The organism is Variovorax sp. 54, from assembly GCF_002754375.1.
In the GTDB taxonomy this organism is placed as follows: Bacteria; Pseudomonadota; Gammaproteobacteria; order Burkholderiales; family Burkholderiaceae_C; genus Variovorax.
Genome location: NZ_PEFF01000001.1, coordinates 6,539,356 through 6,594,983 on the forward strand (window position 1 = coordinate 6,539,356; position 55,628 = coordinate 6,594,983).

The 55,628-nt window shown below is 66.2% G+C and carries 54 protein-coding genes (1 of these 54 running past the window's edge); 24 read left to right on the forward strand and 30 right to left on the reverse strand.

Going from position 1 to position 55,628, the window contains the following annotated elements:
* The first annotated feature begins 205 nt into the window (after positions 1 to 205).
* From CLU95_RS29995 to CLU95_RS30035, 10 genes are all read left to right on the forward strand, one after another.
* Entirely contained in the window at positions 206 to 1,579 is a 1,374-nt protein-coding gene (locus CLU95_RS29995) for an AAA family ATPase (protein ID WP_099796957.1), read from the forward strand.
* Between the two features lie 369 nt (positions 1,580 to 1,948).
* The gene (locus CLU95_RS30000; protein WP_099796958.1) at positions 1,949 to 2,182 is read left to right on the forward strand and encodes a DUF2158 domain-containing protein; all 234 of its coding nucleotides are present in this window, start codon (positions 1,949 to 1,951) and stop codon (positions 2,180 to 2,182) included.
* Entirely contained in the window at positions 2,182 to 2,445 is a 264-nt protein-coding gene (locus CLU95_RS30005) for a DUF6953 family protein (RefSeq protein ID WP_099796959.1), read from the forward strand. Before CLU95_RS30000 ends, CLU95_RS30005 begins: the two co-directional genes overlap by 1 nt.
* Before the next feature lie 176 nt (positions 2,446 to 2,621).
* Entirely contained in the window at positions 2,622 to 3,866 is a 1,245-nt protein-coding gene (locus tag CLU95_RS30010; RefSeq protein WP_099796960.1) for an STAS-like domain-containing protein, read from the forward strand.
* 413 nt (positions 3,867 to 4,279) lie between these two features.
* Positions 4,280 to 4,534 carry a hypothetical protein gene (locus CLU95_RS30015; RefSeq protein WP_099796961.1) on the forward strand — a complete coding sequence of 85 codons (255 nt, stop codon included), beginning with the start codon at positions 4,280 to 4,282 and terminating at the stop codon, positions 4,532 to 4,534.
* A gap of 607 nt (positions 4,535 to 5,141) precedes the next feature.
* Positions 5,142 to 5,309, forward strand: a complete 168-nt coding sequence (locus tag CLU95_RS31385) for a hypothetical protein (protein WP_143606072.1) — start codon at positions 5,142 to 5,144, stop codon at positions 5,307 to 5,309.
* A 161-nt stretch (positions 5,310 to 5,470) separates the two neighbouring features.
* Positions 5,471 to 6,178 (forward strand): AbiU2 domain-containing protein, encoded by a 708-nt coding sequence (locus CLU95_RS30020; protein WP_099796962.1) that lies wholly within the window; start codon positions 5,471 to 5,473, stop codon positions 6,176 to 6,178.
* Between the two features lie 165 nt (positions 6,179 to 6,343).
* On the forward strand, positions 6,344 to 7,912 hold the full coding sequence (locus tag CLU95_RS30025; RefSeq protein ID WP_257214772.1) for a recombinase family protein: 1,569 nt from the start codon (positions 6,344 to 6,346) through the stop codon (positions 7,910 to 7,912).
* Between the two features lie 23 nt (positions 7,913 to 7,935).
* Entirely contained in the window at positions 7,936 to 8,805 is an 870-nt protein-coding gene (locus CLU95_RS30030) for a plasmid partitioning protein RepB C-terminal domain-containing protein (RefSeq protein ID WP_257214773.1), read from the forward strand.
* Positions 8,806 to 8,852: 47 nt separating this feature from the next.
* Positions 8,853 to 9,704 carry a plasmid partitioning protein RepB C-terminal domain-containing protein gene (locus tag CLU95_RS30035; RefSeq protein ID WP_257214774.1) on the forward strand — a complete coding sequence of 284 codons (852 nt, stop codon included), beginning with the start codon at positions 8,853 to 8,855 and terminating at the stop codon, positions 9,702 to 9,704.
* Between the two features lie 468 nt (positions 9,705 to 10,172).
* On the opposite strand, the gene CLU95_RS30040 is transcribed toward CLU95_RS30035, so the two are convergent.
* From CLU95_RS30040 to mltG, 7 genes are all read right to left on the reverse strand, one after another.
* Positions 10,173 to 10,487, reverse strand: a complete 315-nt coding sequence (locus CLU95_RS30040) for a hypothetical protein (protein ID WP_143606073.1) — start codon at positions 10,485 to 10,487, stop codon at positions 10,173 to 10,175.
* A 299-nt stretch (positions 10,488 to 10,786) separates the two neighbouring features.
* The gene (locus CLU95_RS30045; protein WP_099796966.1) at positions 10,787 to 11,467 is read right to left on the reverse strand and encodes an ankyrin repeat domain-containing protein; all 681 of its coding nucleotides are present in this window, start codon (positions 11,465 to 11,467) and stop codon (positions 10,787 to 10,789) included.
* The gene (locus CLU95_RS30050; RefSeq protein ID WP_099796967.1) at positions 11,464 to 12,270 is read right to left on the reverse strand and encodes a TatD family hydrolase; all 807 of its coding nucleotides are present in this window, start codon (positions 12,268 to 12,270) and stop codon (positions 11,464 to 11,466) included. Before CLU95_RS30050 ends, CLU95_RS30045 begins: the two co-directional genes overlap by 4 nt.
* A gap of 85 nt (positions 12,271 to 12,355) precedes the next feature.
* Positions 12,356 to 12,736, reverse strand: coding sequence for a PilZ domain-containing protein (locus CLU95_RS30055; protein WP_099796968.1), 381 nt, complete (start codon positions 12,734 to 12,736; stop codon positions 12,356 to 12,358).
* Positions 12,733 to 13,755: a DNA polymerase III subunit delta' gene (locus CLU95_RS30060; RefSeq protein WP_099796969.1), complete on the reverse strand. Its 1,023-nt coding sequence runs from the start codon at positions 13,753 to 13,755 to the stop codon at positions 12,733 to 12,735. The genes CLU95_RS30055 and CLU95_RS30060 overlap by 4 nt, the downstream gene beginning before the upstream one ends.
* A complete protein-coding gene (gene tmk / locus CLU95_RS30065; protein WP_099797535.1) occupies positions 13,752 to 14,423 on the reverse strand; it encodes a dTMP kinase in 672 nt (223 codons plus the stop codon). The genes CLU95_RS30060 and tmk overlap by 4 nt, the downstream gene beginning before the upstream one ends.
* Before the next feature lie 5 nt (positions 14,424 to 14,428).
* Positions 14,429 to 15,457 (reverse strand): endolytic transglycosylase MltG, encoded by a 1,029-nt coding sequence (mltG, locus tag CLU95_RS30070; protein WP_099796970.1) that lies wholly within the window; start codon positions 15,455 to 15,457, stop codon positions 14,429 to 14,431.
* Between the two features lie 138 nt (positions 15,458 to 15,595).
* On the opposite strand from mltG, the gene ygfZ reads away from it, so the two are divergent.
* A complete protein-coding gene (ygfZ, locus tag CLU95_RS30075; RefSeq protein WP_099796971.1) occupies positions 15,596 to 16,522 on the forward strand; it encodes a CAF17-like 4Fe-4S cluster assembly/insertion protein YgfZ in 927 nt (308 codons plus the stop codon).
* 146 nt (positions 16,523 to 16,668) lie between these two features.
* Positions 16,669 to 17,568 carry a hypothetical protein gene (locus tag CLU95_RS30080; protein WP_099797536.1) on the forward strand — a complete coding sequence of 300 codons (900 nt, stop codon included), beginning with the start codon at positions 16,669 to 16,671 and terminating at the stop codon, positions 17,566 to 17,568.
* Between the two features lie 9 nt (positions 17,569 to 17,577).
* Here the strand turns inward: CLU95_RS30080 and CLU95_RS30085 are convergent, their stop codons facing one another.
* The 3 genes from CLU95_RS30085 to CLU95_RS30095 are packed head-to-tail and all read right to left on the reverse strand — an operon-like array spanning position 17,578 to position 20,305.
* A complete protein-coding gene (locus CLU95_RS30085; RefSeq protein WP_099796972.1) occupies positions 17,578 to 18,462 on the reverse strand; it encodes a YbgC/FadM family acyl-CoA thioesterase in 885 nt (294 codons plus the stop codon).
* Positions 18,459 to 19,373 carry an alpha/beta hydrolase gene (locus CLU95_RS30090; RefSeq protein WP_099797537.1) on the reverse strand — a complete coding sequence of 305 codons (915 nt, stop codon included), beginning with the start codon at positions 19,371 to 19,373 and terminating at the stop codon, positions 18,459 to 18,461. Before CLU95_RS30090 ends, CLU95_RS30085 begins: the two co-directional genes overlap by 4 nt.
* A gap of 53 nt (positions 19,374 to 19,426) precedes the next feature.
* Positions 19,427 to 20,305, reverse strand: coding sequence for a 2-keto-4-pentenoate hydratase (locus tag CLU95_RS30095; RefSeq protein WP_099796973.1), 879 nt, complete (start codon positions 20,303 to 20,305; stop codon positions 19,427 to 19,429).
* A 63-nt stretch (positions 20,306 to 20,368) separates the two neighbouring features.
* Between CLU95_RS30095 and CLU95_RS30100 the strand changes: the two genes are divergently transcribed.
* The gene (locus CLU95_RS30100; protein WP_099796974.1) at positions 20,369 to 21,505 is read left to right on the forward strand and encodes an iron-containing alcohol dehydrogenase; all 1,137 of its coding nucleotides are present in this window, start codon (positions 20,369 to 20,371) and stop codon (positions 21,503 to 21,505) included.
* A 28-nt stretch (positions 21,506 to 21,533) separates the two neighbouring features.
* Here the strand turns inward: CLU95_RS30100 and CLU95_RS30105 are convergent, their stop codons facing one another.
* From CLU95_RS30105 to CLU95_RS30125, 5 genes are all read right to left on the reverse strand, one after another.
* Positions 21,534 to 22,520, reverse strand: coding sequence for a tripartite tricarboxylate transporter substrate binding protein (locus tag CLU95_RS30105; RefSeq protein WP_099796975.1), 987 nt, complete (start codon positions 22,518 to 22,520; stop codon positions 21,534 to 21,536).
* Between the two features lie 104 nt (positions 22,521 to 22,624).
* Positions 22,625 to 23,701: a phospholipase gene (locus CLU95_RS30110; protein ID WP_099796976.1), complete on the reverse strand. Its 1,077-nt coding sequence runs from the start codon at positions 23,699 to 23,701 to the stop codon at positions 22,625 to 22,627.
* 40 nt (positions 23,702 to 23,741) lie between these two features.
* On the reverse strand, positions 23,742 to 26,120 hold the full coding sequence (locus CLU95_RS30115; RefSeq protein WP_099796977.1) for a Tex family protein: 2,379 nt from the start codon (positions 26,118 to 26,120) through the stop codon (positions 23,742 to 23,744).
* Between the two features lie 79 nt (positions 26,121 to 26,199).
* Complete coding sequence (locus tag CLU95_RS30120; RefSeq protein WP_257214775.1) at positions 26,200 to 27,114, reverse strand: sensor histidine kinase; 915 nt, start codon at positions 27,112 to 27,114, stop codon at positions 26,200 to 26,202.
* A 91-nt stretch (positions 27,115 to 27,205) separates the two neighbouring features.
* Complete coding sequence (locus CLU95_RS30125) at positions 27,206 to 28,000, reverse strand: LuxR C-terminal-related transcriptional regulator (protein ID WP_099796979.1); 795 nt, start codon at positions 27,998 to 28,000, stop codon at positions 27,206 to 27,208.
* A 380-nt stretch (positions 28,001 to 28,380) separates the two neighbouring features.
* Between CLU95_RS30125 and CLU95_RS30130 the strand changes: the two genes are divergently transcribed.
* From CLU95_RS30130 to CLU95_RS30165, 8 genes are all read left to right on the forward strand, one after another.
* The gene (locus tag CLU95_RS30130) at positions 28,381 to 29,076 is read left to right on the forward strand and encodes a hypothetical protein (protein ID WP_099796980.1); all 696 of its coding nucleotides are present in this window, start codon (positions 28,381 to 28,383) and stop codon (positions 29,074 to 29,076) included.
* A gap of 78 nt (positions 29,077 to 29,154) precedes the next feature.
* Positions 29,155 to 30,210 carry a hypothetical protein gene (locus CLU95_RS31245; protein ID WP_257214776.1) on the forward strand — a complete coding sequence of 352 codons (1,056 nt, stop codon included), beginning with the start codon at positions 29,155 to 29,157 and terminating at the stop codon, positions 30,208 to 30,210.
* Positions 30,211 to 30,233: 23 nt separating this feature from the next.
* On the forward strand, positions 30,234 to 30,572 hold the full coding sequence (locus tag CLU95_RS30140) for a hypothetical protein (protein ID WP_099796981.1): 339 nt from the start codon (positions 30,234 to 30,236) through the stop codon (positions 30,570 to 30,572).
* Between the two features lie 91 nt (positions 30,573 to 30,663).
* Positions 30,664 to 31,173 carry a hypothetical protein gene (locus CLU95_RS30145; RefSeq protein WP_099796982.1) on the forward strand — a complete coding sequence of 170 codons (510 nt, stop codon included), beginning with the start codon at positions 30,664 to 30,666 and terminating at the stop codon, positions 31,171 to 31,173.
* 56 nt (positions 31,174 to 31,229) lie between these two features.
* Entirely contained in the window at positions 31,230 to 31,592 is a 363-nt protein-coding gene (locus CLU95_RS30150) for a GIY-YIG nuclease family protein (protein WP_099796983.1), read from the forward strand.
* Positions 31,589 to 32,029, forward strand: coding sequence for a MarR family transcriptional regulator (locus tag CLU95_RS30155; RefSeq protein ID WP_099796984.1), 441 nt, complete (start codon positions 31,589 to 31,591; stop codon positions 32,027 to 32,029). Before CLU95_RS30150 ends, CLU95_RS30155 begins: the two co-directional genes overlap by 4 nt.
* Before the next feature lie 69 nt (positions 32,030 to 32,098).
* Positions 32,099 to 32,671: a DUF2239 family protein gene (locus CLU95_RS30160; protein ID WP_099796985.1), complete on the forward strand. Its 573-nt coding sequence runs from the start codon at positions 32,099 to 32,101 to the stop codon at positions 32,669 to 32,671.
* Positions 32,668 to 34,107 (forward strand): MATE family efflux transporter, encoded by a 1,440-nt coding sequence (locus CLU95_RS30165; RefSeq protein WP_099796986.1) that lies wholly within the window; start codon positions 32,668 to 32,670, stop codon positions 34,105 to 34,107. The genes CLU95_RS30160 and CLU95_RS30165 overlap by 4 nt, the downstream gene beginning before the upstream one ends.
* 18 nt (positions 34,108 to 34,125) lie before the next feature.
* Here CLU95_RS30165 and CLU95_RS30170 read toward each other — a convergent pair whose 3' ends face one another.
* On the reverse strand, positions 34,126 to 34,602 hold the full coding sequence (locus CLU95_RS30170) for a VOC family protein (RefSeq protein WP_099796987.1): 477 nt from the start codon (positions 34,600 to 34,602) through the stop codon (positions 34,126 to 34,128).
* A 147-nt stretch (positions 34,603 to 34,749) separates the two neighbouring features.
* On the opposite strand from CLU95_RS30170, the gene CLU95_RS30175 reads away from it, so the two are divergent.
* Positions 34,750 to 36,084, forward strand: a complete 1,335-nt coding sequence (locus CLU95_RS30175) for a serine hydrolase domain-containing protein (protein WP_099796988.1) — start codon at positions 34,750 to 34,752, stop codon at positions 36,082 to 36,084.
* Between the two features lies 1 nt (position 36,085).
* Here the strand turns inward: CLU95_RS30175 and CLU95_RS30180 are convergent, their stop codons facing one another.
* The 14 genes from CLU95_RS30180 to CLU95_RS30245 form a co-directional block, all read right to left on the reverse strand.
* Positions 36,086 to 38,500, reverse strand: a complete 2,415-nt coding sequence (locus tag CLU95_RS30180; protein ID WP_099796989.1) for a TonB-dependent siderophore receptor — start codon at positions 38,498 to 38,500, stop codon at positions 36,086 to 36,088.
* A 104-nt stretch (positions 38,501 to 38,604) separates the two neighbouring features.
* Positions 38,605 to 39,621, reverse strand: a complete 1,017-nt coding sequence (locus CLU95_RS30185; protein ID WP_099796990.1) for a FecR family protein — start codon at positions 39,619 to 39,621, stop codon at positions 38,605 to 38,607.
* 81 nt (positions 39,622 to 39,702) lie between these two features.
* Positions 39,703 to 40,212, reverse strand: coding sequence for an RNA polymerase sigma factor (locus CLU95_RS30190; RefSeq protein ID WP_099796991.1), 510 nt, complete (start codon positions 40,210 to 40,212; stop codon positions 39,703 to 39,705).
* Between the two features lie 211 nt (positions 40,213 to 40,423).
* The gene (locus CLU95_RS30195; protein WP_099796992.1) at positions 40,424 to 41,860 is read right to left on the reverse strand and encodes a PAN domain-containing protein; all 1,437 of its coding nucleotides are present in this window, start codon (positions 41,858 to 41,860) and stop codon (positions 40,424 to 40,426) included.
* 175 nt (positions 41,861 to 42,035) lie between these two features.
* Positions 42,036 to 43,520 (reverse strand): flavin-containing monooxygenase, encoded by a 1,485-nt coding sequence (locus tag CLU95_RS30200; RefSeq protein WP_099796993.1) that lies wholly within the window; start codon positions 43,518 to 43,520, stop codon positions 42,036 to 42,038.
* A 19-nt stretch (positions 43,521 to 43,539) separates the two neighbouring features.
* Positions 43,540 to 45,150, reverse strand: coding sequence for an MFS transporter (locus CLU95_RS30205; protein ID WP_099796994.1), 1,611 nt, complete (start codon positions 45,148 to 45,150; stop codon positions 43,540 to 43,542).
* Positions 45,151 to 45,311: 161 nt separating this feature from the next.
* On the reverse strand, positions 45,312 to 45,938 hold the full coding sequence (locus tag CLU95_RS30210; protein ID WP_099796995.1) for a PqiC family protein: 627 nt from the start codon (positions 45,936 to 45,938) through the stop codon (positions 45,312 to 45,314).
* On the reverse strand, positions 45,935 to 47,596 hold the full coding sequence (locus CLU95_RS30215; RefSeq protein ID WP_099796996.1) for a PqiB family protein: 1,662 nt from the start codon (positions 47,594 to 47,596) through the stop codon (positions 45,935 to 45,937). The genes CLU95_RS30210 and CLU95_RS30215 overlap by 4 nt, the downstream gene beginning before the upstream one ends.
* A complete protein-coding gene (locus CLU95_RS30220; protein WP_099796997.1) occupies positions 47,593 to 48,336 on the reverse strand; it encodes a paraquat-inducible protein A in 744 nt (247 codons plus the stop codon). Before CLU95_RS30220 ends, CLU95_RS30215 begins: the two co-directional genes overlap by 4 nt.
* Positions 48,333 to 48,989, reverse strand: a complete 657-nt coding sequence (locus CLU95_RS30225; protein WP_099796998.1) for a paraquat-inducible protein A — start codon at positions 48,987 to 48,989, stop codon at positions 48,333 to 48,335. The genes CLU95_RS30220 and CLU95_RS30225 overlap by 4 nt, the downstream gene beginning before the upstream one ends.
* A gap of 20 nt (positions 48,990 to 49,009) precedes the next feature.
* Entirely contained in the window at positions 49,010 to 50,440 is a 1,431-nt protein-coding gene (locus tag CLU95_RS30230; RefSeq protein ID WP_099796999.1) for an MFS transporter, read from the reverse strand.
* Position 50,441: 1 nt separating this feature from the next.
* Positions 50,442 to 51,659: a multidrug effflux MFS transporter gene (locus CLU95_RS30235; RefSeq protein WP_180288706.1), complete on the reverse strand. Its 1,218-nt coding sequence runs from the start codon at positions 51,657 to 51,659 to the stop codon at positions 50,442 to 50,444.
* Positions 51,660 to 51,757: 98 nt separating this feature from the next.
* A complete protein-coding gene (locus CLU95_RS30240; protein WP_099797001.1) occupies positions 51,758 to 52,369 on the reverse strand; it encodes a pyridoxamine 5'-phosphate oxidase family protein in 612 nt (203 codons plus the stop codon).
* Positions 52,366 to 53,553: an MFS transporter gene (locus tag CLU95_RS30245; protein ID WP_257214777.1), complete on the reverse strand. Its 1,188-nt coding sequence runs from the start codon at positions 53,551 to 53,553 to the stop codon at positions 52,366 to 52,368. Before CLU95_RS30245 ends, CLU95_RS30240 begins: the two co-directional genes overlap by 4 nt.
* Positions 53,554 to 53,631: 78 nt before the next feature.
* Here CLU95_RS30245 and CLU95_RS30250 point away from each other — a divergent pair, with 78 nt between their 5' ends.
* Positions 53,632 to 54,513: a LysR substrate-binding domain-containing protein gene (locus CLU95_RS30250; protein WP_099797003.1), complete on the forward strand. Its 882-nt coding sequence runs from the start codon at positions 53,632 to 53,634 to the stop codon at positions 54,511 to 54,513.
* Positions 54,514 to 54,591: 78 nt separating this feature from the next.
* Positions 54,592 to 55,628: the 5' portion of an MFS transporter gene (locus CLU95_RS30255; RefSeq protein WP_099797004.1), read on the forward strand. It continues 184 nt past the right edge of the window; the window shows 1,037 of its 1,221 coding nt (coding positions 1-1,037); its start codon is at positions 54,592 to 54,594; its stop codon lies beyond the right edge, outside the window.

Consider the following 55,628-nt stretch of genomic DNA (forward strand, 5'->3'; position numbering starts at 1 on the left):
GCCCCTCTCTCTCCGAGACCCTCACAGCCGCGCCCAACTTGTTGTCGAGGAAATGTGGAGGCACGAGACACTGGTTCTTGCGATTCGTCTTTCGGTTCAGCAACGCAAGAATTGCCATCCTTCGTTGCCAGCTTGCTCCGGTTCATTCGAAAGGACCTTAACATTCATTCTGCTCTAGTTGCTCAAGGCCTCACACAGGATATCTATGCTCAAGTCTGCGTTGGACGATCATGCTTTCGGAAGCGAAATGGCAAGCCTTATCTCCCCCGCACGACCAATCCAAAGCATCGAGTATTTGCATGGACGCGCTAAAGAACTTGAGCGAATTACCCGGGCACTTTTCGCTCCCGGTCGGCATATTTTTATTTACGGCGATCGTGGAATCGGCAAGTCGTCCTTGGCTGCGTCGGCTGCGGCGCAGGCTCAGTCGTCCGACTCGCCATATATTGATGTCTCATGCTCGACGGACTCTACGTTCCGCAGTGTGATTGCGAACATCGGCTCTCAAGCAGTGCGGCTTAGCCGGATTCACAAGACGAAAAGAACGCTGTCGGCGGGGATCGAACTGCGATTTCTTAAGCTCAGCGTAAGCGAAGAGGTCACAGACAACGACCTTTTTGAGGTAATCCGGACGGTCGGGGATGCCGTCGAAGTCTTGCGAGAGGTTGCAGCCGTTCACTCAATACGACCAGTGGTAGTTCTCGACGAGTTTGATCGCATGGCTAGCGAGCACGAGCGGGGCTTGTTCTCAGACTTAATCAAGCAACTTGGCGATAAGAAGATAAATGTCACTTTCTTTTTCACCGGAGTGGGTCATACACTCGACCAGCTACTAGGGGCTCACCCGTCTGCCATTCGACAGTTTGAGACCATTGAACTTGAGAAATTGAATTGGACCGCCCGATGGAATATTGCAGTTAATGCTCTTGTTAAATTTGGCGTTGAAATAGAAGACAACATTCGAGTAAGAATTGCCGCTGTCAGTGACGGCTATCCAGCATACGTGCATTTGATCACCGAAAAGCTACTTTGGCGGCTGTGGGACGATCCATCGGAAGTTTCCAATGTCGACTGGAATCACTACAACGGAGCGATTCAAGATGCCATTGTGAGCGTCAACGCGGAGCTAAAGCGGCCATATGAGCAGGCTGTGAATCAGCGAACGGAGGATTTCGAAGAGGTGCTATGGGCGGCTGCAGATTCAGAATACCTTGATCGCGACCTTCGGCAGATATTTAGCTCATACTGCTATGTGATGAGGCAGCGCCCCGGCCGTATCGCAATGGAATACAAGCAATTTTCGGCTATCTTGAACAAGCTGAAAAGTAAATCTTGTGGCGAGATCGTTGTGGCATCGCGATTTGATCGTCGAGGCTGGGTGGCCTATCGCGAAAGCATGCTGCGCGGCTACGCTCGCATGCGGGCTGAAGCACGCAACATTAAGCTTGTAGGGGAGCAGGAAACTCCACGGCAGGTAATGCACGCACCAGGCGGTGGTGGCCGCACGTTTGGTTCGGCGGTTCCCAAGGGTGTCCACATGGGACGCATTCGAGCAACCGAAGACGACGAGAGCGAATGAATCGCTAGATTTGGAGTTCAAGGGGTCGTGCGGCAATGTGAGGGTGCCGCTCATCTATGCCTGTGTCGAAATTCACGGGGCGTGGAACTCTCATCCCTTTGGAGTCAATCACTTACGCGCTGATTGATCATTGGGGATGGAACCGCTGTTTCACTAAAGATGGAGTTCTTCGGGTTTTGTCTCACTAACTTTGGAAGTTAGTGGCTAAATTTCGGCGTCGGCTGGCGTCGTTGCTGCGCGACGCCGAAAGACCGCCATCGGCCAGAAGCCGTCCTTGGCGATGTTCGCCTAAAGTTGACAAGCGGCTGCCTGATCTGCTGGCCTGAACGGTTATGCTTACTTTTCCTCACAAATAACGGAGAGACACGAATGGCTATCGCTAAGGCTTGGGCACCGAAGTTCCCTGTTGGCTCAACTGTGACGCTGAATACCGGAGGGGGCCCGGTCATGTCGGTGAAGCATGAGCCGGGCAAAGAAGGGGCGAGCTACTACTGTCAATGGTTCGCTGGCAAGAAGCTTGACCAAGGCGAGTTCAAGGAAGAACAGCTCATCGCCGCCGAGCCTAAGGCTCCGTTGCCCGCGCCTGAAACCGAGAAAAAGTGATGCTGGCGTCCGAGGCTGCACAGTGGATGCTCGCCATGCTGCATCGCGACGGCTGCATCTATCAGGATGACACGGTCGACATGCTCACAAAGGCAAATGCGGAGGATCTGCTTCGCGAGAACCCAGACGGAAACATTGTTCTCGGGAGTGGATTGCTCAACGCCTTCAAAAAAATCTCGGCTAGCGCGGTGTGGATCAAGCCCGACCGCTACTGGCGCTGGCGTGTCGATGAGGATGAGCCTGGTCGCGATCAGCGCGGATAGCTTTGCGCACTAGGAGATTTCACACCGACGTGCTTGCTCAGTCTGAATTCCCGCTCTCACGTTTTACTTAACGTAGCGCGTGTAGTGATCCGTGCCCGATGTTAGAGAGACAGACGGCGGTGTAACACAGCACGCCTGCGTCCCTCTAATCACGCTAGGTTGCAGAAAGCCCCTTCATGACTACCGTCGTTGCATCGAGCAATTTCCGCGTCCAGCAGGCCATTCAATTCACGCAGCGGATGGATAGAGCGGCGTCGAGCCTTGGCAGGGAGCCTTTCACACTCGATTTCTCACGTATAACTGGAGCGTTCGCTTCGGCGATGTTGCCCGTTTGTGTTAAAGCCATGGCGTTGCGAGAGCAAGGCCTCCAAGTCCGCTTAATTGAACCGAATGACCAAAGCATGCGTCGGTTGTTCAGCAATACAGGCTGGAGCAATTTGATTGAACCAGAGCGGTTCGAAAGAGTTCGTCTCGGGCGAAACCTCCGTCAGTTCCCGGCAACTAACTACAGAACGCATGAGGAACAGAATCAAGTTCTTAATAGAATTCTAGAGTTGATTCTATCGGTCACCCCAAACCTTGATCGGCGCGCGTTCGCAGCTGTCGAGTGGGCGCTGAATGAAATTACCGACAATGTACTGAATCACAGCGAATCCAGCGTGGGCGGGTTGCTTCAACTCTCAGTTTTTAATGCCACCACTCACAAAGTCGAGTTTTCAGTTGCGGACGCTGGACAGAGTATTCCAGTATCTCTTGGCCCAACTCTCACGGACAGGGGGAGCGACAGAGATGTACTGCTTGCCTCCGTCAAAGAAGGAGTTACCCGAAGCGCCGTGAGCTTCCAAGGAAACGGCTTGTTCGGAGCTCTTCAAATATGCCGCGCGAGCAGGGGTATTTTTGCAATTAATTCTGGCGGAGCCTATTTGACATCAGTTCGCGGGGGAGAGCCGTTTGCCAAAAACACGGGACTGAGATCCGGTATAACTTCAATAGATGCCACCATTGACTTCAGCGACGTAAACTTACTTGAGCAGGCATTGGTCTTTGGCGGGAAGAAACATACGCCAGTGGACTACCTGGAGCTCACTTATGAGTCTTACGATTCTGATGATTTGATAGTGCCTATTCAGGAGTCCGGTGTATCAATAAGATCTCGTCAAGCAGGCTTTTTATTTCGAGTGAAGTTGGAAAATCTTTTAAGACATTATCCGGACCGAGCCGCCATCCTGGAATTTGGCGATACTCCCGTAATTTCGAGCAGCTTTGCCGACGAAGTTCTTGGGAAGTTGTTTCAAGCAATGGGGCCCATGTCTTTTTCGAGGCGAATCATTATTCGCGGCGCAAATGAGACCGTTCAAGCAATCATCGATAGGTCAATCCTTCAGCGAATGCAATCTGCTAATGGAAAAACTCCGACCTAAACCGATGGATCAGACGGTCAAGCGTTGGCCGGCTGTGCCACAGCGTGTCATTGTTGCCTTCTCGGGGCGAGCTCTTGCCTGCCAATCATCACGAACGTTAGATGACGACTCTTTGGCGGTGATGCGATCGGCTGCTTATGGCCGACTGTAGCCGGTCGCGCTGCTGTCGCGAAGGGCCCGAAGCAGCCGGCCGCTAAATCCGAAAGAGGACATTCGAGTAAAGTCGTTTTTCCCGCCAGCATCAGCGAACCCATGCCTAAGACATTGCCCCGAACCATCTGCCTCGTGACCTGGTGCACGCGTGAGGTGACAGTGCGGCTTTCATTTGGGAATCGCTTGACCTTTGCCAACGCAGTGAGCACGTGACGGGCGGTCCGGATGCCCCGAGCCGCCGACGGCCGTGGCTACAGTCGATGCAGGCCCTCGCCGTCGCGGCCTTGATCGGCTGGGGTTGCCTTGTGGGAGCGACCGAAGTGGCGGAAAGCCTGCGCACCGGGGTGCTCAACAACCGCAAAGGACCTGACATCCTTGCAGCCGAGCAGCCCGTCTTTTACTGGGCCCTGATCGGCTTCTACACGGCGGCAACCCTGACCGCCGCCGGCTTGGCGCTTTTGGTGCTGGCCATTGCCGTGCGCGATCTGATTGGTGCGAGAGGCCCTGATCGATGAACACGTCGTCTACGCGCCTGGCGACCTGCGTGCCGGTGGTGACGAGCCCGTTGTCGGTTGTCCGTGCGGCGCAGTTCTCCTGGCCCACTCACAAACGCCTGCGTGGCGACGCCGAAGGACCGCTGTTGGCCGAGTGCGGCCCTCGGAGAGCATTCTGCCGCGCCCCCACCCGCGCCCGGCCTGGCCTGGCCAGGCCAGGTCTGGCAAAGACTTGAGCATTGCGACTGGTAGGCGCATCTTCTGCAGGGCTCGAAGCGACGGCCTGCAATCCGCCAGAGGAGAGGAGTGCGTTGCGCACATCGACGGCCCGCGTGAGAGGAGCGTTCGTACTCTTCGTCGGTCAGCGGTCGGGGTGGGATCGCTTGGGCACCTACGACTTGCGCCGCAAAAGCACCATCAAGCCTACAAGCGAACCGCGTCTGATCGTCGCTCGCCTTCGATTTTGTTCACTGTACCCCACCAGCTGGGCCATCCACGCCCTCGGGGAGGGGGATCGCCAGTCGGCCAGCGCGCGAGCTTGGCCTGCCAATTTCACCGTGGTGCTCGGTAGATAGGACGCGACGGAGACCAAGCCGACGCCTGGGTCATCTCGAATATCGGGAACCTCATGCTCCGGTGCGGTCGTCCCTCCGAAGCTCGTGAATATCTGGAGAAAAGCTTAGAGCTAGATAAGAATTCTGACTACGCACACGCAAGGATGGCAGAGGCAATTAAAGCTGAATCAGCAGCTCGCAAAACTCCGAGCGGAGGGGCGGCGACAGATTCTCGCGGCTGAGAATTCGCTCTCCAGCTTGAACGGTTTGGCTAAGTTCGCATTCGTCGAGGAGCCGACCCCGCTGTAGGCATAAGTGCAGCCTGAACCCGCGGCTGACCTTTTGCTGGGGCCAGGCTAGTCAGCGTATCGAACGAAAGTCGCTAAGGACGCAAAATAGCACAATGAGCTTCGAAAGTGACTTCGAGAAAATGACGACAGCCGTGAAAGCGGCGGAAGACGAGATCGTCATGGCAGCGATGTTCCACGAGACCTGGAAGCCCGCAGCATTCGACGAAGATCTGCGGGCTCGAATAGGCACCTCCTACGCAGCGCATTCGTTCAATATAGTCCGGATCGCACTGCGTCGCGAGATGATCCTTGCGCTCATGCGAGTCTGGGACAGAAGCAAAGAAGCCGTCCGGATGACTGCGATCGCCGAGAAGCTCAAGGACGAAAGGTTCTTCCAGGATCTTGTCGCCAAGCGCGCTGTGCGCCTGGGAATGGCTGCCTCGGGTGTTGAGGCCCTCCTGACAGAGGCCCTTGACCAGAAGCGCCAGGCTGTTCTCTCTCTAGTCAGGAAGTACGCCGAAGGGGGGCCTGGGCACGTGGCGTTCAAGAAAATCAAGGCACTTCGAGATGAGCGCTTAGCTCACAGGCAAGCTGTCGACGCCTCTGCCGCTAGAGACGACCCCGATGACAAGGAAGTAGAAGCTTTCTATGTGGACAGTTTGTCCGTGGTGACGTTCCTGTTGTCACTGGTGCTCGCCAAAGCTTTTGACCTCAACGAGGCGGGCGACGTTTATAGACACCACGCTAAATTCTTCTGGGCAGGTGCTCGAGGCGAACGCACAGAGGGGCATCCTAACTATCGCAAACCCACCGGAGAGTAGGCCCCTCGTAGTATGGGAGTTGGTCACCGCTTCAGATTCATTTCCGACTTTCGACTGAGGGTTCATCGCGTTCGTGCCAAATCGGACTAGAGGTTCATTAAAACGTCACGTCTTCGACATATCTTCCCGAGGTCTCCGTAGACATCGTCGAGGTGGAGTTCCTGAGTGTCCGACCAACGCGCGGCGTTCATTGACGAGGATTTGAGGGAAGCCGCAATACCGGTAGCCCAGTACGTTCGCATGTCCACCGAGCATCAGAAGTACTCCACTGAGAACCAGACGGCAGCAATATCCGAGTACGCAAGCTTGCATGGCATGCGGATCGTCAAGACCTACGAGGACTCCGGCAAGAGTGGACTGAACCTTAAGGGGCGCAACGGATTGCAGACGCTGTTGCATGACGTGGAGAGGCCGCTCCCAGGCTTTCAGGCGGTTCTGGTCTACGACATCAGCCGCTGGGGGAGGTTTCCCGATCCGGACGAAGCCGCGGCCTACGTGCATGCGTGCAAAAGCCGCGGCATTAGAGTGATCTACTGCGCAGAGCCCTTCAACAACGATGGGTCGCTGCCATCGACCGTCTTTATTGGCATCAAGCGCAGCATGGCGGCCGAATACAGTCGCGAACTCTCCGTCAAAGTCTTCGCCGGCGCATGCAACATCGTCAGACACGGATATCGTCAGGGCGGAGCGCCCGGCTTCGGCCTTCGGCGGCAACTTATTGACGAACAGCACAACGTCAAGGGGCTACTTCCGCGCGGGGAGAGGAAGAGCATCCAGACGGACCGCGTAGTGTTGGTGCCCGGGCCCCCAGAAGAGATTGCCCTCGTGCACCGCATCTATCGACTTTTTCTCCAAGAGAGTATGTCAGAGCGGCTTATCGCTTCCGTTCTCAATCGCGAAGGCTTGACCTCCGATGTGGGAATTCAATGGACGCGGGGCACCATTCATCAAATTCTCACCAACGAAAAGTACATAGGTCACAACGTCTACAACCGATCGTCTTTCAAGCTGAAGGTCCAACATGTGCGCAATCCACCGGAACAGTGGATTCGACGGGATGGGGCCTTCGAAGCAATCGTCCCAATTGAGATGTTCGCGCAGGCGCAAGCCATCATCGCAGAACGGTCGCTTCATTTGGACGACAGTCAGATGCTGAGGATGCTGCGGCAGACGTTGGAAAAACATGGCGCGCTATCTGGAATCCTGATCGATGAAGACGGCGATGCGCCTTCTAGCTCTGCTTACCGAAGCCGCTTTGGCAGCTTGCTTCGAGCCTACAGCCTGATCGGCTACACCCCTCGACGTGACTATGCCTACCTAGAGATCAACAAGGCTCTACGCAGGCGTCACCCAGAATTGATCAACGAGATTACCTCCGGCATTGAGAAGAATGGGGGATGGGCCGTGCGAAACGGTGCTACCGATTTGCTCACGATTAATGGCGAATTCACCATGACGCTGGTCATTGCACGATGCAAGCCAACAGCCGCGGGCACCTATCGATGGCGCATCCGGTTTGACGCAAGCCTTCACCCCGACGTAACGGTTGTGGCGCGCATGGACCCGTCGAACCGCAGTGCTCATGACTACTATGTTTTTCCGGCGATTGACTTCTCGACTGACTCGTTGCCGGTTCTTGAAAATAATGGATTCACGTTAGACGCCTATCGTACCGATTCGTTGGAGATCATTTACCAGATGGCGGGGAGAGTGCCGCTTCCGGAGGTTGGATGACAAATCAACCATCTCGCATCGAGATGATCTCGATCGCCGAGATCGCCGTTGTAAACCCACGCATTCGAAATCCAAAAATTCATAAGACCATCACCGACAGCATTGAAAGAGTTGGCCTCAAGCGGCCGATCACCGTCCGTCGTGTCCTAGTAGGCGAAGGTGAAATGCCTTATGCACTGATCTGCGGACAAGGACGGTTGGAATCCTGCAAATCCCTGGGTGAGACCGAAATCGCAGCGTTCGTCCTCGATGTTAGCGATGAGACTGGCCACGTCATGAGCATCGTCGAGAACATTGCTCGACGCACACCGAGCGCAGTTGAGACGATGGAACAGGTTCGAGTTCTCAGGCAGCGCGGGTATAGCGACGCAGAAATCGCGACCAAGTTGGGTTGCACCTCCTCTTGGGTGAACAACGTGACCCACCTTCTGGAGCGCGGAGAAAAACGACTGCTGACGGCGGCGGAGGCCGGCCAAATCCCGCTAAACCTGGCCGTCAGCATCTCGCGAGCCAGCGATAACGAGGCGCAGAAATTGCTGCTGGACGCATACGAATGCGGGGAGTTAAAAGGCCAAAAGGTGACGGTCGCTCGCAAGATACTGGGACAGCGTGCTCGCAGCGGAAAGAGCGGATTTGACTCGTTGTCCAAGCCTCTGAATCGTCAGCCCATGACACCGGAAGACTTGGGAAAGCTCTATAAGAAGGACGTGGAGATGCATCGGAGAATCCGGAAAAAATCCGAGTACGTGCAGCAGTCGCTACTCTTGGTTCGACAGATTTTCAAGGAGCTATTTTCCGACAAGGAGTTTTGCGAAACCCTTGAAGCTGAGAAGCTAGCAACCGTTCCGCAACCTCTTGCCGATCTGCTGCTGTATGGAGGCCCAAGGCGATGACGAAGGCGCCGCCGAAATCGATTCGCCTTGGATTTGAGCGGGACTGTATGGACATCCCACTGGACCAGATCCATTGTCTAGTCCCATTGCCGGCTAGCATCAAGGAATCCACAAAATATCGGCAGATCCGCAGTTCGATACATGCGATTGGACTAGTCGAGCCTATTGTTGTCTCGCTTGATCGTTCGCAAGGACGCTCTTTCATTGTGCTCGACGGCCGAGTTCGGATAGAGGTTTTGCGAGAATCTGGGGTGCAGCGCGTCCTTTGCCTAATTTCCACTGACGATGAAGGTTACACCTACAACAAGCGGGTGAACCGCCTCTCCGTGGTGCAAGCGCATCGCATGATTGTGCGAGCGGCCGAGCGGGGGGTCTCCGTGCAGCAATTGGCGGAAGCGCTCGATGTGTCGCCCGACGCTATCCGAGAAAAATTCCGTTTGCTTGACGGCATCTGCAGCGAAGCCGTGGCTCTGTTGGCCGACAAGCCAGCTACCTACGGCATGTTTCCTATTCTCAAGCAGATGAAACCATTCCGGCAGATTGATGTCGCCCAGACCATGATCAATCTCGGAAACTACTCTATCAAACTGGCAGCTGCGATGCTGCAGAACACCCCTTCAGATCAACTCATGAAGGGGACTGCAACCAAAACACAGCGAGGGGGTCCTGTCGACGCGATAGTACGTCTAGAGCGAGAACTGTCGGCCGTGCAAGCCGATACTCGGCTGCTTGAAGAAGACTATGGGCCTGCAAGTCTGCAGCTGGAGATTATTAAGACTTATATCGGCACATCGTTGCTGGAGAACGTTGCAGTCGTTCGATGGCTAGCTAAGCAACGGCCCGAGTACCTGCAGCAACTGCAACGGATCGCGGATATTAGAGAACTACCCTTGCAATAGGCGAGCAGGGAAGGGCGCTCCATCTGCACTGATTGATGTTCAGGACTTCGCGTCTACTGTCTCGGCCTCCAGTCACCTCGGCCGAATTTTTTGGCCCGCCAAAATTTTTGGCAGCGTGGTGTTTGGCAGCGTGGCCCGCGTCTGACCTTCGGGGAAGCGGGAACCTCGAACATCGTGACCGCATTCATCAGGTTCGCCATATATCGAGGATTCTGACCAAGCGAGTACGAGTAGATGATGCGACAGACATCGTCAAGCCAGTTTTCGTCGAGTTTGCCATCTGCAAATTCGCGGAATGCGGCCTTGAATTCCTCTAGCCACGCTTCCTGATTGGTCAACGCGCAGCCGGAGGTTGCGGAGGGCTTGTGAGGATTCTCCATAGCTGAATACGACGGTGCAACGAAAAATTTTCTCTGGGGAAAATGAGCAGACCTTGTAGTCTCCCAGAGTCGGGCGTGGAGGATGCCATTACTTCGAGGAGCGCGCCACGATCTTTCGCTCAGTCTCACCCCGAAACCGCTCGAGATGGGTTGCAACGCGCACCTGCATCTCTCTCAATTGCTCTGCACCTACTGAGCCGCCATTCACCGATGCGGTACGTGTCATCTCCAAAAGCCGTTCCATCCGAGCGGTGAAGTCTGGCAGCCGGTCGGCGTACTTGTCTGCGAACAGATCTTCGAGCAAGAAGCGCACCGTGGTGATGCGGGCCGACTGCTCGAACTGCTCGTCCCATATGGGCTGCAGGTTCGCGTCGAGAAGCACCATTACATCTTCCTTGTCCATGTGTCAGCCCCGAGAGGGCCCTGTGCTGAGGAAAACCGAATTCTGCGCCGCTGGTGGACGGGAAGTCGTTAGTGGCAGCAAATCGACTGATCGCTGGCGTTCGACACTAGCTGAGAACCGACAATTTCTGCAAACGCACAGTTTGCGGCCCCGTCAGGGCTTTACTTCGCGGTTGTCCAATGAATTGCTTCACCCATCTTCGCGGCAACCGGTTCGTGCCCGCACAAGTCATTTTACATAATGCACATTGTGTTTATTAAGGATGGAGCGTCCCAGCCTCAATCAACCCATCCAGCCGCTCACCACTTCCCATCCTTCGGCACCGCCTTCACCCCATTTGCCTTCGCATCCCCAGCCGCCTTGATCAGCTCTGCCGATTCCGCCCGGTTCGCTTTCACCGCAAAGTCGACGGCAGTCATGCCGAGCTGGTTCTTCATCGCCGTGTCTGCACCCTCGGCCAGCAGCAGCTTCACGGCATCGTTCGATCCGTACATCGCGGCCATCATCAGCGGCGTGGTGCCGTTGGGCGACTGGGCGTCGATGAAGGCGTATTTCTCGAGCAGCAGCTTGATGATCGACAGTTGCCCGCTGCTGGCTGCGTAATGCAGCGGCGTCCAGCCGGTCTTGTTGACGGCGGCGTCGCGCTTGAGCAGTTGCACCACCAGGTCTTGCTGGCCCTTGATCGACGCCAGCATCAGTGGCGTTTCGTCCTTGGCATTGGCCAGGTCGACGTTGAGCTGCGGCGACTCCATCAGCACCTGGACGACCTTCGGCGACGGTTCGCGCAGCGCGAGCAGCAAGCCGGTCTGGCCGTGCTCGTCACGTGTATTCGGGTCGAAACCGCGATTCAGCAGGGTGCGCACACCGCTGGCGTTGTCGCCGCGCACGGCCCGGAAAAAGTCTTCGAACGACCCGGCATGTACTGCAAAAGATGCAGCCATGACAACAAGATATACCGACTTCTTAAAGTAATTTTTCATAGTTTGACTTCCCTGAACAAAGCTTCGAAGTTGTCGCTTGTCGCCTTGGCGATGTCCTCTACGGGCATGTGTCGCAGCTCGGCGATCTGTTGCGCCACGAAGGGCACATACGACGGGTTGTTGGTCTTGCCGCGGTACGGCACGGGCGCCAGGTAGGGGCTGTCCGTCTCGATCAGCATGCGGTCCAGCGGCACGAAGGCCGCCACGTCGCGCAGGTCCTGGGCCTTCTTGAAGGTCAGGATGCCCGAAAAGGAAATGTAGAAACCCAGGTCGAGCGCGGCGCGGGCCACTTCGGCGGTTTCGGTGAAGCAATGGAACACGCCGCCGGCCGCCCTGCCCGCGCCGTCTTCGCCCTCCTCCTTGAGGATGGCCAGCGTGTCGGCCGATGCGTCGCGGGTGTGGATGATGAGCGGCTTGCGCGTTTGCTGTGCGGCGCGGATGTGCACGCGGAAGCGGTCGCGCTGCCATTCCATGTCGGCGATGCTGCGACCGCCCTTGCGCTCTTCCATCTGGTAGTAGTCGAGGCCGGTTTCGCCGATGGCCACGACACGCGGCCGGGCCGACAGGCGCACCAGGTCTTCCACAGTGGGCTCGGCGATGTCCTCGTTGTCGGGGTGCACGCCCACGCTGGCCCAGAAGTTGTCGTAGCGGGCAGCCAGGGCCTGCACGTCGTCGAACTCCTCGAGCTTGGTGCAGATGCACAGCGCCCGGTCGACCTTGGCGGCGGCCATGGCCGCGCGGATCTGGGGCATCTGGTCCGCGAACTCGGGAAAGGTCAGGTGGCAGTGGGAGTCGGTGAACATCGGAAAGGGTGAAGTGCGGCGCGTCTGTGGGAGATCGCACCGTGTCCGGAGTTCCGCGTCACGGGGACGGCGGCGGAGAAAGAACTCAGATGGTTTGGGTCGGGCGGTCGGAGGCCATGGAGCCACCGAGCGCAGCCTCGATGCGCGCCTTCAGCTGACGCGACTTCTCGTCCGAGGGAAAACGCACACCGACGCCCGGGGCCCGGTTGCCGGCAGCGCGGGCCGGCGTGATCCAGGCGACCTTGCCGGCGACCGGGTAACGCTGCGGGTCTTCGGGCAGCGTGAGCAGCACGTAGACGTCGTCGCCGAGCCGGTACTCGCGTGTGGTCGGAATGAAGATGCCGCCTTCGGCAAACAGCGGGATGTAGGCCGCGTAGAGCGCGCCCTTTTCCTTGATGGCGAGCTGGATGACGCTCGGCCGGGCGGGCGTGGCAGACGAAGCGGCGGGAGCGACAGGTGGGTTCATGGGCGGCGAGCGGCAGAGTTTAGGGTGCTTCGCGCCTCGCTCACAAGCGCTTCGAGCATGAGGCCGGCGTTGAATGGATGTTCGGCGGTTCGCGCCGCGCTGGCGAGCGATTTCGACCAGCGTGCCAGCGCCAGCTTGTGCGGGGCCGGCGGCAGGTCGGCCGCATCGAAGAAACGGGGTTCGGCGCCGTGGCCGACGGCCATGAGGTCGTGGCACAGCTTCTGCAGCGCAACCACGGCCTGTGCCGGCGCCTGGTCGGTCAGTGCGCCCACGTCGCCGCGCGACATGGCCTTGGGCAGCAGCGACCACGCCTTGGGCGATTGGCCCGAGCGTGCCAGCCGCAGCGCATCGCTGGGGCGTCCGCCCGCGGCACGCAGCAGTTGTGTGGCATCGGCGGCCGGCACGTCTTGTGCCACCAGCCAGGCTTCGGCCTCGGCGGTTTCGGGCCACGGCAGCGTGAAGCCGAGGCAGCGGCTGCGGATGGTCGGCAGCAACTGCCACGCGGCCTCGCTGGCGAGCACGAAGCGCACGTCGCCGACGGGTTCCTCGAGCGTCTTGAGCAGCGCGTTGGCGGTGATGGTGTTCATGCGCTCGGCGGGATACACCAGCACGACCTTGCCGCGACCGCGCGCGCTGGTGCGCTGCGCAAAGCCGACCGCGTCGCGCATGGCCTCGACGCGGATCTCGCGGCTGGCCTTGCGCTTCTTGTCGTCGATGTCGGACTGGGCCTTTTCGTCGAGCGGCCAGCCGAGTTCGCCCATGGCGACTTCGGGCATCAGCACGCACAAGTCGGCGTGGGTGCGGACCTCGATGGCGTGGCAGCTGGGGCAGTGGCCGCAGGCGGCACCGCCCTCCTCCAGCGGCTGTTCGCACAGCCAGGCGGCGGCGAGCGCCAGCGCGAGTTCGTACTGGCCGATGCCCGACGGGCCTTGCAGCAGCCAGGCATGGCCGCGCTGGCGCAGCAGTTCGGCCAGCGGCTGGCGCAGCCAGGGGGTCAACGTGTTCACCGGCTCGCTCATTGCGCGGCTCCTTGCACAGGCGACAGCACGCCACGCGCCACCAGCGCCGTGTCGATCTGTTGCCAGACCTGGTCACGCGCCTGGCTCGCGTCGATGCGCACGAAGCGCGACGCGTCGGCGGCGGCGCGGGCCGCATAGCCCTGCGCCACGCGGCGGAAGAACTCGACCGGCTGGGCCTCGAACTTGTCGGGCACGCGCGCGCCAGCGAGACGCTGGGCGGCGATTTCGGGGGCGAGGTCGAACCACACGGTCAGTTGCGGCTGCAACAGTTGCGACGCCGGCACACCGGCCCGGCCCGCCTGCACCCACTGTTCGAGCGTAGCCAGCACGGCGGTGTCGAAGCCGCGTCCCGCGCCCTGGTAGGCGAAGGTGGCGTCGGTAAAACGGTCGCACAGCACGACCTCGCCACGCGCCAGCGCCGGTTCGATGACCTGCGCGATGTGGTCGCAGCGTGCCGCGAACACCAGCAGCGATTCGGTCAACGGGTTCATCGGCTGTTCGAGCACCAGCCCACGCAGCGTCTCGGCCAGCGGCGTGCCACCGGGTTCGCGCGTGCGCACCACGGTGCGGCCCTGTGCCTTGAAGCGGGCTTCCAGTGCGTCGAGGTGGCTGGACTTGCCTGCGCCGTCGATGCCTTCCAGCGTCAGAAACAGGCCGCCATTGCTGATCGAACTCATTGGGTCGCCTTGGGTTGGGAGCTGCTGCCGCCGCCGCCGCGCTGGTAGCGGTTGACCGCGCGGTTGTGGTCGTCGAGCGAGCTGCTGAACTGGCTCGTGCCGTCGCCGCGCGAGACGAAGTACAGCGACTTGCTCTGCGCCGGCTGCACGGCTGCCAGCAGCGCGGCCTTGCCGGGCATGGCGATCGGCGTGGGCGGCAGGCCGCCGCGGGTGTAGGTGTTCCAGGGCGTGTCGGTCTGCAGGTCGCGCTTGCGCAGGTTGCCGTCGAAGGCGGCACCCAGGCCGTAGATCACGGTCGGGTCGGTCTGCAGCGGCATGCCGATGCGCAGCCGGTTGGTGAAGACGGCGGCAATCTCTGCGCGGTCGTTGGCCTTGCCTGTCTCCTTTTCGACAATGCTGGCCAAAATAAGCACCTCATCGGCCGATTTGAGGGGCAAATCGGCCGCGCGGGCCGCCCAGGCGGCTTCGAGCTTCTTGTCCATGGCCCGCATGGCGCGTTGCAGCAGCGCAATGTCGGTCGAGCCCTTCGAATAGGTGTACGTGTCCGGGAAGAAGCGGCCTTCGGGGTGCAGGCCCGGCTTGCCCAGCGCGGCCATGAGCGCGTCTTCGGTCATGCCCGTGCTTTCGGGCTTGAGCTGTTCGGCCTTGGCGAGCGCCGCGCGCACCTGGCGGATGTTCCAGCCTTCAACCAGCACCACGCTGCGCGTGGCTTCCTCGCCGCGCACCAGGATGTTGAGCAGCAGCTTGGGCGTGACGCCGCGTTCCAGTTCGTAACTGCCGGCGCGCATCTGGCGGTCTTGCCCCGAGATGCGGAACCACCAGTACAGCAGCTGCGGCTGCACGTCGGCACCCGCGTCGGCCACGGCCTGGGCGATGCCGCGCGGCGTGGTGCCGGGCTCCACGGACAGGTCGACGCTGGGCGTCGGCAACTTGAGCGGCTGGTGCACCCACCAGAGACCGGCGCCGCCGAGCGCCAGGACGGCCAGGGCCACGAGCAGAAAGAGCGTGAGGAAGAAGCTGCGCACGAATCCGAGGAAAAGACGGAGGAAGAAAAAGGGCCTGCCAGACGATGGACACAGACCCGCGGGAAAGACCGGCCCCATCGCTGCGACGGGGAATCCCTGCCGCCCCGAAGGAACAGGCACGGCCATGATAATTCAGCGATGACCACAGTCGTTCTCAACGGGGTGAGCACCCTGCCCCACCTCGGCGTGATTCGCGCCGAAGGCCCTGATGCCGCCAGCTTTTTGCACGGCCAGCTCACGCAGGATTTTTCTCTGCTCGGCGCCACCGAGGCCCGCCTGGCGGCGCTTTGCACGGCCAAGGGCCGCGTGATCGCCAGCTTCATCGGCATCCGGCCGCAACCCGAACTCATCCTGCTGGTGTGCAGCCGCGACATCCTGGCGGCCACGCTCAAGCGCCTGTCGATGTACGTGCTGCGCGCCAAGGTCAAGCTCACCGACGCCACCGAGCAGTTCGCGCTGCACGGCCTGGCCGGCACCGCCCTGAGCGCCAACGGCCTCGACGCAGCCCTGCCGCCCGGTCGCCGCACGGCCATCGGCGAAGACATCAGCGTGGTGTCGCTCTACCCGGCCGACGGCGTGCCGCGCGCGCTGTGGATCGCCCCAACCGTACAGAAGGCGCCCGTGGGCCCGACGCTCGACGCCGTCCTGTGGCCCTGGAGCGAGGTGCGCAGCGGCATCGTGACGCTGACCACGCCGGTCATCGAGGCCTTCGTGCCGCAGATGATCAACTACGAGTCGGTGGGTGGCGTGAACTTCAAGAAGGGCTGCTACCCCGGCCAGGAAATCGTGGCACGCAGCCAGTTCCGCGGCACGCTCAAGCGCCGCACCTACCTCGCCCAGACCGACGCGCCGCTGGCCGCGGGCCAAGAGGTGTTTGCCGCCAACGACGCCGAACAGCCCGTGGGCACCGTGGCGCAGGCCGCACCCGCGCCCGATGGCGGCTGGTCGGCGCTCATCTCCATCCAGATCGCCGCGCTCGAGGCCGGCGGCCTGCACGCCGGCACGCCCGACGGGCCGGTGCTGTCGATCGATCCGCTGCCGTACCCGCTGCTCGAAGACATCTGATTCCCCCTGCGTCCCTGTTTTGTTTCCGGGGGCGCTTGGCGCTGTCTTGACGACAGCGCCATTTTTTTGCGCGACGCTTAACCCCGTTCGCGAGGCCCCGCCGTAGAAGCCTGCATCGATCCACTCCTGGCAAGGAAGCCACCATGATGCAGCGCAGACTTCTCCTCACCACCGTCCTGGCCCTGACCGCGCTGTCGGCGGCGGCAGAAAGCCCGGCCCGGCCGTACCCCTCCAGCGCCCCCCGCATCGGCGGGCTGATGAACATCAGCATCGTCGACCGCACGAACGGCGCCGAGCTGCCGATCTACCGCCACCGCGGCGAGTACTGGGTGGCCGGCCGGCCCGGCGCACGCTATGCGATCCGGGCACGCAATGCGATGGGCGAACGCGTCATGGCCGTGATGTCGGTGGACGGCGTCAACGTCGTCACCGGCGAAACCGCCGGCATCGGCCAGAACGGCTACGTGTTCGGACCGCGCGAGCGCAGCGACATCACGGGCTGGCGCAAGAGCGATTCGCAGATCGCGGCCTTCGAGTTCGCCGCCGCCGGCAACTCGTACGCGAGCCGCACGGGCCGCCCCGACGACGTGGGCGTGATCGGCGTCGCGATGTTCCGCGAGCGACAGCCGGAGCCGCCGGTCGTGATGCCGTATCCGTCGCGCGATGAGTACAGCAACCGCGAACGGCGCAGCGAGGCGCCGTCCTCGATGGGCGATGCACGCGCCAAGGCGGCTCCTCCCGCCGGCAACGGCGACATGGCCGCCGAGTCCTCGGCCGGCGCCATGGCCCGCCAGTCGGCGCCCAGCCCGAGCCTGGGCACGGCCCACGGACGGCGCGAGACTTCTTACGTCGGCAAGACGACCTTCGAGCGCGCCAATTCGCAGCCCGACGAGGTGATCCGCATCCGCTACGACAGCCGCGAAAACCTGGTCGCCGCGGGCGTCATTCCGATGCCGCAGCGCTGGCCGCGCCCGTCAGGTCCGTCGCCGTTCCCGGGCTCGGACCCGGACCCGGGCTACGTGCCGGACCCGCCCGCCCGCTACTGATCGGCTTGCTCAGCGCAGCGCGCGCCGCATCTCGATGTGCGGAATGCCGGCTTCCTCGAAAGGCTGCCCATGCACCGCGTAGCCGAGCCGCGCATAGAAACGCTCGGCGCTGCGCTGCGCATTGAGCGCCACCTCGCGGTCGCCGCGTGCGCGGGCCGCGTCTTCGAGCGCCTGCACCACGGCCGCGCCGTGCCCGCCGCTGCGCAAGGTGCGGTGCACCGCCATGCGGCCGATGTGCGACACGCCGTCTTCGGCGGCCAGCAGCCGGCCCGTGCCGATGACCTGCCCGATGCGGTTGCGCGCCACAGCATGCAGCACGACGGCGTCGTGCGCATCCCATTCCAGCTCCTTGGGAATGTTCTGCTCTTCGATGAACACGGCGCGGCGCAGCGCGCTCGCGCCTTCGCCGAGCGCGGCCCAGTCGCCGGTCTCGACGGTGCGCATCGGCTCGCCGGCCTCGAAGGCCATCAGCGTTTCGCGCAGCGCGGCAGGCACCGCCTTCGAGGTCTGCGTGGCCGGGTCGGCAAACACGTAGACGAGCTCGCAGCCGACCAGGAACTGGTCCTGACGGAAAAGCCCGCCCTGGAACACGATCGACGAGTTGCCGATGCGCGCGCACTTCATGCCCACGTCGATCACGTCGTCCATGCGCGCGGAGGCGCCGAAGTCGATGGTCGCCTTGCGCACGTACAGGTCGCCGCCAAGTTCCAGCATGGCCTCTTCATAAGGAAGCGCCATCGCCCGCCAGTAGTCGGCGATGGCGGTGTCGAAGTACATCAGGTAGTGCGCGTTGAAGACGATCTTCTGCATGTCCACCTCGGCCCAGCGCACGCGCAGGCGGTGGAAAAAACGGAAGTCCGCGCGGACGGGCGTGTCGTTGTTGTGCTCGCTCATGGGTTCAATGCCTCTTTCAGTGCGCGGGCCGCGTCGTTCTGCGCTTGCAGCGCTTCGGGAATCGCCCGACCCATCTTGATGAATTCGTGGATCACGCCACGGTAGATTTCCAGGTCGACCGCCACGCCCGCGGCGCGCAGCTTGTCGGCGTAGGCGATGCCTTCGTCCACCACGGGGTCGGCCTCCGCCAGCCCGATCCAGGCCGGCGCCACGCCGTCGACGTCGTCGGCCAGCAAGGGCGCAAAGCGCCAGTCGTCGCGGTCGGCGGGCGTGTTCACGTACTGGCCGAAGAAGAAGTCGATCATGGCCTTCGTCAGCAGCGGACCGTCGACATGGCGTCGGTGCGACTCGGTGTCCTGGTGCGCGGCCATGCCCGGATAAATGAGCAACTGCAGCGCCACCGGCAGGCCGGCATCGCGCGCCAGGATCGCGCACACGGCCGCCAGCGTGCCGCCGGCACTGTCGCCGCCCACGGCGAGGCGCGTGCCGTCGAGGCCGAGGCTCGCGCCTTGCGTGGCGACGAACTGGAAGGCATCCCAGGCATCGTTCGATGCGGTCGGAAACTTGTGCGCGGGCGCGAGCCGGTAGTCGACCGACACCACCGCGCAGCCGCTTTTCTGGCTCAGCACGCGGCACAGCGTGTCGTGCGTTCGGATGTTGCCGACCGTGAAGCCACCGCCGTGGAAGTACACGAGCACCGGCAGCACCTCGGCCGACGGCGCATACAGCCGCGCGGGCATCGCGTGGCCGTCGCGCGCGGCAATGTGGAAGTCTTCGATGCGCGCCAGCTCGGGCTTCGGCACCTCGAGCACACCCGCGCCTTTTTCGTACGAGGCCTTGGCTTCGTCGGGCGTGAGGCGATCGAGCGGTGGATGGCCCGCGCGCCCCATGCGCTCGACCACGCCGGCCATCTTCGCGGTGAGTGCGGGCTGCGTGAGGCGGTTGTTCGTTGTCGTGGTCGCGTTCACTTGAAAGACACCACCACCGGTTGCATGCGCGACAGCCCCTCGTAGCTCACCACCACCGTCAGCCCGGCCTTGGGCGGCAGCAGCGGCGAGAACGAGCCCAGGCTGATCAGGTCGCCCGGCTTCAGCGCGATGCCTTCCTTGGCCAGCGCGCCGGCCAGCCACACCACGGCATTGAGCGGGTGCTCGAGGATGTCCGAGCCCTTGCCGGTGGCCAGCTCCTTGCCCTGCCCGTCCTTCATGACCACGCGCATGTCGCGCAGGCTCTCGAGCATCCAGGACTGGCCGTCGGCTGTGGTCGGCACATCGACCGACAGGCCGCGCACGCCGAGCCGCGCACCGACGTTGATGGCCGCCACGCCCGGGCCGTTGAGCTTGGACGGCGTCTGCACCGCGAGGTCGGGCAGCTCGATGAAGGGAATGAGCTGGTCGATGTTGGCCAGCACCTCGGCCGGCGTCTTCGCCTTGTGGATGTCGGCGCTCTTCACGCGCACCAGCATGTCGGCTTCGAACAGCGGCCGCGCGCCGAAGGCCGCATCGACCACCGCACCGGTGTCGAGCAGCATGCGCTGGTAGAGCACGCCCCACACCGGCTGGTCGTAGTTGAAGCGCTTCTGCACCGCGGGGTTGGTCAGGCCCGCCTTGTAGCCGACCACGTCACCGAGGTTGCGCGCATGCAGCACGTTGAGCTTGGCGCGCGTGCAGGCGGCGTCGGCCTCGTCGAGGTTCTCGATGTCGGCGGCGGGCGTACGCGCCGCCTGCGCCGCGGCGAAGTCGGCTACTTGGGTGTCGCTGAGGCAGGCGGCCTGGGCCGCGGCGCCGAGTGCGAGCAGCACTGTGCCGAGTGCGACACACGCAAGGGTTTTGTTGATGGGCAAGAATGTCCCCTCTTGTTAGATTCGAACGGTCAGCAATCGTACTGCCCTCGGGCGTTCCCCCTCATGGCCCTCATCCAATACCTCACCCAGATCCAGTTCGAATTCGGCGCCATCCAGCTCCTGTCGAGCGAGTGCGCGCGCATCGGCATCAACCGCCCCCTGATCGTCACCGACGCCGGCGTGCGCGCGGCCGGCGTGCTGCAGAAGGCGCTCGATGCCATCGCCGATCTCGAGGTCTCGGTGTTCGACCAGACGCCCTCCAACCCGACCGAGGCCGCCGTGCGCGCCGCCGTCGAGCTCTACCGCAGCGGCCGCTGCGACGGCCTCATCGCCGTGGGCGGCGGCTCCGCCATCGACTGCGCCAAGGGCGTGGCCATCGCCGCCACGCATGAAGGCCCGCTCAAGACTTACGCCACCATCGAAGGCGGCTCGCCCAAGATCACCGAGCGCGCGGTGCCGCTCATTGCCGTGCCCACCACCAGCGGCACCGGCAGCGAGGTGGCGCGCGGCGCCATCGTCATCGTCGACGACCACCGCAAGCTGGGCTTCCACAGCTGGTTCCTCATGCCCAAGGCCGCCATCTGCGACCCCGAGCTCACGCTCGGCCTGCCGCCCCGGCTCACGGCCGCCACCGGCATGGACGCCATTGCGCACTGCATGGAAACCTTCATGTCGGCCGCCTTCAACCCGCCGGCCGACGGCATCGGCCTTGACGGCCTGGAGCGCGCGTGGAGCCACATCGAACGCGCGACCAAAGACGGCAGCGACCGCGAGGCGCGCCTGAACCTCATGAGCGCATCGATGCAGGGCGCCATGGCCTTCCAGAAGGGCCTGGGCTGCGTGCACTCGCTGAGCCACAGCCTGGGCGGTGTCGACCCGCGCCTGCACCACGGCACGCTCAACGCCCTCTTCCTGCCGGCGGTGATCCACTTCAATTCGGGTGCCGAGTCGGTGCAGAAAGAACAGCGCCTGCAGCGCATGGCACAGGCCATGCACCTGGATTCGGCCGGCGACCTCGGCGATGCGATCCGCGACATGAACGCGCGCCTCGGACTGCCCACCGGCCTGGCCGAAGTGGGCGTGACGCCCGCGATGTTCGAACAGATCATCGACGGCGCCATGGCCGACCATTGCCACAAGACCAACCCGCGGCTGGCCACGCGCGACGACTACAAGGCGATGCTCGAAGCGTCGATGTAAGTCCCCGCCGGCGACGATGGTCGCCGCACTACTCCAGCTTGACCCCCGCCGTGCGGATCACCTTGCCCCACTTGGTGGTCTCGGCGGCGATGAAGGCATCGAACTCCTCGGGCGTGCTGCCCGCCGGGAAGGTGCCCATGGCGTCGAGCTTGGCGCGCGTCTCGTCGCTCTTGATGATGCGTGCCACCTCCTCCGACATGCGCTTGAGGATCTCGCGCGGCGTGCCCGCCGGCGCCAGCATGCCGGCCCAGGTGCTGCCGGTGAAGCCCGCGAAGCCCTGCTCGATGAAGGTGGGCACGTCGGGCACGGCCGGCAGGCGCTTGTCGCCGGCCACGCCGATCAGCCGCACCTTGCCGGCCTTGCCCTGGTTGATGAGGCCCGTGGGCGCGTCGAAGAACAGCTGGATCTGCCCGCCCATCAGGTCGGTCAACGCGGGCACCGCGCCACGGTACGGGATGTGGATCATGTAGGTCTGCGTGAGCGACTTCCACAGCTCGCTCGTGAGGTGCGCGGCCGAGCCGTTGCCCGACGAGCCGAAGCTGATCTTGCCGGGATGCGCGCGTGCGTAGTCGATGAGCTCTCGCGCGGTCTTGAACGGTGCATCGTTATTCACCGCCGCGAGCAGCGGCGACACACCCATCAACGACACGCCCACGAGGTCCTTGCGCGGGTCGTAAGGCAGCTTGGGGTACAGCGTGGTGTTGGCCGTGTAGGCCGCGATGACGACGCCGAAGGTGCTGCCGTCGGGCGCTGCCTTGGCCACGGCATCGACGCCGATCAGGCTGTTGGCGCCGGGCTTGTTGTCGATCACCACGGGCTGGCCGAGCCGCGTCTGCAGGCCCACCTGTACCAGCCGCGCCATCTGGTCGGTGAAGCCGCCCGGTGTGTAGGGAACGACGATGCGGATCGGCTTGTTCGGCCACGCGCTTTGCGCGAAAGAGGGTGCGGCAAGGCTGGCGGCGGCAGCCGCAGTGGCAAGGGAAAAGCGGCGGCGGGAGAGCGTGGCGTGCGGCATGGTCGGGAACCCTTCGGATGGCATGGATCGGGCCATTCTCGAAGCGCGCTCCTACGCCGGCGCTCAGGGTTTGTCCCCGACGGGACAACGGTACTTTGGTGCGCTCAGAGCGGCAGGATGTCGCGCGAACGCCCATCGTCGCCGAGCCAGGCCTCGAACTCGTCTGACATCCGCGTCGCCTCGCGCGTGGCCTGGCCCCAGGCCGCGATGCGCGCCTGCGCGTCGTTCGCGAAGCGGATGAAATCCTTGCGGTCGGGCAGCTTGCCGTGGGGCAGCGTCTTCACCCACTCGGGGTCGGGCGCGAGCACCACCATGCGGTCGAGAAAGCGCGTCGACTTGTGGCGCCAGCGCAGCCCCTTGTCGAGCCAGCCCGGCACCACCGCCTGCTGGAAGTGCGGGTACAGCACGATGCCTTCGTCGGCCGGTTGATAGTCGAGGTGCAGGTGGTAGTCGGTGATGCCGCCGTCCCAGTAGGCGCCGCGCGGCGCGCCCGGAATGTCGTGCACCGCGGCCAGCAGGAACGGAATGGAACACGACGCCTGCAGCACCCGGTTGAAGTTGGCCTCGCTCAGCGCGTGCTGGCGCGTGCGGAAGTCGGTCGTGCCGAAGGGCAAGGCCGCGCCGGGCGTGGAGAACACGCAGCGCTCCAGCCACGCACCCAGGCTCTTGCGGTGCAGGCTGTTGCTCGCAAAGGCGCCCAGGTAGCCGACCGGCGTGCGCGCCCTGCCCTCGCGCCCGAGGATGTGGCGCCCGCGCGAGGTCACCACGTGCAGCCGGTAGCGCGAATGGCTCAGCACCTCGCCGATGCGTCCGCCGTAGAAGGTGTCGAGGCTTTCCGCGAAACGCTCGCTGAGCTGGTGCGGGCTGAGCCGCTTCTGGCCTGGCGGCACTTCGAACTGCTGGCGCACGTAGTCGTGCTCGAAGCGCCCGAAGGCCGCTTCCGGGTCCGACAGGCAGGCTGTCGCCAGCCGCCACGCGCCGATCGAGGCACCCACCAGGTCCACCGGCTGGCTCGACTGCGTGAGCCAGCGCCCGAAGATGAAGCGATCGAGCGGCCCGAGGATCAGCCCCTTGGGCCCGCCTGCCGCGCCGGGGATGGTGCGCACGTCCTGCGGGCGCAGGCCGTGTTGCTCGATGTGCTGGCGGGCCGCGGGGCCGGCGTAGATGCGCAGGGCTTTCATGCCGGCGGTGTCTGCAAGAAACGTGCGGTGCGCGGGTGGCTTACTTGCGCAACCCCTGCAACTTGGCAAACGCACTCGCCATCTGCCCCGCCGGCTGCGGCGCGTTGTCGCGTCGGCCTTGTTGCTGCTGCTGGCCGCGCCCCGCCCCTTCGAAGCGGTTGTCGCGCGGGCCGTCGCGGCGGGCGGGCGCTGCGTCGAGCTTCATCGACAGGCCGATGCGCTTGCGGGCGACGTCGACTTCCATCACCTTGACCTTGACGATGTCGCCGGTCTTGACGACTTCGCGGGCGTCGTTGACGAACTTGTGGCTCAGCTGGCTCACGTGGACCAGGCCGTCCTGGTGCACGCCGAGGTCGATGAAGGCGCCGAACTGGGCGACGTTGCTCACGGTGCCCTCGAGGATCATGCCCTCGACCAGGTCCTTGATGTCGTCCACGCCATCGTTGAAGCGCGCCACCTTGAAGTCGGGGCGCGGGTCGCGGCCGGGCTTCTCGAGTTCGCCCAGGATGTCCTTGACCGTGATGACGCCGAACTTCTCGTTGGCGAACAGCTCGGGCTTGAGCGTCTTGAGCATGTCGGCGCGGCCCATCAGCTCGGCGATCGGTTTGCCGGTCTTGACGATGATCTGCTCGACCAGCGGGTAGGTTTCCGGGTGCACGCCGGTGATGTCCAGCGGGTCGGCGCCGTCGCGGATGCGCAGGAAGCCGGCGCTCTGCTCGAAAGCCTTGGGGCCGAAGCCGGTCACGTCGAGCAGCTGCTTGCGGGTCGAGAAGGCGCCGTTGGCTTCGCGCCAGCGCACCACGGCCTTGGCCACGCTGCCCGACAGGCCGGACACGCGGCTGAGCAACGGCACGCTCGCGGTGTTCAGGTCGACGCCCACCGAGTTCACGCAGTCTTCGACCACGGTCTGCAGGGTGCGCGCGAGTTCGCTCTGGTTCACGTCGTGCTGGTACTGGCCCACGCCGATGCTCTTGGGGTCGATCTTCACGAGCTCGGCCAGCGGGTCTTGCAGGCGGCGCGCAATGGAGGCCGCGCCGCGCAGGCTCACGTCGACATCGGGCATTTCCTGCGAGGCGAATTCGCTGGCGGAATACACCGAGGCACCGGCTTCGCTGACCACGACCTTGTCGACCGTCATTTCGGGCGCACCGGCCTGCGCGGCCATCTTGGCCAGCAGCTTGATGAGGTCGCCGGCCAGCTTGTCGGTCTCGCGGCTGGCGGTGCCGTTGCCGATGGCGATGAGGTTGACGCCGTGCTTGGCGCACAGCTTGCCCAGCGTGTGCAGCGAGCCTTCCCAGTCCTTGCGCGGCTCGTGCGGGAACACGGTGGCGGTTTCGACCAGCTTGCCGGTCGAATCGACCACGGCCACCTTCACGCCGGTGCGGATGCCGGGGTCGAGCCCCATCACGACGCGCGGGCCGGCGGGTGCGGCCAGCAGCAGGTCGCGCAGGTTGTCGGCGAACACCTTGATGGCGACTTTTTCGGCGTCTTCGCGCAGGCGGGTGAACAGGTCACGCTCGGTCGACAGCGCCAGCTTCACGCGCCAGGTCCAGGCCACGCACTTGCGCAGCAGGTCGTCGGCCGGGCGGGCGGCGTGGCTCCAGCCCAGGTGCAGCGCGATCTTGCCTTCGGCGATGCTGGGCTTGCCCGGCTCGGGTTCGACGGGCAGCACGAGCTTGGCGTCGAGCACCTCGAGCGCGCGGCCGCGGAACACGGCCAGGGCGCGGTGCGAGGGCACGCGGCCGATGGGCTCGTCGTAGTCGAAGTAGTCGCGGAACTTGGCGATGTCGGCGTTGTTTTCGTCCTTGCCGCTCATCAGGCTGGACTTGAGCAGGCCTTCGTTCCAGAGCCATTCGCGCAGGCCCTGCACCAGCACGGCGTCTTCGGCCCAGCGCTCGGAAAGGATGTCGCGCACGCCGTCGAGCACGAGCGGCACGGTGGAGAAATCGGGGCCCGGCTTGCCGTCGTCCAGCGTGGTGGCGGGCTGCAGGAAGGCCTGCGCTTCGGCGGCGGGGTCGAGCATGGGGTCGGCCAGCAGCTTGTCGGCCAGCGGCTCGATCCCGAATTCACGGGCGATCTGACCCTTGGTGCGGCGCTTCTGCTTGAACGGCAGGTACAGGTCTTCGAGTTCCTGCTTGGTGGGCGCGAATTCGATCGCAGCGCGCAGCTCGGGGGTCAGCTTGCCCTGCTCGTCGATGGCCTTGAGCACCGCCACGCGGCGGTCTTCAAGTTCGCGCAGGTAAGACAACCGGGCTTCCAGTTCGCGCAGCTGGATGTCGTCGAGGCCGCCCGTGACTTCCTTGCGATAGCGGGCAATGAACGGAACCGTGGCGCCTTCGTCGAGCAGGTCGACGGCGGCCTTCACCTGGTGCTCGCCGACCTTGATTTCAACGGCGAGCTGGCGAATGATTTTCTGCATGTCTTGAGCGCGTCCCTGGCAAAGCGCGGAAGTTTGCCATAGGCGAAGACGCCCCTCGCCGGCCGTCGCTACGGGATGGTTACAACGTGCGCTCGGGCTCCATCGGAACCGCGGTCGACGGCTGCACCTCGCCGGGCATCACGAGCCGGATGCGCAGCCCGTGCGGCGCCGCGTCCATGACGGCCAGCTCGCCGTGCAGCGCATCGGCGCGCTCGCGCATGCTGCGCAGGCCCTTGCCTCCGGGCTCGCCGGCCGCCCCGGCCAGGCCGCACCCGTCGTCCAGCACTTCGAGCACCAGCCCGTGCGAGCGTTCGCGCGGGCCAAAGCGCACTTCCACGCGCGACGCCTGCGAATGGCGCAGCACGTTCGACAAGGCCTCCTGCGCGATGCGGCACAGCTGCATCGCGGCTTCGGACGACAGCGGCGGCGCCAGCACCACGTCCTGCACATTCCACACGAGCGCGATGCCCAGCCGGTCGAACGCCGGTTGCAGCCGGTAACGCAAATGACCCAAACGCTCGCCGATGCTGGTGTCGGCCTGGTCGTCGAGGGAGTCGACCGTCATCTGCAGCTCCAGCAGGCAGGCCTGCAGGGCCATCGACAGCTCGCGGGCGTCGGCGGAGCGCGGGTCGTAGCTGGCCATGAGCGCCACCAGCCGCGAGCCGACGCCGTCATGCAGGTCGCTGGCGATGCGGCGGCGCTCGGCGAGCACGGCCTGCGCCTGGCGGTTGCGCAGAAGGCGCCGCCGCGTGAGGTACCAGGTGCCGACGATCATGCAAAGCACCGCAATGTTCACGCCCTGCAAGGCCCAGAAAGCGAGCGGTACCTCGGTGCCCAGCGTGGTGATCGCCGAGGTCGCGCGAATCACCTGCCCCACCACCGGCGTCAGGTGCAGCGCAAACGCAAGCCCCACCCACAGCAGCATCCGCCGGCGCGAGGCACGCGGCCACAGCCAGATCAGGAGCACGCACCACGCTGCGATGGAAAGCCACACGAACTGGTCCTCCAGGAAATACGGCGGGAGCGGGGGCGCCGACGCGGGCATGGGTGGCTCCGCTGCGAACGCGGCGCGCCCGAAGCGCGCCCTAGAGCAGCCCCCGGTGCGAGGCGAAGCTCACGGCCTGCGCGCGGGTGTGGGCGTGCAGCTTGCGGTAGATGTTTTTGACGTGCGCGTTAACCGTCTGGGCACTGATGGTGAGCTGCAGTGCGATCTCTTCCGTCACATATCCCGTGGCTACAAGTCGCAACACTTCGCGCTCCCGTGCCGACAGGGTGGCCTTGCTGTCCGGCGGGCGCACCGGGCTCGCATTGGAGCGTTGGTGGTCCAGGTGCACGAGCAGCCGGCGTGCCAGCCGGGGGGTGATGGCGGCCCCGCCGTTGACCACCTGCAGCACGGCCTGGGCGTAGCTCTGGAACCAGGCGTTCTTTACCAGGTAACCCGAGGCGCCGAGCTCGAAAGCGTGCAGCACCTGAGGCTCGTCTTCCAGGGCGGAAATGACGATGATCTCGGCGGCGCTGCGGTGTTTCTTGGCTTCTTCGATGAGCTCGAATCCACTGCCGTCTCCGAGGCGGATGTCGACCATGAGCACATCGAATTCATGCTGCATGAGGAGGCGCCGGCCCTCGCGCAGGGAGCCGGCCTGGCCCTCGAGCTGGATGCGCAGATCGCCCAGCAGCTCCTGGGCGATGACGCGGCGAACAAAGGGATCGTCGTCGACGAGCAAGACACGAACGGGCTTGGTTTCCTGGCCTGTGAGGTAGTCCGGCCACGGCAGGGTATCCGCCGAGGGCGCGAGGAGCCCACCAAACTGGCCAGGATTGGAGAATTTCCTAGCACCGCCACTGACGTCGGTCAATGAAATGTCAAGTTCGTTTTCCATTTGCGTCCCCTTGTCACAGATAAAAGTCGCGACTTCGTGAACAAAAGTTAATCGATATCTACTCTTTTTTTGGTTCGGGGCTTTTTTGATTACCTTGGTTTCTTTCGGTTGCAATATTGCCAGAATGTGAACGAAAGTGATAGTGCCCACGAGGGGAACAGGGCCTCAAACCGATTCCCTCCCAACGCCCAAAACGCCTTCGGGCATTGCTTTCGCCATAGCCTTGCACTACCCACCCTGAGGCATTTTTCGATCGCTTCCCCCCGCTGAAACTGCATCCCGGTCGCAACGGAATCCCTTCAATCCGTGCTCGCTGACCGTTAGCTGATGGCCGGATTCCCCGGCGATCGGGTTCGTTTCAACACTATCGAGGAAGCATCATGAAGAAGACTCTTATCGCCATGGCAGTGGTTCTCGTGGCTGGCGTTGCTTCGGCAACCGCAACCAGCACGGCCCTTGCAGCTACCGCCACCACCACGGGCTCGTCGAGCTCGGCAGGCTCGGTTGCCGCAAGTTCCGGAACCGGCAGCGCCTTGAGCTACAACGCAGCCAACTCGGGCTCGGCGGCCTCGGCCAATGCCGCATCCAACACGAGCGGCAACTTCATCAACCGCACCGGCAGCGCAGCGGTCGGCGGCACGGCAGCCACTCAGGGCAGCGTGACCAGCTTGGCCGTGACGACCGGCAACGGCCTCGCGGCAGGCGGTGCGAACGCTCAGGCCAACGCGGGCTCGGCCGCCAACGCCAACTACGCGTCGGGCGTCATCAACCCGGTCGGCGGTAGCGCAACCGGCGTGGCCACCTCCAGCACCAACAACTCGGCCGCCACGGCCGCGGGCCCTGGCGGCGGCGCCGCCCTGGTGACGCGGACCTCCGGCACGCTGTCGGGCTACAGCGCCACGTCCAACGCCACGAACGGCTTCTTCAACAACAACACCGCTGTCACGGCGGGCGCAGGCTCGGCCGGTGGTTCCTCGGGCGTCATCAATGCCAGCACCGGCAACGCGGTGACTTGGATGAACGCGGTTCCCACCGGCGGTACTGCGGGCGCTGGCGCAACGGCATCCGCTCCCTGAGCGATCCGGTCAATCGGTTGTTGGACCAGAAATGGGGAGGGGCACGCCCCTCCCCCGCTTCCCAAAGGAGTCGAAAAAATGAAAACATTGATCGCCCTGACCTTGCTGGGCTTGTCCGCGGGCGCCTTGGCGCAAACAACGGCGGGTGGCGCCAACAACCAGTCGCAGAGCTCGGCCACCACCAACGCCCAGGGCAACACCCAGGCGGTGAACTTCAACAGCTCCGCCCCCTCGGATGTCACCTCCCGGGCCACGGTGGACAGCAACAGCACACAGAACATCAACAACACGGGTGCGACGACCAGCGTCGTCGACTACCGTGGCAGCTACACCGTCAAGAACGTGCCCTCCGTGAGCGGCCCGAACCTGACGACCAGCAATGACACCTGCATGGGCAGCTCGAGCGCCAGTGCCAACGGCCCGGGGGTCGGGCTGAGCTTCGGCACCACCTGGACGGACGAGCACTGCAAGCGCCTGAAGATGAGCCGCGAGCTCTGGAACAAGGGCATGAAGGCAGCGTCGCTGGCCATGGACTGCATGGACCCGCAGGCCCAGGCGGCCCTGGAGATGACCGGCTCGAAGTGCCCGCAGTCGATGACCGCCGAAGAACGCGTCAGTGCGTTCGGACCGCAGGCATCAGGCAGCGGCGCACCGGTGGCGGCACGTCCGGCGGCGCCTGTGGCTCCGGTGGCCGTGGCACCGGCACCTGTGCCGGCCCCCGTGGCGGTGGCCGTGCCCCAACCGGTTGCGCCTGTGGCACCTGCGACGCCTGTCGCGTTGGCTCCAGCCCCGGTGCCCGCGCCGGTCGTGGCGGTGCAACAGCCCGCCGCACCGGCCACGCTGGTCGAGGCGATGCCCATGGCAGCCCCGGTGCAGGAACAGCCGGCACCGCAACCCGCGCCGGCTGCAACCGCCGTCCCGGTGTCTGCACCGGAGGTGGCACCGGCTCCCGTGGCCGCAGCGCCCGCCGAGGAAGCGGCTGCACCTGCCGCGGAACCGGCCCCGGTCATGGCGAGCGCCGTGGCACCGGTCGCGCTGGCCCCGCAGCCGGACATCCTGGAAGCGCGCATCGCGCGCCGCCTGCCGGCTGAGCCGGCCGACGAGGTGGCTGCAGCACCGGTCGACGCGCAATGAGGCCGGATCTGGAGTCCATCATCATGAACACCAGGACCGTTCCTCTCTGGCTGGCCGCCTGTTGCGTGGCGACGGCGTCGGTCGCCGCCACGCCGGTCATCCGCATCGAGCGGATGCCCATGGGCAGCGGCCTGCAGAACGCCAGCGGCACGGAGAACGCCGAGCCGGTGGGCGACTACGGCGTCTGGCACGTGCCGCAGTACATGCCGGGGTTTCCGACCTCGGCCACCATCTGGCCGCGCGTCGTGGTCATCCAGTGCAACGTCTCGCGGTGCAGCGGCTACGAGGTCACGCCCGAACTGGGCCGGGGCGAGTACCTGTTCTTCCGGCCTGCGGAAGACAGCAGCGTCGGCCGCAAATAGGCAGGCGCGCAGACGCCGCTTTTTCGAACGATGCGCCGCCGGGTCCGCAAGGTCCCGGCGGCGCGCGGCCGTGTGCGGATACCCTTCGCGCATGCACAACCCCTTCGTGCGCGCCTTGCGCGCCCTGTTTCGCGTCGTCGCCACCACGATCCTCGTGCCGGTGCTGCTGTTCGAGGAATGGGGCTGGGCGCCGCTGGCGGCGCTGGTCGCGCGGCTGTCGCGCCTGCCCTTCTGGGCGCGGCTCGAAACCCGGCTGCGCGCGCTGCCGCCGTGGGGCGCACTGCTGGCGTTCTTCGTGCCGGTGCTGCTGCTCTTTCCCGTGAAGCTGCTGGCGCTCTTTCTGTTCGGGCGCGGCCACGCGATCAGCGGCATGGCCGTGCTGCTGCTGGCCAAGCTCGCGGGCACGGCCGTGGTCGCGCGGATCTTCCAGCTGGTCGAAGGCTCGCTGATGCAACTGGCCTGGTTCGCCCGCTGGTACCCGCGCTGGAAGGCTTGGAAAGACGGCGTGCTGACGCGGGTGCGCGAGAGCCGCCCCTGGCGCATCGTGCGGGCGGTGCATCGGCGCGTCCTCCGGGGATGGCATCGGTTGCGCGCCGAATGAATCTATTTTTACCCGGATGTATTGTGTTTTGTATTTTGCCCGGGTAATATTTGGAGATGAATCCATCTCCCTCCACACGACGTACCCTCGTCAAGCAATACAAGGACAGCGTGCGCCCTGCCGGCGTCTTCGTCATCCGCCACCTGATGGACGGCCGCGTCTACGTGGCCGGCAGCCTCGACGTCGAAGGTGCCATGAACCGCGCCCGCTTCGAGCTGAACCTGCGCTCGCACCGCAACAAGGCATTGCAGCGCGACTGGGTAGCGCATGGCGCGACGCACTTCAGCTTCGAGGTAATCGACCGGGTGAAGGAGCGCGACGACCCCGTCTTCGACCGCGCGGCCGAGCTGGAAAAACTGCTTGAACTCTGGCGCGAGGAACTCCAGTGCACCGGCGACAAGGGCTACAACACACCATGAGCACCGACGCATTGGCCTTTTGCCTCGACCTCGGCCGCGCCCACGCCAGCCTGCGCCTGAAACTCAACGAAGACCTGGGCGCCTTTCACGGCCTGGACTATGAAGACTTCACCCTGCTCCACCTGTTGCTGCGTGCCGGCAATGGCAACATGCCGATAGCCGAGCTTGCGCACACGCTGGGGTTGCCAATGTCAGCGCTGATCCGCAAGATGGTGCTGCTCGAAAAGACCGGCCTGGCCGAGCGCATGACGGGAACGGATGGCGACAGCCGGCGCCATGCGGTGATTCGCAGCGGCGGCAGGAAATTGATGCAGGTCGCAATCACGACCGTCGAGGCGATTTGTGCCGACGCCGTGAAATCGCTGGATGCGCAACGCCTGCCAGACCTCCATGCCGCGCTGCGGGCGCTGGGCGATCACGATACGTCGCACGCCTGAACCGTCCTGCGGGTAGATTACGAACCTCGTTTCGTTCCGCCCGGATCGACAACTCAAAAAAGAATCCGCATGTCACCCGACGAACTACCGACCACATTCACTGCATTTGCCGGCTTCCAGCGCGTCGCCGCCGGCACCAAGGCCCAGGTCCTCACGCAACTGCGCGAGCGCGGCGACGCCGCCGCCTGCCTTGTGTTCGACGACCAGACCGGCGAGCAGCTCGATGTCGATCTGCGCGACCCGAAGGCCATCGAAACTTCCGCGCTCGAAGCCGAGAAACACGAAGACGCACCGCGCGGCGTCGGCCGTCCGCGCCTGGGCGTGGTCGCACGCGAAGTCACGCTGCTGCCGCGCCACTGGGAATGGCTCGGCCGCCAGCCGGGCGGCGCCTCGGTGGCGCTGCGCAAGCTGGTGGACGACGCGCGCCACGTGCACGCCGACCGCGACACCGTGCGCGCCGCACGCGAAGCCACCTACCGTTTCATGACCGCCATCGCGGGCAACCTGCCCAACTTCGAGGAAGCCACGCGCGCGCTGTTCGCGGGCGAGCATCAGCGCTTCAGCGACCTTGTGGAACCCTGGCCCACCGACCTGCGCGTGCACCTGCACAAGCTGTCGGCCGGTGGCTGGGGCGCCGCATGAGCGCGGCGCCCGACAACAGCAGCACCACCACCCGCAGCCCCGGCAATCCGAGCGGCCTGCGGGGCGTGCCGGTGGCGCCCGTGGGGGCATCGCGTCCGCTGTGGAAGGTGTTCCTGTTCTTCCTGGCGCCGATGTTGCTCAGCAACATCCTGCAGTCGCTCTCCGGCACCATCAACAACATCTACGTCGGGCAGATGCTCGGCGTGAGCGCGCTGGCGGCAGTCTCGAGCTTCTTCCCGGTGATGTTCTTCTTCATCGCCTTCATCATCGGACTGGGCGCCGGCGCCTCGGTGCTCATCGGCCAGGCCTGGGGCGCGCGCGACGCGGCCAAGGCCAAGGCGGTGGCGGGCACCACGCTCACGGTGGGCCTGCTGCTGGGCCTGGCGATCGCGGTGTTCGGCGGTGTGTTCACCACGCCGATGCTGGCCATGCTGGGCACGCCGCCCGACGTGCTGGCCGACTCCACGCGCTACGCCCGCATCATGCTGATCGCGATGCCCGGCGTGTTCCTGTTCCTGCTGGCCACGGCCATGCTGCGCGGCGTGGGCGACACCATCACGCCGCTGCTGACGCTGCTGATTTCCACGGCCATCGGCCTGGTCGTCACGCCCGCGCTCATCCGTGGCTGGGGCGGGTTGCCACAACTCGGCGTGGCAGCGGGCGCGTGGGCCTCGGTGCTGTCGTTCGCGGTCGCAACCACGTGGCTGGGCTTCCGGCTGCGCCAGAAAAAGAGCCCGCTCGCGCCCGACGCGGAGTTCGTGCGCTGCCTGCGCATCCAGCCGCAGCTGCTGAAGGCGGTGCTCAAGATCGGCGTGCCCACCGGCGTGCAGATGATCGTGGTGGCGCTGGCCGAAGTGGTGCTGCTGTCGATGGTCAACAGCTACGGCTCCCACGCCACGGCCGCCTACGGCGCGGTGAACCAGGTGGTGGCCTACGTGCAGTTCCCGGCCATCTCGATCGCGATCACCACGTCGATCCTCGGCGCGCAGGCCATCGGCGCGGGCCGCGCCAACCGGCTCGGCGCGATCGTGCAGACCGCGCTGGGCATGAACCTCGTGCTGACGGGCGGACTGGTGCTGCTGGGCTATCTGTTCTCGCGTCCGCTGATGGGTTTCTTCATCACCAGTGCGCCGGTGATCGAGATCGCTCAGAACCTGCTGCACATCATGCTGTGGAGCATGGTGCTGTTCGGCATGGCCTCGGCGGTCTCGGGGATCATGCGCGCCAGCGGCTCGGTGCTGGTGCCGACACTCATCACCATCGCCTGCATCCTGGGCGTGGAAGTGCCGGTGGCCTGGCTCATGAGCCGCCACTTCGGCATGGGCCTGGACGGGATCTGGGTCGCCTACCCGGTCACCTTCGGCGCGATGCTGCTGCTGCAGACCGCGTACTACCGGCTGGTGTGGCGCAAGAAGCCGATCGGGCGGCTGGTCTGATCGGCGCCTCGGCGGGGGTCACTCCCCGTCGAAGGCCTTCTTCACCGTGGCGATGTCGAGCTTGATCATCGTCATCATGGACGCCATCGCGCGGGCGGCCTTGGCGGGGTCCTTGTCCTGGAACATGCGGATCATCGGCAGGGGCGCCACCTGCCACGACACGCCGAAGCGGTCGGTGAGCCAGCCGCACTGCACGGGCTGGCCGCCGCCCTCGAGCAGCTTGTCCCAGTAGTAGTCGACCTCTTCCTGCGTCTCACAGGTCACGCTGAGCGAGATGGCCGGATTGAACTTGTACTCCGGCCCGCCGTTGAGCACCATGAACGACTGCCCGTCGAGCTCGAAGGTCGCGGTGAGCAGCTTGCCCTTCTTGGCCGGATTCACATCGCCCCAGAGCAGCGTGTCGGTCAGGCGCGACTTCGGAAAGATGGCGGTGTAGAACTTGACCGCGTCCTCGCCGTTGCCGTCGAACCAGAGGCAGGGAATGATCTTCTGCATGGAATCTCCTTTGCTTCGATGATGAACTGGAGGGTTCAGTATCAAAGCCGAAGCGGCGCGTTGTCAACCAGCGCCGCGGCTGTCAGTGAGAAGTTCGCAGGCGGGGCCGAGGGTCACAATGGTCCGGTCCTTTGCTTCGGAACTGCCATGTTCGCCCCTTCAAGAACCCGCTTCGGCGCCCAGGCTTTCCTGACCGCCGGGCTCGCCGCCCTGGCCGTGTCGGCCGGTGCGGCCGATGCCACATTCCCTGATGCCGCCGCAAGCGACCCCGCCAAACTCGGCTGGATGACCGGCTCGCCGCCACCGCCCGACCGCACGCTGCGTTTCGACGACGGCAGCTATTTCCAGTTTCCGGCCATGCGCTGGAGCGTGTCGAATTTCCGCCAGCTGATGCCGACCGTGAACGTGTCGCGCGGGCTCGGCGCGCCCACCGCCCTGCCCCAGGCCTTGCGCCAGGACATCGACACGCTCAGCTTCACGCCGCTCGACGCGAAGACGCCCATGACCTGGGACGCATCGCTGGCCGCCACCTACACCGACGGCATCCTCGTGCTGCACCGCGGGCGCGTGGTCTACGAGCGCTACTTCGGCGTGCTGAAGGACGACGGCCAGCATGGCGCCATGTCGGTCACCAAGTCGGTGGTCGGCACGCTGGGTGCGATGCTGGTGGCCGAAGGCACGCTCGACGCCAACAAGCCGGTGGCCGACTACGTGCCCGAGCTCGCGAAATCGGCCTTCGGCAACGCCACCGTGCGCCAGGTGCTCAACATGACCACGGGCCTGAAATTCAGCGAGGACTACGCCGACCCGAAGGCCGAGGTCTGGGCCCATGCGCAGGCCGGCAACCCGCTGCCCAAGCCCAAGGACTACACCGGCCCGCGCAGCTATTACGAGTTCCTGCAGACCGTGCAGCCCGAGGGCAAGCACGGCGAAGGCTTCGGCTACAAGACCGTCAACTCCGACGTGCTGGGTTGGGTGATCGCGCGCGCCACCGGACGCACCGTGGCGCAGTTGCTCTCGGAACGCATCTGGCGCCACCTGGGCGCCGAGCAGGACGCCTACTTCACCGTCGACTCCATCGGCACGCCCTTCGCGGGCGGTGGCCTGAACACCGGCCTGCGCGACCTCGCGCGCTTCGGCGAAATGCTGCGCAACGACGGCCGCGTGAAAGGCCGGCAGATCGTGCCCAAGGCCGCCGTCGAAGACATCCGCCGCGGCGGCGACAAGGCTGCCTTCGTCAAGGGCGGCTACCCGCTGCTGCAGGGCTGGAGCTACCGCAACATGTGGTGGGTGACGCACAACGACCACGGTGCCTACATGGCGCGCGGCGTGCACGGCCAGCGCATCTACATCGACCCGAAGGCCGAGATGGTGATCGTGCGCTACGCCTCGCACCCGATCGCGGGCAATGCCGCGAACGACCCGGTCACGCTGCCGGCCTTCGAGGCGCTGGGACGGCACCTCTTGGCACAGCGTCGCTGAGCTACCAGCGGTAAGTCGCCGTGGCCGTCGCCGTGCGCGGATAGCCGTAGTAGCAGTTGCGGTAGCCGCAGTTGGCCAGGTAGGTCTTGTTGGTGAGGTTGCGCAGGTTCAGGGCCAGGCTCCAGCGGTCGATGTCGTAGCCGAGCATGGCGTCGAACACCGTCGACGCAGGCACCTTGCTGGGCCAGGCGGCTTCGCCGTCGCCGTAGTTCGACCCCGTGTAGCGCGCGCCCAGCCCCACCTTCACGCCGCTGGCAAAGCGGTAGTCCGCCCACACCGACAGCCGGTGGCGCGGCACGGCCGTGGCCTGCCTGCCGATCTCTTTCGTGTTGGCGCTGGCCGTGACGATGGCGCGCGGCGTGTAGCTGTACGAGGCCGTGAGGTTCAGGCGCGAAGCAATCTCGGCCGTGGCCTCGAGCTCCAGGCCACGCACCGAGATCTCACCCGTCTGCTTGGGCATGAACTCGCCGTCGTAGCTGATGTAGTTCTTGCGCCGCAGGTCGAAGATGGCGGCGCTGTACATCGCCTTGCTGCCCGTGGGCTGGTAGCGCACGCCCGCCTCGTATTGCTTGCCGCTTTCAGGCTTGAACGGGTCGCCCGACACCGGGTCGATGGTGGCCGTGGGCGCGAACGACTCCGAGTAGCTCAGGTACGGCGCCCAGCCGCTCGGGTGCAGGTAGACCAGGCCGGCCCGGCTGGTGAACTTGTGGTCGCGGATGCGCTGGCGCGAGCCGTCGATGCGGCTGTCCACCGTGCTGTCGGCGGTGTCGTAGCGCCCGCCCACCGTCAGCGTCCAGCGGTCGCCCCACTTGATCTGGTCCTGCAGGTAGACGCCGGTCTGCGTGAGCCGGGTGATGCCGTTGAAGTACGGCTCGGGCAGCGCGATCGGGCCGCCGTAGCGCGGCGCATAGATGTTCAGCGGCGAGGCGCTGCCGCCGCTGAAGGTGACCTGGTCGATGCGCGTGCGCTGGTAGTCCAGTCCGACCAGCACCTTGTGCTGCGTCTCGCCCAGGCGGAAGTCGGCCTGCAGCTGGTTGTCCAGCGCCACGGCGCCGATGTTCTCGCGGCTGCCGAACACGCTGCGCGACATCTGCTGGAAGTTGTGTGGGTCGTTCGGCACCTCGGGGTTCAGCGCCATGAAGCCCCGCAGCTGCGTGCCCGTGTAGTCGAGCTTCTGGTGCGCGTAGCGCGCGTTCTGCCGCACCGTGAAGGTGTCGTTGATGCGGTGCTCGAACTGGTAGCCGACCATTTCCTGGTCTTGATTGAAGCGGTCGAAGCCGGGCTCGCCGACGAACAGTGTCGACGGAATGGTGGTGCCGATCGCCGTCGCATCGAGCGAGCCGACCTGCGGCCGCGCGCGCGTGTAGACGCCGGCGCGCGTGCGGGTGAACTGCGACAGCAGCGTGAGCGTGGTGTCGCTCGACGGCTTCCAGGTGAGCGACGGTGCGATGTAGGTGCGGTCGTCGGCCTCCTTGGCCGCCGGCAGTTGCGCATCGCGCAGCAGCCCGGTGATGCGATAGAGCACCTTGCCGTCGGCATCCAGCGCGCCCGAGAAGTCGCCCGACACCTGCTTGCGGGCGTGGTCGCCCACCTGCAGCTGCAGCTCGCGCACGGGCTCCGCCGTGGGGCGCTTGCTGACCACGTTCACCACCCCGCCGGGGCCGCTCATGCCGTACAGCACCGACGACGGACCGCGCAGCAGCTCGATGCGCTCGGCGCCGTAGTTCTCGGTGCGCCACACGCCCCAGGTGCTGTTGTTGCGCAGCGGCAGGCCGTCGAGATAGAAGCCCGGTGAATACGCGTCGAAGCCGCGCAGCGAGATCCAGTCGTAGCGCGAATCGGCGCCGTAGGTGGTGGTCGACACGCCCGGCGTGTAGCCCAGCGCGTCCTTGAGGTTGGTGGCGCCGATGGCCTCGATGCGGTCGGCCGTGATCACCGAGATCGACTGCGGCGTCTCGATGATCGGCGTGTCGGTCTTGGTGCCGGTGGCGCTGCGCTTGGCGACGTAGCCCTGCACCCGGCCCGTGGCGCTTTCCTCGCCGTCGGCGATGACGTTCACGGCCGGCAGCGTCGAGGTGCCGCCCGTGGCCGGCGCGGTCTTGATGACCGCCGCATTGCCTTCCATCGTGGCCGCCAGGCCGGTGCCGGCCAGGAGCCGGTCGAGCGCCTGCCGGGCCGTGAGGCTGCCCGAGATGGCGGGCGCGGTCTTGCCCGCGACCAGGCTCTGCTGCACGACCAGCTGGATGCGGGTCTGCCGCGCCCAGTCGTTCAGCGCCTCGGCCAGCGGCTGGGCGGCGATGCGGATCGGCTGGGGCGCACCCTGCGCCCGGGCCAGCAACGGCGCATTCGCCAGGGCCAATGCAACGGCCAGGGCCAGCGGCGCGGGTGTCATCTTTGTTATCAAGCGCTTCGTCATCGAACGTCTTCCAGGTAGTGAATGCAAATGGTTCCTATCTGGGCTGACGCACGAGCCGGCGGAATCCCCGTAGTGCCGGCGAAAAATTTTTGGGTTCTTTTGTTTTAGGGGGCGGGCACGAGCTCCGCGACCGGGCCGGCTTCCTTCAGCCGCACCGGCAAGGCGCTGGCCAGGGCGCGCCGCAGCGTGCGCGCGTCCCGCGGATCGAAGGTGCCGCTCAGGCGCAGCGCCGCCACGGCCGGGTCGTTCACCACCAGGCCGGTGCTGCCGTAGCGCTCCAGTTCGGCCAGCGCGCGGGCCAGCGGCGTGTCGACGAAGCTCAGGCGGTGATCGCGCCAGGGCGCGATGCCGTCGCGCGGCACGGCCGAGACGGCGGAGAACCGGCCCTGCGCGTCGCTTTCCACCTGCCGGCCGGCGATGAGAAAGACTTCGCTGGTCGCATCCGGCGCCCGGCGCACCACGCGCACCTTGCCCTCTTCGACCGACACCCGCGTGCCGTCGGCGCCCGGCATGCCGGGGGTGTGCCGCACGGCAAAACGCGTGCCGACCACGCGCACACGCAGCGGACCGGCCAGCACGTCGAAGGGACGTTTCGCATCGGACTGCACGGCGAAGACCGCCTGCCCGTCGATCAGCGTCACCTCGCGGCGGTCGCGGAACAGGCGCACTTCGAGGCGGGTGGCGGTGTCCAGCCGCAGCCGGGAGCCCTCGGGCAGCGGTGCTTCGAGCTGCTGGCCGCGCCGGGTGGCGAAGGCCTGTTCGAACACGGGCTGACTTTGCACCTCGCGCCACCCGAGGTAGCCGGCACCGACCGCCATGCCGGAGGCGGCCAGCACGAACGCCGGTTTCAGGAAACCACGGCGCGTGGGCGTGGCGGGCGCGCGGCCCTCGAAGCCGCTGCGCCAGCCCGCGACCGTTTCGGGCGCGATCGCGTCGAAGGCGCGCCAGCGCGACTCCCATTCGCGAAAGGCCGCGCTATGGCGCGCATCGGCGCTGAGCCAGGCCTGGAACGCGTGTTCGTCGGATGCGCCCCAGTGCGCACGCTGGCGGCGGACGAACCAGTCCAGCACGTCCTGTCGCAGGCGCAGGGCTTCTTCGGACGGTGGTGACGTTGGGGTCATGGCGTGGGAATCGTTCTTATGGGGGTAGACGCACGAGCGTGGTCAAACCCTGTAATGGGGCGTGTTCTGTGGGCTCTCAGCTCACTGCGAACCACGGGTTCGCTCCAGGCACGCCCAGCACGCCTCCATCGCGATGCGCAGCTGCATCTCGACCGTGCGCACCGAAATGCCCATGCGCGCAGCCACCTCGGCGTATGAGAGCCCGTCGAACTTGTAGAGCACGAAGGCTTCGCGGCAGCGAGGGGGCAGCCGGTCGATGGTCTCGACCATGGCCGCCATGCCCTGGCTGGACGACAGGATGGCGTCGGGCTCGAAGGTCTGGGGACCGATGCAGTCGTCGGCGTCGGGTGGTGCCTCATCCGGCGCTGCCGTGTCGCCGCCCGCGCGCACGCTGGTGCGGCGGTGGTGGTCGGTGACGAGGTTGCGGGCCGTGCGGTACAGCAGCGCGCGCGGGTCGCGCACCACGCTGCCGGTGCGCTGCGCTTCGTACACCCGCACGTAGCTCTCCTGCGCCAGGTCGGCCGCGGTGGCGCGGTCGGGTACCTTGCGGGACAGAAAGCTCAGCAGCTCGCGGTAATAGTGTTCGAACACAGGCGCACCACAGCCGGAAAAGGCAGGTCGAAGTCCAGGGGCAGGTTGGCTTCGACACGGCGTGGCTACCTGAGAGATTCAAAAACGTGAAAACCGCAGGATTATCTGCGGGTTCAACCGGCCGATCGCCGAAGGGTAGGCATTTCGCTTGCCATGGACGGCATGCGCGCGGGCTACCCTCCTCTTCGGCGCCTCTCGAATTGGCCTGCCCTCAGTTCCCGCACGCCGGGTGCTTCTGCCCCTCGGTGGTGTTCGGCAGGCCCAGGAAGTCCAGGATGTGCGGCGTCGTGCCGTCCACCTGCGTCAATGCGGTACCCCCGAGGTTGCCCAGGCAGTAGCTGGGCTTGAGTGGGTTCTGGTGGTTATTGTTCAGGATCAGCAGCGTGCTGCGTTCGGCCGCCGTCTGCCCGCCGTGGCTGCTGCCGGTGCCGCCGTGGTCGGAGGTGACGACGATCAGCCATTCTTCATTCGCGTAGTTCGGCCGCGACGTGAGCGCCGTGAGCACCTGCTGGATCTGCTGGTCTTCGCCGGCGATCTTGCCTTGGTAGAAAGCATTGAGCGGGTCGTAGCTCGGCGCGTGGACGTCGACGTTGTGCAGGTAATAGAAGATGGCCGTCGGCGGGTTCTTCCAGCTCAGCCAGCCTTTCACCGCATCGGTGGCCTGCTGCGAGTTCTTGGCCGCGTTGGCGACCACGAAGTCGGCCAGGGCCGGGCGCAGGTTGTGGGTGATGTTGAACCAGTCGCCCACCACCGCGGTCGTGGCCGTCGGCCAGGCCGCCTTGATCTGGTCGAACACGTGCGTCTTCTTCAGCGGCAGCGTGGTGGTGTTCGAGGTCACGCCGTGCTTGTCGGCCCAGAAGCCGGTGAACACCGACGACCAGCCGGGTCCGCTCACGGTCGCCTGCTTGGTGCCGCCCGCCAGCACGTTGCCGTGGAAGGCACCGCCGGCAATCAGCGCCGACATCGCCGGCGTCTGCACGCAGCCGGCGCACTGGATGGCGTCGCCGCGCAGGCCGTCGATGCCGATCAGCAGGATGTGCTTGTTGCCGGGCACAGGATTGGGAACGCCGTCGCCCGCAATCAGCGAATAGTGGTCGTAGGGGTTGCCGGCGTAGTCGGTCTTCAGGCCGCCGATGTCGCCGGCGCGCTTGTCGCTCAGGTCGCAGCGCTGCTGGGTCTTGTTGTAGTCGAAGGACTTGCACCACGACGAGCGGCTCGCGTCGGTGCAGGCGTTGGCGCAGTCGGCGGGCGTCACGGACTGCAGGGCTTCGGTGTTGTAGCCGCTGATGGCCGCATTGGCCGTGTGCGCAAAGGGCTTCAGCGGATCGGGCTTGAGGCTGTAGTGGTCATAGGGGTTGCCGGGGTAGTCGGTCTTCAGCCCGCCCACGTCGGCGGCGCGCTTGTCGCTCAGGTCGCAACTCTGGTTCGTTTTGTTGTAGTCGAACGAGACGCACCAGGCGCCGCGTGGCGCGCCCAGGCAGGCCCACGCGCACATCTCGGGCGTCGACTGCGTCAGGTTCTCGATGTTGTTGCCGGAGATGGCCGCGTTGGGTGTGGTCGCGAAAGCGTCCAGCGAAGCGGCGCTTGCATGGCCCGCAAGCGCTGCGAACAGCAGGCCCGCCAGGGATGCACGGATCGATGACTTCATGAGGTCTCCTCATCACAGGGTCGTGGGGTGATTCCCGGGAGCTGCCTCACTGTCTTTTGCAGAGTGAGTGCAACGCCGGGCGGAGTAAATCACCGCCGCCTGCCATCGATCCAATTCAAAAATCTTCGATGTTGTATTGAGCAGAGCTATACATCGCCGTGTCACGAAACGGCCGCTATCGCGTGCGATTCGAGAACGCCATCACCCCATCGTCCACGCGCCCGAGGCGCAGCAGGAGGATGTCGCGCAGGTAGTTCTGGTGCAGCTTCCACGGCGTGTGCGCGCCTTGTTTCGGAAACTTGTCGAGCGAGCGCTGCACGTAGCCCGAGCTGAAATCGACCCAGGGTTCGGGCGACAGATCGGGGCCGGCGTTGTGCGGCGTGCATTGCCGCCAGCCGTGCTTCTGCATGTGATTCAAGAGCCGGCAGACGTAGGCGCAGGTCAGGTCGCACTTGAGCGTCCACGAGGCGTTGGTGTAGCCGAAGGACGAGGCCAGGTTGGGCACGTCGCTGTACATCATTCCCTTGTAGTTGAAGGTGCCGGCAGGGTCGATGCGGCGGCCGTCCACGCTCAGTTCGATGCCGCCGAGCACCTGCAGCTCGAGGCCGGTGGCGGTGACGATGATGTCGGCCTCCAGTTCGCGGCCCGACTTCAGGCGCAGGCCACTGGGCGTGAAGGTGTCGATGTGGTCCGTGACCATCGATGCGCGCCCTGCGTTGAGCGCGGCGAACAGGTCGCCGTCGGGCACGAGGCACAGGCGCTGGTCCCACGGGTTGTAGCGCGGCGTGAAGTGCGTGGCGACGTCGTAGCCTGGCCCGAGTGCGTGGCGCACGCCGCCCAGCAGCATGCGCTTGACGCGCGCCGGCTTGCGCCGCGCGAGGCGGAAGAACAACATGCCGAGCGTCACGTTCTTCCAGCGCGTGAGGCGGTACGCGGCCATCGCCGGCAGCAGGCGCCGCAAGCGGTTGGCAATCGGGTCTTCGGCGGGGCGCGCCACCACATAGGTCGGCGAGCGCTGCAGCAGCGTGACGTGCTCGGCGGTCTTTGCCATGGCGGGCACCAGCGTCATCGCGGTGGCGCCGCTGCCGATCACGACCACGCGCTGGCCGCCGTGGTCCAGGTCGGCGGGCCAGTGCTGCGGATGGACGATGCGGCCCTTGAAGTCGGCCATGCCGGCGAAGTCGGGCGTGTAGCCCGCTTCGTAGCGGTAGTAGCCGCTGCACAGGAACAGGAAGTTGCAGCGCCACTGCACGAGCTGTTTGTCGGGGCCCTGCTCCACATCGACCGTCCAGCAGGCGTCGGCGCTCGACCAGGCGGCGCGCACCACGCGGTGCTGGTAGTGGATCTTGTCGTCCACGCCGTGCTGGCGCGCGGTGTCGCGCACGTACTGCAGGATCGACGGACCGTCGGCGATCGCCTTGGCCTGCGTCCATGGGCGGAACACGTAGCCCAGCGTGTACATGTCGGAGTCGGAACGCACGCCGGGGTAGCGGAACAGGTCCCAGGTGCCGCCGCTGCGTTCACGCCCTTCGAGGATCGCGTAGCTGCGGCCCGGGCACTGCGCCTGCAGGTGGCAGGCGGCGCCGATGCCGGAGAGGCCGGCGCCGACGATCAGGACATCGACGTGCGGCGGCGCGTCGGCCGGTTGTTCTGCTTGCATCGGGGGCTTGTCTCCTGGCTCATGGCTTGTTGTTGTCCGGGTTGTCCGTGGGCGTGCGGCGGATCATCAGCCAGGCGCTCACCGCACTCAGCACGGCCAGGCCGGCGCTCAGCAGCATCACCCAGCGGAAGCCCGCGACGAAAGATTCGGCCACGGCACGCTTCACGGCGGCAACGGTGGCCGCATCGGCCCCCGGCGGCGCGCCGGCCGCTGCCAATCGGTCGCGCTCGGCCGCAAGAAAAGATCGCACCTCGTCCGACGCGCCCATCGCCTGCAGCCGCTCGGCCAGCGCCGCGTCGAAGGCCCAGGCCATGATGGCGCCGAACACCGCAATCGCCAGCACCGCCGCCGCGCGCGACACCGCGTTGTTCACGCCCGAAGCCACGCCCGCAAGGTCAGGCCCCACGGCGTTCATGACCGTGGTGGTGAGCGGCGCGACCGTCACCGTCATGCCGAAGCCCAGCACCACCACAGCGGGCAGAAAGCCGCTCCAGTAGCTCGCGCCCACGCCAGGCAGCGCGAACAGCGCAAAGCCCACGGCCGCGATGGCCGGCCCGATGACCAGCGGCAGGCGCGGCCCGAAGCGGTCGACCAGTTGCCCGGCCCAGCCCGAGAGCGCGAACATGAGAAAGATGAACGGCAGCAGCGCTGCGCCCGCCACCGTGGCCGAGTAGCCCTGCACCTGGATCAGGTTGAGCGGAAAGAAATACAGCCCGCCGCCCAGCGCCGCATACAGCAGCAGCGTCAGCAGGTTCGCACCGCTGAAGTTGCCGATGCGCAGCAGCGACAGCGGCAGCATCGGCGTGCGCGCCCGGCGTTCGGCGATGACGAAGCCCACGCTGCCCACGACACCGATGGCCAGCGCCGCAAGCACGGCCGGCGAACGCCAGCTCTGCGTCGGCGCCTCGATGAAGGCATAGACGATGCCACCCAGCCCGGCGGTTGCCAGCAGCGCGCCCCACAGGTCGAGCCCGCCGCGCGCCGCAGCGCCTTTGCTCTCGGGCACGTGACGGCGCACGATCCACAGCACGAGCAGCGCCATCGGCACGTTGATGAGAAAGGCCCAGATCCACGAGAAGTGATCGACGAGAAAGCCACCCAGCACCGGCCCCACCGCCGCCGTGATGCCGCTGAAGCCCGACCAGGTGCCGATGGCCTTGCCGCGCTCCTTCTCGGGAAAGGCGGCGCTGATGAGCGCCAGGCTGCCCGGCACCAGCAGCGCGCCGCCGATGCCCTGAACCGCGCGTGCGGCGATGAGCTGCTGCACGTCGGCCGCGAGCGCGCAGCCCACCGACGACAGGGCGAACACGACGACGCCGATGGCAAAGATGCGCCGCCGTCCGTAGCGGTCGCCGAGCGCGCCGCCCACCAGCAGCAGCGCCGCGAGCAACAGGGCATACGACTCGACCACCCATTGCGCCTGGAAGGCCGTGGCGTGCAGGTCGGCCTGGATGGCAGGCAAGGCAACGTTGACCACGGTGCCGTCGATGAAGGCCATGCTCGAGCCGACGATGGCCGCGGCGAGCACCCAGGGCTTCGAAGCTTCGGGGCAGACGCCCTCTTCCGTGGGTGGATTCGCCCCATGCAGGATCAGCGTGTCGTCGCAGGGCGCCTTGCCGATCTGTGCCATGGGGCCTCCGGTTCAGGGGTTGCCGGTGTGGCTCCTTCCCCCTTTGGGGGAAGGTTGGGATGGGGGCATCTGCCAACTGGACGCCATGTGCTTTCGAGCGCCGCCGCGCCCCCACCCCTGCCCTCCCCCAGAGGGGGAGGGAGAAAGACAAAAACAAAGCGTCAGATCGCGCACGCCGTCGCGCCCGGGTTGGCCTGCGCCGCACTCACACTGCGTGCCATGGCCGCGGCTGCCGCCGCCGTCACGCGCTGCGCGCCCTGCGCCAACGCATCCATGCCGCTGCCGGTCGCCTCGCCCGCGTCGAGCCGGCACACCACCGTGCGCGCTTCGTCGGAACGGCGCAGCGTCCAGCTGAAGCCGGCGTCCACGCGCCCGCCGTCCACCAGGTCGAACTGGCGCACCTGCACCGCGACGCGCCACACGGGCTGCGAGGTCTGGCGGCCGCCCTGCGTCACGTCGAGTGCGCCGAGCCGGCCGGCGATGCCGCTGCCGAGCGCATCGCGCAGCTCGTTCTCGAACGACGAGGCCCAGCGGTGCTGCTCGAGCACGTCGACCTGCACGCCGCCGGTCGGGCGGCGCACCACCATCTGCGGGCGTGCGAGCCGCTCGGGCACGGCCACGGGGGCGAGCTCGATGTACATCGGCGACGCCGCATTGGGAACGCGAGGCGCCGCGTCGGTGAGCGCGGGCGGGCTGGCCAGCGTGTAGTAGCTGTCGGGCTTGCTCGCGCAGCCTGTCAGCACCACCAGCGCGGCGGCACACGCGAGAGCGAAGGTCGTCGTCTTCATTTCTTGTCGTCCGGTTTGCCGCGCAGCAGCGATTCGGGATGGCGTTCGAGGTAGTCGGTCAGGATGCGCACCGAGCCTGCGGCGCGCGTCAGCTCGCGCAAGGTCTGGCGCATGTCCTGCTGCAGCGGCGAGTCGTCGGCCAGCGTGCGTTCGGCCGAGTTGACGGTCTTGCGCACGTCCTTCATGGCCGCGGCCAGCTCGGGCGTCACGTCGGTGTTGATGCGGTTCACGGTCTGCTCGGTGCTGGCGAGCGTCTTGTTGAGCGTGGCCAGCGTGGTGCGCAGGTCGCCGGCGATCTGCTCATACGGCACCTTGTTGAGCTTGGTGGCGATTTCCTGCACCTGCGTCTGGATTTCATCCAGGCCGTTGGCGATGGTCGGCAGCTCGATCGGGCTCTTCGACAGGTCGATCTTCGCGGGCGGCGCCTTCGGGAAGAAGTCGAGCGCCACGTAGACCTGGCCGGTCAGCAGGTTGCCGTTGCGCAGCTGGGCGCGCAGGCCCTTCTCGGTCAGGAAGCGCAGCCGCTCCTGCTGCGTCGCGCGCGACTCCGTCTCCTGCGCACCGGCACCGCTCTCGCGGCGGCGCAGACGGTCGGGGTAGATCTGCACCAGCACCGGCATGCGGAACTCGCGCTCGGCGCGGTCGAACTCGACGCCGATGGATTTCACCTCGCCCAGCACCACGCCGCGGAAGTCGACCGGCGCGCCCGGCGTGAGGCCGCGCAGCGACTGGTTGAAGTACATCAGCAGCGTCTGCGAAGGGCCGTCGGGCTCCTTCATGGCGGAGGTTTCGTCCTGCGCCAGCACGAAGGCCGTGTTCTCCTTGGCCAGCGGGCCCATGGCGTCGTCGGGCGCCTGGAAGGCGATGCCGCCGAGCAGGATGGTCGCCAGCGATTGCGTGCGCAGCGTGAAGCCGCTGGCGCTCAGCTGCGCGTCGATGCCGCTGGCGGGCCAGAAGCGCGTGTTCATGCCGACGAACTTGTCGTACGGCGCGTTCACGAACACCCGCAGCGTGACGCCGCGGCCGTCGCCGTCGAGTTCGTAGGCCGCGACCTGCCCGACCTTGATGCGCCGGAAGTACACGGGCGAACCGACGTCGAGCGAGCCCACGTCGCGCGCACGCAGCAAGAACTGCTGGCCCGAGTCGCCGCGCGTGACGATGGGCGGCACTTCGAGGCCGGTGAATTCGCCCGAGGTTTCTTTCTCGACGCCCGCGTCGGCGCCGATGTAGGCGCCCGACAGCAGCGTGCCCAGGCCCGAGATGCCCGAAGTGTCGAGCCGGGGCCGCACCACCCAGTAGCGCGAGTCGGTCGAGGTGAAGCCCTCGGCGTCCTTGTTGAGCTGCACCAGCACGCGCACGTGCGAGCGGTCGCGCGCCAGCCGAAGGCTCTGCACGAGGCCGATCTGCACGTCCTTGTATTTCACGGCGGTCTTGCCGGCTTCGAGGCCCTCGGCCGTCTTGAAGGTGAGCACGATCTCGGGGCCGCGCCCCATGAGGATCTTGGCCACCAGCGTCACGCCGACCAGCGCGGCGACGATGGGAATCAGCCAGATCAGCGAGGGCAGCCACTCGCGGCGGCGCGCCACTTTCGGTTTCGGCAGCGCGGGCGGGGCCGACGCTGCCGGACGGTCTTGCGGTTGCGTGTCTTCGTCACTCATGCGATTTTTTCTTCCCTGCTTTCAAATTCGGTTGCGTCCGTGTCGGCTTGCGGCACCGGGCCGTCCCACGTCAGGCGCGGGTCGAAGCTCAGCGAGGCCAGCATGGTCAGCACCACCACCGCACCGAAGGCTGCAATGCCCACGCCCGCGGTGATGACCGCGAAGCCCTGGATCTGCACCAGCCCGGTCAGCAGCGACACAACGAACACATCGAGCATCGACCAGCGTCCGATGATCTCGATGATGTGATACAGCTTGGCCCGCTCGCGCCGGCGCCAGTTGCTGCGCCGCTGCGCCAGCACCACAAGCAAGAGCAGTACCGCCAGCTTGAACAGCGGCACCAGGAAGCTCGCGATGAACACGATGGCCGCCAGCCCCCACGCGCCCGACACCCAGAAATAGATGACGCCGCTCAGGATGGTGTCGTACTGCGCACCGAACAGCGTGCGCGTGATCATCACCGGCAGCAGGTTGGCCGGGATGTACATGATGCAGGCCGCGATGAGGAAGGCCCAGGTGCGGTTCAGGCTCTGCGGCTTGCGCGTGTGCAGGCGCGTGCCGCAGCGGGCGCAGGCCTCGCCCTCTTCCGCATCGCGCCAGACAGCGGTGCAGTGCGTGCAGACGTGCAGGCCGAGCCCGGCGGCCGTCGGCACCGGGTTTGCGTGGTCATGGTCGTCGTCGGCCTGCGCCTCCCAAGGGCGCGCCGAGGCCAGGCGGGCGGGCAGCCCGCGCACGTTCATGCGCGCACCTCCGGCGCTTCTGCATCCGCTTGTGCGTCTTCCTCATCGGCCTGGCGGAAGGTCATTTCCCAGAACGCACCGGGGTTGAACGACAGCACCGCCGTGAGCGTCACGGTGAGCGCCACGAAGGCCCACAGCGCCGGTCCCGGCACCACCGTCGCCATGCTCGACAGCTTGACGATCGCCACCAGCACGCCGAGCAGGAACACCTCGATCATTCCCCAGGGCCGCAGCGACTGCATCATGCGCACCAGCATCGCGAACCCCCAGGGCCGGTGCGCGCGGGCCAGCGGCACCAGCAGGTAGGCCAGGATGCACAGCTGCAGCAGCGGAAACAGGATGGTCGTGGCCAGCACCAGCAGCGCCACCGGCGACATGCCCTCGGCGCTCAGCACCACCACCGCACCGGCCAGCGTGGTCTGGCTGCGCAGGCCCTGCAGCTCGATCTCGACGATGGGAAACAGGTTGGCAATGGCGAACATGATCAGGCTCGCGACCGTCAGCGGCAGGATGCGCCGCTGCTGCGCGCCCGGGTGCCGGTCGAGCTCGGTGCCGCAGCGCGGGCACTCGGCCACGTCGCGCGGCGCCAGCGGCGTGCGCGCATAGACCGCGTCGCAGCCCGGGCACACCACGGTGTCAGGTACTTCCTTCATGAGGCCGTACCCTACCTTATTCAGGCGTGCGGGCTTGTCGTCTTCAGCCGCAGACTGCTGAAAACCGCAGCCACCGCCGCGCAGCCCGCCGCCAGCACCAGCGCCACCACCGGACCGTGTCCGCCGTGTGGGCTCCAGATGCTGAACACCGCCGCCAGCACCACGGCCCCCAGCGTCTGCCCTGTGAGCCGCGCCGTGCCGAGCATGCCGCTGGCCGCACCACTTCGGTGCGCCGGCGGCGAGCTCACGATGGTGTGGTTGTTGGGCGACTGGAACAGGCCGAAGCCCAGGCCGCACAGCGCCATGCGCCAGGCGATGTCGGCATTGCCCGGGTGCGCCGGCAGCGCCGCCAGCAGCGCAAGGCCGGTGGCCAGCAGGCCCAGGCCGATGCCGCCCAGCAGCCCGTCGGGGTAGCGCCCGATCAGCCGGCCGGCGATGGGCGCCATCACCACGATGGCCAGCGGCCACGCGGTGATGAGCAGGCCTGCCTCGATGTGGCTGCGGCCGTACACATCGAGCAGCAAGAACGGCAGTGCGATGTAGGCCAGCATCTGCGCGCAGAACGCCGCCACCGAGGTGCCCATCGACAGCGCGAACACCGGAATGCGCAGCAGGTCGATGGGGAACAGCGGCACCGTCAGCTTGCGCTGGCGCCGCAGGTAGACAAAACCCACCGCCAGCCCGGCCCCCAGCGTGGCCCAGGCCGACCACGGCGTGCCCGTGGCCTGCACCCCGCCCTCGCGCACGCCCAGCTGGTCCACGCCGAGGAAGACCAGCGAGAACATCAGCACGTTGAGCGTCACGTCGACCAGCGAGAAGCGCGCGCCCGCGGCCGGCGCCGAGCGGTTGAACGGCAACGCCCGCATGCCCAGCGCAAAGGTGACGATGCCCAGCGGCACGTTGATGGCAAAGAGCCACGGCCACGACGCCACCGACAGGATCGCCGCTGCCACCGAAGGCCCAGCCACCGACGAGGTGGCGACCACCAGCGAGTTGATCGCCATGCCCTTGCCCAGCTGCGCCGACGGGTAGGTGAGCCGCACCAGCGCCGCGTTGACGCTCATGATCCCCGCCGCGCCCAGCCCCTGGAGCGCGCGCGACGCGATCAGCGTGCCGAGCGAATTGGCGAAGGTCGCGGCCAGCGAGGAGACGGTGAACACCGCCATGCCCACGAGGTACACGCGCCGGTAGCCCACGAGGTCGCCCAGCGAAGCCAGCGGCAGCAGCATCACCAGCGTGGCGATCTGGTAGGCGTTGACCACCCAGATCGCCTGCGCCGGCGTGGCCTGCAGCTCGCGTGCGATGCCCGGCAGCGCGAGATTGACGATGGTCCCGTCGAGCACCGACACCGTGAGCCCGAGGATGATGACCAGCATCGCCCAGCCGCGAGCGGGCGAAGCGAGGCCGTCGAGGGGAAGCGGCTTGGCGTCGCTTGCTGTGGCCGCCGTCATGTCAGGCCCCTTGCGCCCTGCCCTCGGTCGGCTCGGAGCGCACACCGCCGAGCGTGAGCCAGGTCAGCACCAGCGCGATGAGGGCGCCGGCGGCCATGCCCGCCACCATCGGCAGCGGACGGCCGTTGGAGAACAGGCCCACCACCGCCATCGCGAGCGCGCCGGTCAGCATCTGCAGCGTGCCCAGCAGCGCGGAGGCCGTGCCGGCGATGGCGCCGTGCATCTCGAGCGCGAGCACGCCGGTGGTCGGGATCACGAGGCCCATGAAGCCCGAGGCGATGAAGTACAGGACGATCAGCACCCAGAGGTTGTCGCCGCCCATCGCGAAGTAGATGAACATGGCGACCATCGCCACGCCGCAGCAGACCACGCCGAACTTGACGAGGTTGACCAGCCCGTAGCGCTCGCCCAGCGAGCCCGTGAACTGCGAGGCTGCAATGAAGGCCGCCGCGTTCACGCCGAAGGCCACGCTGTACATCGCGGGCGACAGGCCGTAGTGGTCGATCATCACGAAGGACGAGTTCGCCAGGTAGGTGAAGAAGCCCGCCATGGCGAAGCTGCCGATGAACACCAGCCCGAGGTAGTGCCAGTCGCGCAGCAGCAGCCAGTAGGCCGACAGCGCGCTGCCCAGGCTGCTTTCGACGCGCTCCGAGGCCGGGCGCGTTTCGTCGAGCAGCTTGACCATCATGGCCAGGCCCGCCACCGCGGCGATGGTGACGGCCCAGAACACGCCGCGCCAGCCGGTGAAGGCGATGACCACGCTGCCCGCGAGCGGCGCCAGGATCGGCGACACGCTGAACACCAGCATCAGCAAAGACATCAGCCGCGCGGCGTCGGTGCCGGTGTGCAGGTCGCGCACCACGGCGCGCGGAATCGCCATGCCCGCGGCGGCGCCCAGGCCCTGCACGAAGCGCAGAGCGATCAGCGTCTGGATGTCGGTCGCCAACGCGCAGCCCACGCTGGCGAGCGCGAACAGCACCAGCCCGGCGTACAGCGGCGGCTTGCGCCCGACCATGTCGGAGATCGGGCCGTAGAGCAGCTGCCCCGCGCCGAGCGACAGGAAGAAGGCGGTGAGGCTCATCTGCACCGCGCCGATGTCCGCATGCAGGCTCTGCCCGATGGCGGGCAAAGCCGGGAGGTACATGTCGATTGCGAAGGGCCCGATGGCGGAGAGCAGGCCCAACAACAGGGCCATTTTGAAGAACGGAGAAGAACGCATTGGGTCGATTGTGGCGAAGGCTCGCAATCGGTGCAGGCGTGGGGTCGGCGGCTTTCGCCGCTAGTGCATTCGTTCTACCGGGCGGTACGCCGCCCCGTTCAGTACAGCGTCGACCGCTGCCGCGCGGGCAGTTCGCGGTCGTAGGTGACGCCGTCGAAGGCCGCATCGGTCAGCGCGGAAAGGATGGCGCCCGGCGTCGGCACGGTGCGCGGCGCGTCCTCCGGCACCGGCGCCCAGAGTTTCGAACGCTGGATCGCGCGGGCGCACTGGAAGAACACGGTCTCGACGCTGATCTCGATCACGCACTGCGGCGCGCGCCCTTCCACCGCGAAGCGCGCCAGCAACTCGGGCGCCACGCTGATACGTGCGCGCCCGTTCACGCGCAGCGTCTCGCCCACGCCCGGAATCAGGAACAGCAAGGCCACGCGCGGGTCGGCCACGATGTTGCGCAGGCTGTCGATGCGGTTGTTGCCGCGCCGCTCGGGCAGCAGCAAGGTCTTCTCGTCCTGCACCGCGACGAAGCCCGGGGCGTCGCCGCGCGGCGAGGCGTCGAGCCCGCCGGGGCCGAGGGTCGCGAGCACCGCGAACGGCGATGCGGCAATCAGCGCCTGGTAGCTCGGGTGCAGGTACGGCACCTCTTTCTTGAGCGAGGCCTCGCCCGGCTGGCCGAACAGGGCTTCGAGTTGCGCAACGGTGTCGATGGTGGTCATGGGGTGATGTTCTCCTGAATCGGGGTCGGCGCCGCGGCGCGTCGCACGCACGCCAGCGCCGCGACCGCCAGCAGCAGCGCGGCGGTGCCGTAGATCCACGGCGGCGAAGCAATGGGCAGCAGCACGCCGGCCAGCAAGGGTCCGGCGCCCGCACCGATGTCGCGCCAGACCGCGCGGGCCGCGAGCGCCCGCACGCGCTCCGGTCCGGGCGTGCGACGCGCGACGATGGGCGGCAAGAGCGGCAGCTGCAGTGCGCGCAGCACCACGATCAGCGCCGCACAGCTCCATAGCCAGCCCAGGCCGAAGCCCACGAGCGCGAGCGACGTCACCAGCGACAGGCTCACGAGCAGGCGCTCGGCGCCGAAATGCTCCGCCATGCGCCCGCCCACAGGCCCGAGAAAGATTTCTGCGAGGTAGCGCAGCGCCATCAGAACGCCGGCCACGATCACCGCACCGCCAGGCAGCAGGTCCTTGCCGAGGTACGACAGGCCCACGATGAACAGGCCATCGAGCGCCAGCCCTTCCATGAAGGACCAGCCGTCCAGCGCATTCGGCCGCGAGAAGCGCCGCGTCGCGACCGTAGATGTTGCGCTGTGATGCGGCTTCGACGGCAGCCGCCGCGTGACGAACAGCGCGAGCAACGACACCACCGCCAGCACGCCGAAGATCGCGCGCGGCCCGACCGTGTACGCCAGCAGCGCGCCGAGCGGCAGCGCCAGCACCGGGCCGGTCGCGATGAAGGCGCGCGACCGCCCGCTGCGCCGCGCGGCGCCGATCGGGTCGGCCGTGGCCAGGGCCTGCGTCGACAGGTTGAGCGCCGCGAAGCACAGGCCCCAGGTCAACCGCAGCGGCAGCAGTGCCCAGAAACCCGAGAGCGTGGCGTAGCCCAGCCCACAGCACGCGGCGGCCGCCACAGCCAGCGTGCAGCTCGCCCGGTCGCCATGGCGCGCATAGAAACGCGCCACCCAGCCGTAGCCCGCGATGCGCACCAGCCGGTTGGCCGCCAGCAACAGGCCGACCTCGGCCAGCGAGACGCCGAACTGCGACGCGTACATGGGCAGCAGCAGGTAGAGCACCACATCGGCCGGCAGCGACAGGCCGAGCGCCATGGCGGCGTGGCGGGAATCCTGGTCGGTGGATCGAACAGGAACGGCGGGGGCGGAAGGCGGTGGTGCAGCGGACATCGAGCCCGTATCGTGCCCGCTCGCACCGCCCGCCGACAAACGACATTCCCGCGCGGCATGCGTGAGAAAATCGCACGCATGCCGCTTCGCGAACCGCCCCTTCATGCCGTGCGTGCCTTCGTGGCGGCGGCCCGCCACCTGAGCTTCACGCGCGCCGCGGTCGAACTGCATGTGACGCACAGCGCGGTGAGCCGGCAGATCAAGAGCCTCGAGGCCTGCCTGGGCGTGGCACTGTTCGAGCGCCGCATCCGGCAGGTCACGCTGACGCCCGAGGGTCAGCAGTTCTTTGCGGAGACCGAGCCCGCGCTCGCGCAGATCCATGCGGCGGCCCGGGCGCTGCAGCTGCAGGGACCGGCGCGCGCGGTGCGCATCAACGTGCGGCCTTCGTTCGCGGTGCGCTGGCTGATTCCGCGGCTGCCGTCGTTCGTGGAACGCCATCCCGACATCGAGCCGCAGGTCGTCACGAGCACCGTCATGCCCGAGCAGGCTGCGGACAGCTTCGACATCGCCGTGCGCCGCGGGCTCGAAGGCTGGCCGTCGTCGATCAAAGTGCGGCCCTTCCTCGAAGACGAGGTGCTTGTTGTCGGCGCGCCCGCGCTCTTCAAGACGCAGCCGCTGCCCGACCTGCGCGCCCTCGCCTCGCATGTGCTCCTGTCGGCGCGCACGCGCAAGGACGACTGGGACGACTGGAAGAAGCAGGTCGGCGCACCGCGCGCGCGGCCGGCCGGGCGGCTGCAGTTCGATCACCTGCACTTCGTGCTGCAGGCCGCGGTCGACGGGCTGGGCATTGCGCTCGCGCCGACCTCGCTGGTGGCGCACGACCTGGCGTCGGGGCGACTGCAGTCGCCGCTGCCCGAAATGCGGATGACGCTGGAGCGCTACTACTACGGCCTTGCGCCTGACGCGGCACCCGAAGCAGTGTGTGTTGCCGAGTGGTTCGAGCAGATGAATCCGGGCTGACGCTTCCACGTCCGTAAACGGCCAGCGGCGCGAGGGTGCAGGCCGCACGATGCGGTCTTTGTCTTCGTGTCCTGCCACATGTCATCGCCCCTTCCCCGCTCCTTCTCCCACCTCGCCTGGGCCAACCTCGCGGCGCAGTCCGCCGAACAACTGAGTCTTGCGGCCGTGCCGCTGGTCGCCGTGCTCGCGCTCGGCGCCGGGCCCGGCGAGATCGGGTTTCTTGCGGCGGTGCAGACGCTGCCCTTCCTGCTGGTCTCGCTGCCGATGGGGCTGCTCGCGGACCGCATGTCGCGCCGTCGGTTGATGGTGTGGGCCGAGGGCCTGCGCGCCGTGTCGCTGCTGGCCTTGCTCGGCATGGTGCTGTCGTCGACGCTCGGCATCGGCGGACTGGCCGTGCTCGGGTTCCTCGGCGCGGTCGGCACCGTGGGCTTCAGCGTCGCGGCGCCCGCACTGGTGCCGGCCCTTGTGCCACGCAACGCATTGGCGCTCGCCAACGGGCGGCTGGAGCTGGCGCGCAGCGCCGCCTTCACAGCGGGGCCTGCGCTTGCGGGCGCGCTCGTCGCGTGGGCCGGGGCCTCGTCGGCCTTCGTGCTGGCGGCGGTGCTGTCGGTGGCGGCCGTCGGCCTGCTGCTGCGTTTGAACGAAGCGCCCCGCCCCGCGGCCCCGTCACGCCATCCGCTGCGTGAGGTGCAAGACGGCGCGCGCTTCGTCTGGCAACACGCGTTCCTGCGGCCCATGCTGATGACCGGCGCGGTCTTCAACATCTCGTGGTTCGTACTGCAGGCGGGCTATGTGCCTTATGCCGTGCGCGTGCTCGGCCTCGGCGCGCAGGCCGTGGGCTTCACGCTCGCGATGTACGGTGCGGGCATGGTCGTCGGCGCGCTGCTGACCTCGCGCGTGACGGCGCGGCTGCCCTTCGGACGCGCGATCCAGGTCGGGCCGGCGGTGGCGGTCGCCGCTGCCGCGACGATGGCAGCCACGCTCCTCGTGCCGAGCGCCTCGCTGGCCGCGCTTTCGTTTTTCCTGTTCGGCGCGGGGCCGATGGTCTGGGTCATCACCTCGACCACGCTGCGCCAGAGCGTGACGGCCTCGGCGATGCTGGGCCGGGTGTCGGC

Bases quoted from the DNA above. Each gene is read 5' to 3' on its own strand.
- CLU95_RS29995 (WP_099796957.1), top strand. From the start codon at position 206: ATGCTCAAGTCTGCGTTGGACGATCATGCTTTCGGAAGCGAAATGGCA.
- CLU95_RS30000 (WP_099796958.1), top strand. From the start codon at position 1,949: ATGGCTATCGCTAAGGCTTGGGCACCGAAGTTCCCTGTTGGCTCAACT.
- CLU95_RS30005 (WP_099796959.1), top strand. From the start codon at position 2,182: ATGCTGGCGTCCGAGGCTGCACAGTGGATGCTCGCCATGCTGCATCGC.
- CLU95_RS30010 (WP_099796960.1), top strand. From the start codon at position 2,622: ATGACTACCGTCGTTGCATCGAGCAATTTCCGCGTCCAGCAGGCCATT.
- CLU95_RS30015 (WP_099796961.1), top strand. From the start codon at position 4,280: ATGCAGGCCCTCGCCGTCGCGGCCTTGATCGGCTGGGGTTGCCTTGTG.
- CLU95_RS31385 (WP_143606072.1), top strand. From the start codon at position 5,142: ATGCTCCGGTGCGGTCGTCCCTCCGAAGCTCGTGAATATCTGGAGAAA.
- CLU95_RS30020 (WP_099796962.1), top strand. From the start codon at position 5,471: ATGAGCTTCGAAAGTGACTTCGAGAAAATGACGACAGCCGTGAAAGCG.
- CLU95_RS30030 (WP_257214773.1), top strand. From the start codon at position 7,936: ATGATCTCGATCGCCGAGATCGCCGTTGTAAACCCACGCATTCGAAAT.
- CLU95_RS30035 (WP_257214774.1), top strand. From the start codon at position 8,853: ATGGACATCCCACTGGACCAGATCCATTGTCTAGTCCCATTGCCGGCT.
- CLU95_RS30040 (WP_143606073.1), bottom strand. From the start codon at position 10,487: ATGGACAAGGAAGATGTAATGGTGCTTCTCGACGCGAACCTGCAGCCC.
- CLU95_RS30045 (WP_099796966.1), bottom strand. From the start codon at position 11,467: ATGAAAAATTACTTTAAGAAGTCGGTATATCTTGTTGTCATGGCTGCA.
- CLU95_RS30050 (WP_099796967.1), bottom strand. From the start codon at position 12,270: ATGTTCACCGACTCCCACTGCCACCTGACCTTTCCCGAGTTCGCGGAC.
- CLU95_RS30055 (WP_099796968.1), bottom strand. From the start codon at position 12,736: ATGAACCCACCTGTCGCTCCCGCCGCTTCGTCTGCCACGCCCGCCCGG.
- CLU95_RS30060 (WP_099796969.1), bottom strand. From the start codon at position 13,755: ATGAGCGAGCCGGTGAACACGTTGACCCCCTGGCTGCGCCAGCCGCTG.
- ygfZ (WP_099796971.1), top strand. From the start codon at position 15,596: ATGACCACAGTCGTTCTCAACGGGGTGAGCACCCTGCCCCACCTCGGC.
- CLU95_RS30080 (WP_099797536.1), top strand. From the start codon at position 16,669: ATGCAGCGCAGACTTCTCCTCACCACCGTCCTGGCCCTGACCGCGCTG.
- CLU95_RS30085 (WP_099796972.1), bottom strand. From the start codon at position 18,462: ATGAGCGAGCACAACAACGACACGCCCGTCCGCGCGGACTTCCGTTTT.
- CLU95_RS30090 (WP_099797537.1), bottom strand. From the start codon at position 19,373: ATGGCCGGCGTGGTCGAGCGCATGGGGCGCGCGGGCCATCCACCGCTC.
- CLU95_RS30100 (WP_099796974.1), top strand. From the start codon at position 20,369: ATGGCCCTCATCCAATACCTCACCCAGATCCAGTTCGAATTCGGCGCC.
- CLU95_RS30105 (WP_099796975.1), bottom strand. From the start codon at position 22,520: ATGCCGCACGCCACGCTCTCCCGCCGCCGCTTTTCCCTTGCCACTGCG.
- CLU95_RS30110 (WP_099796976.1), bottom strand. From the start codon at position 23,701: ATGAAAGCCCTGCGCATCTACGCCGGCCCCGCGGCCCGCCAGCACATC.
- CLU95_RS30115 (WP_099796977.1), bottom strand. From the start codon at position 26,120: ATGCAGAAAATCATTCGCCAGCTCGCCGTTGAAATCAAGGTCGGCGAG.
- CLU95_RS30125 (WP_099796979.1), bottom strand. From the start codon at position 28,000: ATGGAAAACGAACTTGACATTTCATTGACCGACGTCAGTGGCGGTGCT.
- CLU95_RS30130 (WP_099796980.1), top strand. From the start codon at position 28,381: ATGAAGAAGACTCTTATCGCCATGGCAGTGGTTCTCGTGGCTGGCGTT.
- CLU95_RS31245 (WP_257214776.1), top strand. From the start codon at position 29,155: ATGAAAACATTGATCGCCCTGACCTTGCTGGGCTTGTCCGCGGGCGCC.
- CLU95_RS30140 (WP_099796981.1), top strand. From the start codon at position 30,234: ATGAACACCAGGACCGTTCCTCTCTGGCTGGCCGCCTGTTGCGTGGCG.
- CLU95_RS30145 (WP_099796982.1), top strand. From the start codon at position 30,664: ATGCACAACCCCTTCGTGCGCGCCTTGCGCGCCCTGTTTCGCGTCGTC.
- CLU95_RS30150 (WP_099796983.1), top strand. From the start codon at position 31,230: ATGAATCCATCTCCCTCCACACGACGTACCCTCGTCAAGCAATACAAG.
- CLU95_RS30155 (WP_099796984.1), top strand. From the start codon at position 31,589: ATGAGCACCGACGCATTGGCCTTTTGCCTCGACCTCGGCCGCGCCCAC.
- CLU95_RS30160 (WP_099796985.1), top strand. From the start codon at position 32,099: ATGTCACCCGACGAACTACCGACCACATTCACTGCATTTGCCGGCTTC.
- CLU95_RS30165 (WP_099796986.1), top strand. From the start codon at position 32,668: ATGAGCGCGGCGCCCGACAACAGCAGCACCACCACCCGCAGCCCCGGC.
- CLU95_RS30170 (WP_099796987.1), bottom strand. From the start codon at position 34,602: ATGCAGAAGATCATTCCCTGCCTCTGGTTCGACGGCAACGGCGAGGAC.
- CLU95_RS30175 (WP_099796988.1), top strand. From the start codon at position 34,750: ATGTTCGCCCCTTCAAGAACCCGCTTCGGCGCCCAGGCTTTCCTGACC.
- CLU95_RS30180 (WP_099796989.1), bottom strand. From the start codon at position 38,500: ATGACGAAGCGCTTGATAACAAAGATGACACCCGCGCCGCTGGCCCTG.
- CLU95_RS30185 (WP_099796990.1), bottom strand. From the start codon at position 39,621: ATGACCCCAACGTCACCACCGTCCGAAGAAGCCCTGCGCCTGCGACAG.
- CLU95_RS30195 (WP_099796992.1), bottom strand. From the start codon at position 41,860: ATGAAGTCATCGATCCGTGCATCCCTGGCGGGCCTGCTGTTCGCAGCG.
- CLU95_RS30200 (WP_099796993.1), bottom strand. From the start codon at position 43,520: ATGCAAGCAGAACAACCGGCCGACGCGCCGCCGCACGTCGATGTCCTG.
- CLU95_RS30205 (WP_099796994.1), bottom strand. From the start codon at position 45,150: ATGGCACAGATCGGCAAGGCGCCCTGCGACGACACGCTGATCCTGCAT.
- CLU95_RS30210 (WP_099796995.1), bottom strand. From the start codon at position 45,938: ATGAAGACGACGACCTTCGCTCTCGCGTGTGCCGCCGCGCTGGTGGTG.
- CLU95_RS30215 (WP_099796996.1), bottom strand. From the start codon at position 47,596: ATGAGTGACGAAGACACGCAACCGCAAGACCGTCCGGCAGCGTCGGCC.
- CLU95_RS30220 (WP_099796997.1), bottom strand. From the start codon at position 48,336: ATGAACGTGCGCGGGCTGCCCGCCCGCCTGGCCTCGGCGCGCCCTTGG.
- CLU95_RS30225 (WP_099796998.1), bottom strand. From the start codon at position 48,989: ATGAAGGAAGTACCTGACACCGTGGTGTGCCCGGGCTGCGACGCGGTC.
- CLU95_RS30230 (WP_099796999.1), bottom strand. From the start codon at position 50,440: ATGACGGCGGCCACAGCAAGCGACGCCAAGCCGCTTCCCCTCGACGGC.
- CLU95_RS30235 (WP_180288706.1), bottom strand. From the start codon at position 51,659: ATGCGTTCTTCTCCGTTCTTCAAAATGGCCCTGTTGTTGGGCCTGCTC.
- CLU95_RS30240 (WP_099797001.1), bottom strand. From the start codon at position 52,369: ATGACCACCATCGACACCGTTGCGCAACTCGAAGCCCTGTTCGGCCAG.
- CLU95_RS30245 (WP_257214777.1), bottom strand. From the start codon at position 53,553: ATGTCCGCTGCACCACCGCCTTCCGCCCCCGCCGTTCCTGTTCGATCC.
- CLU95_RS30250 (WP_099797003.1), top strand. From the start codon at position 53,632: ATGCCGCTTCGCGAACCGCCCCTTCATGCCGTGCGTGCCTTCGTGGCG.